At 50.6% G+C, this 56,719-nt stretch carries 57 protein-coding genes, 1 other RNA gene, 1 pseudogene and 1 other annotated feature (1 of these 60 cut by a window edge); of the genes and pseudogenes, 26 read left to right on the top strand and 33 right to left on the bottom strand.

From position 1 onward, the window contains the following. Both E0L20_RS21790 and E0L20_RS21785 read left to right on the top strand, forming a co-directional pair. Positions 1 to 318, top strand: the 3' portion of a protein-coding gene (locus E0L20_RS21790; protein WP_004136860.1) for an NAD(P)H-dependent oxidoreductase. Its footprint begins 198 nt before the window's first position; only the last 318 of its 516 coding nucleotides appear in the window; the start codon falls outside the window, past its left edge; its stop codon occupies positions 316 to 318. 92 nt (positions 319 to 410) lie between these two features. Beyond that, complete coding sequence (locus E0L20_RS21785; RefSeq protein ID WP_004136862.1) at positions 411 to 983, top strand: flavin reductase family protein; 573 nt, start codon at positions 411 to 413, stop codon at positions 981 to 983. Positions 984 to 1,175: 192 nt separating this feature from the next. Here E0L20_RS21785 and E0L20_RS21775 read toward each other — a convergent pair whose 3' ends face one another. Then, the gene (locus tag E0L20_RS21775; protein WP_072123626.1) at positions 1,176 to 1,412 is read right to left on the bottom strand and encodes a winged helix-turn-helix transcriptional regulator; all 237 of its coding nucleotides are present in this window, start codon (positions 1,410 to 1,412) and stop codon (positions 1,176 to 1,178) included. Between E0L20_RS21775 and E0L20_RS21770 the strand changes: the two genes are divergently transcribed. Further along, a complete protein-coding gene (locus E0L20_RS21770) occupies positions 1,382 to 1,720 on the top strand; it encodes a nitroreductase family protein (protein ID WP_323092569.1) in 339 nt (112 codons plus the stop codon). The genes E0L20_RS21775 and E0L20_RS21770 overlap by 31 nt on opposite strands. A 171-nt stretch (positions 1,721 to 1,891) precedes the next feature. Here the strand turns inward: E0L20_RS21770 and E0L20_RS21765 are convergent, their stop codons facing one another. Continuing rightward, positions 1,892 to 3,082, bottom strand: a complete 1,191-nt coding sequence (locus E0L20_RS21765; RefSeq protein WP_004136868.1) for a CynX/NimT family MFS transporter — start codon at positions 3,080 to 3,082, stop codon at positions 1,892 to 1,894. An 87-nt stretch (positions 3,083 to 3,169) separates the two neighbouring features. On the opposite strand from E0L20_RS21765, the gene E0L20_RS21760 reads away from it, so the two are divergent. From E0L20_RS21760 to E0L20_RS21750, 3 genes are all read left to right on the top strand, one after another. After that, positions 3,170 to 3,964, top strand: coding sequence for an AraC family transcriptional regulator (locus tag E0L20_RS21760; RefSeq protein ID WP_012540031.1), 795 nt, complete (start codon positions 3,170 to 3,172; stop codon positions 3,962 to 3,964). A 665-nt stretch (positions 3,965 to 4,629) separates the two neighbouring features. Further along, complete coding sequence (locus E0L20_RS21755; protein ID WP_004136877.1) at positions 4,630 to 5,619, top strand: glycosyltransferase; 990 nt, start codon at positions 4,630 to 4,632, stop codon at positions 5,617 to 5,619. 3 nt (positions 5,620 to 5,622) lie between these two features. Continuing rightward, positions 5,623 to 6,078, top strand: coding sequence for a hypothetical protein (locus E0L20_RS21750; protein ID WP_224238154.1), 456 nt, complete (start codon positions 5,623 to 5,625; stop codon positions 6,076 to 6,078). Between the two features lie 79 nt (positions 6,079 to 6,157). On the opposite strand, the gene E0L20_RS21745 is transcribed toward E0L20_RS21750, so the two are convergent. From E0L20_RS21745 to E0L20_RS21685, 12 genes are all read right to left on the bottom strand, one after another. Beyond that, positions 6,158 to 6,532 carry a TA system toxin CbtA family protein gene (locus E0L20_RS21745; protein WP_004136885.1) on the bottom strand — a complete coding sequence of 125 codons (375 nt, stop codon included), beginning with the start codon at positions 6,530 to 6,532 and terminating at the stop codon, positions 6,158 to 6,160. 49 nt (positions 6,533 to 6,581) lie between these two features. After that, a complete protein-coding gene (locus E0L20_RS21740; RefSeq protein ID WP_004136886.1) occupies positions 6,582 to 6,941 on the bottom strand; it encodes a type IV toxin-antitoxin system YeeU family antitoxin in 360 nt (119 codons plus the stop codon). Between the two features lie 22 nt (positions 6,942 to 6,963). Continuing rightward, complete coding sequence (locus E0L20_RS21735; RefSeq protein WP_064371656.1) at positions 6,964 to 7,185, bottom strand: DUF987 domain-containing protein; 222 nt, start codon at positions 7,183 to 7,185, stop codon at positions 6,964 to 6,966. A 13-nt stretch (positions 7,186 to 7,198) separates the two neighbouring features. Further along, positions 7,199 to 7,681, bottom strand: a complete 483-nt coding sequence (radC, locus tag E0L20_RS21730; RefSeq protein ID WP_004136890.1) for a RadC family protein — start codon at positions 7,679 to 7,681, stop codon at positions 7,199 to 7,201. Positions 7,682 to 7,921: 240 nt separating this feature from the next. Further along, positions 7,922 to 8,395, bottom strand: coding sequence for an antirestriction protein (locus tag E0L20_RS21720; protein WP_004136892.1), 474 nt, complete (start codon positions 8,393 to 8,395; stop codon positions 7,922 to 7,924). Positions 8,396 to 8,473: 78 nt separating this feature from the next. After that, positions 8,474 to 9,295 carry a DUF932 domain-containing protein gene (locus tag E0L20_RS21715; protein ID WP_004136895.1) on the bottom strand — a complete coding sequence of 274 codons (822 nt, stop codon included), beginning with the start codon at positions 9,293 to 9,295 and terminating at the stop codon, positions 8,474 to 8,476. Positions 9,296 to 9,401: 106 nt separating this feature from the next. After that, positions 9,402 to 9,614 carry a hypothetical protein gene (locus E0L20_RS21710; protein WP_004136899.1) on the bottom strand — a complete coding sequence of 71 codons (213 nt, stop codon included), beginning with the start codon at positions 9,612 to 9,614 and terminating at the stop codon, positions 9,402 to 9,404. Between the two features lie 85 nt (positions 9,615 to 9,699). Continuing rightward, positions 9,700 to 10,059 (bottom strand): hypothetical protein, encoded by a 360-nt coding sequence (locus E0L20_RS21705; protein WP_004136901.1) that lies wholly within the window; start codon positions 10,057 to 10,059, stop codon positions 9,700 to 9,702. 54 nt (positions 10,060 to 10,113) lie between these two features. Further along, a complete protein-coding gene (locus E0L20_RS21700; protein WP_004136903.1) occupies positions 10,114 to 10,578 on the bottom strand; it encodes a hypothetical protein in 465 nt (154 codons plus the stop codon). Positions 10,579 to 10,855: 277 nt separating this feature from the next. After that, positions 10,856 to 11,974, bottom strand: coding sequence for a hypothetical protein (locus tag E0L20_RS21695; RefSeq protein ID WP_224238153.1), 1,119 nt, complete (start codon positions 11,972 to 11,974; stop codon positions 10,856 to 10,858). Between the two features lie 404 nt (positions 11,975 to 12,378). Beyond that, complete coding sequence (locus E0L20_RS21690; RefSeq protein ID WP_004136907.1) at positions 12,379 to 13,989, bottom strand: YfjI family protein; 1,611 nt, start codon at positions 13,987 to 13,989, stop codon at positions 12,379 to 12,381. Between the two features lie 226 nt (positions 13,990 to 14,215). Continuing rightward, on the bottom strand, positions 14,216 to 14,425 hold the full coding sequence (locus E0L20_RS21685) for a helix-turn-helix transcriptional regulator (protein WP_004136909.1): 210 nt from the start codon (positions 14,423 to 14,425) through the stop codon (positions 14,216 to 14,218). Between the two features lie 276 nt (positions 14,426 to 14,701). Here E0L20_RS21685 and E0L20_RS21680 point away from each other — a divergent pair, with 276 nt between their 5' ends. Further along, entirely contained in the window at positions 14,702 to 15,463 is a 762-nt protein-coding gene (locus E0L20_RS21680) for a hypothetical protein (RefSeq protein WP_004114617.1), read from the top strand. On the opposite strand, the pseudogene E0L20_RS24305 reads toward E0L20_RS21680, so the two are convergent. Further along, positions 15,386 to 15,891: pseudogene (locus E0L20_RS24305) on the bottom strand (transposase); the annotation flags it as partial. The gene E0L20_RS21680 and the pseudogene E0L20_RS24305 overlap by 78 nt on opposite strands. Positions 15,892 to 16,294: 403 nt before the next feature. Here E0L20_RS24305 and E0L20_RS21675 point away from each other — a divergent pair. Genes E0L20_RS21675 through E0L20_RS21665 form a run of 3 tightly spaced genes read left to right on the top strand, consistent with a single transcriptional unit; the run spans position 16,295 to position 22,119 of the window. Further along, a complete protein-coding gene (locus E0L20_RS21675) occupies positions 16,295 to 18,604 on the top strand; it encodes a tellurite resistance TerB family protein (protein ID WP_004136913.1) in 2,310 nt (769 codons plus the stop codon). Positions 18,605 to 18,607: 3 nt separating this feature from the next. After that, positions 18,608 to 19,924 (top strand): ATP-binding protein, encoded by a 1,317-nt coding sequence (locus E0L20_RS21670; RefSeq protein ID WP_004136914.1) that lies wholly within the window; start codon positions 18,608 to 18,610, stop codon positions 19,922 to 19,924. Next, entirely contained in the window at positions 19,921 to 22,119 is a 2,199-nt protein-coding gene (locus tag E0L20_RS21665; protein WP_131635747.1) for a DEAD/DEAH box helicase, read from the top strand. The genes E0L20_RS21670 and E0L20_RS21665 overlap by 4 nt, the downstream gene beginning before the upstream one ends. A gap of 242 nt (positions 22,120 to 22,361) precedes the next feature. Here E0L20_RS21665 and E0L20_RS21660 read toward each other — a convergent pair whose 3' ends face one another. The 5 genes from E0L20_RS21660 to smpB form a co-directional block, all read right to left on the bottom strand. Continuing rightward, positions 22,362 to 27,470: an AAA family ATPase gene (locus tag E0L20_RS21660; RefSeq protein WP_131635746.1), complete on the bottom strand. Its 5,109-nt coding sequence runs from the start codon at positions 27,468 to 27,470 to the stop codon at positions 22,362 to 22,364. A gap of 130 nt (positions 27,471 to 27,600) precedes the next feature. Next, positions 27,601 to 27,945 (bottom strand): hypothetical protein, encoded by a 345-nt coding sequence (locus E0L20_RS21655; RefSeq protein WP_004136919.1) that lies wholly within the window; start codon positions 27,943 to 27,945, stop codon positions 27,601 to 27,603. A 139-nt stretch (positions 27,946 to 28,084) separates the two neighbouring features. Continuing rightward, on the bottom strand, positions 28,085 to 29,326 hold the full coding sequence (locus E0L20_RS21650; protein WP_131635745.1) for an integrase: 1,242 nt from the start codon (positions 29,324 to 29,326) through the stop codon (positions 28,085 to 28,087). 204 nt (positions 29,327 to 29,530) lie between these two features. After that, positions 29,531 to 29,893, bottom strand: a transfer-messenger RNA (tmRNA) gene (ssrA, locus tag E0L20_RS21645). 89 nt (positions 29,894 to 29,982) lie between these two features. Next, positions 29,983 to 30,465, bottom strand: a complete 483-nt coding sequence (smpB, locus tag E0L20_RS21640; RefSeq protein ID WP_006178063.1) for an SsrA-binding protein SmpB — start codon at positions 30,463 to 30,465, stop codon at positions 29,983 to 29,985. Positions 30,466 to 30,621: 156 nt separating this feature from the next. On the opposite strand from smpB, the gene E0L20_RS21635 reads away from it, so the two are divergent. Further along, positions 30,622 to 31,059 carry a type II toxin-antitoxin system RatA family toxin gene (locus E0L20_RS21635; protein ID WP_207389464.1) on the top strand — a complete coding sequence of 146 codons (438 nt, stop codon included), beginning with the start codon at positions 30,622 to 30,624 and terminating at the stop codon, positions 31,057 to 31,059. Continuing rightward, positions 31,049 to 31,336, top strand: a complete 288-nt coding sequence (locus E0L20_RS21630) for an RnfH family protein (protein WP_131635743.1) — start codon at positions 31,049 to 31,051, stop codon at positions 31,334 to 31,336. The genes E0L20_RS21635 and E0L20_RS21630 overlap by 11 nt, the downstream gene beginning before the upstream one ends. A gap of 104 nt (positions 31,337 to 31,440) precedes the next feature. On the opposite strand, the gene bamE is transcribed toward E0L20_RS21630, so the two are convergent. The 3 genes from bamE to nadK all read right to left on the bottom strand — a co-directional run bounded on the left by bamE (position 31,441) and on the right by nadK (position 34,543). Then, complete coding sequence (gene bamE, locus E0L20_RS21625) at positions 31,441 to 31,779, bottom strand: outer membrane protein assembly factor BamE (protein WP_014884883.1); 339 nt, start codon at positions 31,777 to 31,779, stop codon at positions 31,441 to 31,443. Positions 31,780 to 31,917: 138 nt separating this feature from the next. Next, entirely contained in the window at positions 31,918 to 33,579 is a 1,662-nt protein-coding gene (recN, locus tag E0L20_RS21615; protein ID WP_131635741.1) for a DNA repair protein RecN, read from the bottom strand. 85 nt (positions 33,580 to 33,664) lie between these two features. Next, a complete protein-coding gene (gene nadK / locus E0L20_RS21610) occupies positions 33,665 to 34,543 on the bottom strand; it encodes an NAD(+) kinase (protein WP_126544799.1) in 879 nt (292 codons plus the stop codon). 122 nt (positions 34,544 to 34,665) lie between these two features. Here nadK and grpE point away from each other — a divergent pair, with 122 nt between their 5' ends. Next, on the top strand, positions 34,666 to 35,259 hold the full coding sequence (gene grpE, locus E0L20_RS21605) for a nucleotide exchange factor GrpE (protein WP_165500742.1): 594 nt from the start codon (positions 34,666 to 34,668) through the stop codon (positions 35,257 to 35,259). A gap of 52 nt (positions 35,260 to 35,311) precedes the next feature. Here the strand turns inward: grpE and E0L20_RS21600 are convergent, their stop codons facing one another. After that, positions 35,312 to 36,598, bottom strand: a complete 1,287-nt coding sequence (locus E0L20_RS21600) for an HlyC/CorC family transporter (protein ID WP_131635739.1) — start codon at positions 36,596 to 36,598, stop codon at positions 35,312 to 35,314. 18 nt (positions 36,599 to 36,616) lie between these two features. Beyond that, complete coding sequence (locus E0L20_RS21595) at positions 36,617 to 37,408, bottom strand: cytochrome C assembly family protein (RefSeq protein ID WP_131635738.1); 792 nt, start codon at positions 37,406 to 37,408, stop codon at positions 36,617 to 36,619. Positions 37,409 to 37,574: 166 nt separating this feature from the next. On the opposite strand from E0L20_RS21595, the gene ffh reads away from it, so the two are divergent. The 7 genes from ffh to E0L20_RS21560 all read left to right on the top strand — a co-directional run bounded on the left by ffh (position 37,575) and on the right by E0L20_RS21560 (position 42,993). Then, positions 37,575 to 38,936 (top strand): signal recognition particle protein, encoded by a 1,362-nt coding sequence (gene ffh, locus E0L20_RS21590; protein WP_131635737.1) that lies wholly within the window; start codon positions 37,575 to 37,577, stop codon positions 38,934 to 38,936. 116 nt (positions 38,937 to 39,052) lie between these two features. Then, positions 39,053 to 39,301: a 30S ribosomal protein S16 gene (gene rpsP, locus E0L20_RS21585; protein WP_003863133.1), complete on the top strand. Its 249-nt coding sequence runs from the start codon at positions 39,053 to 39,055 to the stop codon at positions 39,299 to 39,301. A 15-nt stretch (positions 39,302 to 39,316) separates the two neighbouring features. Continuing rightward, positions 39,317 to 39,856, top strand: a complete 540-nt coding sequence (gene rimM, locus E0L20_RS21580) for a ribosome maturation factor RimM (protein WP_021241995.1) — start codon at positions 39,317 to 39,319, stop codon at positions 39,854 to 39,856. Between the two features lie 31 nt (positions 39,857 to 39,887). Then, on the top strand, positions 39,888 to 40,655 hold the full coding sequence (gene trmD, locus E0L20_RS21575) for a tRNA (guanosine(37)-N1)-methyltransferase TrmD (RefSeq protein ID WP_125914974.1): 768 nt from the start codon (positions 39,888 to 39,890) through the stop codon (positions 40,653 to 40,655). Positions 40,656 to 40,698: 43 nt separating this feature from the next. Continuing rightward, positions 40,699 to 41,046 (top strand): 50S ribosomal protein L19, encoded by a 348-nt coding sequence (rplS, locus tag E0L20_RS21570; protein WP_006178051.1) that lies wholly within the window; start codon positions 40,699 to 40,701, stop codon positions 41,044 to 41,046. Between the two features lie 132 nt (positions 41,047 to 41,178). Then, positions 41,179 to 41,583, top strand: a complete 405-nt coding sequence (locus E0L20_RS21565) for a DUF2946 domain-containing protein (RefSeq protein WP_131635736.1) — start codon at positions 41,179 to 41,181, stop codon at positions 41,581 to 41,583. 39 nt (positions 41,584 to 41,622) lie between these two features. After that, a complete protein-coding gene (locus tag E0L20_RS21560; protein ID WP_131635735.1) occupies positions 41,623 to 42,993 on the top strand; it encodes a PepSY-associated TM helix domain-containing protein in 1,371 nt (456 codons plus the stop codon). A 1-nt stretch (position 42,994) separates the two neighbouring features. Here E0L20_RS21560 and E0L20_RS21555 read toward each other — a convergent pair whose 3' ends face one another. The 4 genes from E0L20_RS21555 to E0L20_RS21540 form a co-directional block, all read right to left on the bottom strand. Beyond that, entirely contained in the window at positions 42,995 to 43,480 is a 486-nt protein-coding gene (locus E0L20_RS21555; protein ID WP_131635734.1) for an OmpA family protein, read from the bottom strand. A gap of 12 nt (positions 43,481 to 43,492) precedes the next feature. Then, positions 43,493 to 44,713, bottom strand: a complete 1,221-nt coding sequence (gene dgcN / locus E0L20_RS21550) for a diguanylate cyclase DgcN/YfiN (protein ID WP_131635733.1) — start codon at positions 44,711 to 44,713, stop codon at positions 43,493 to 43,495. Further along, complete coding sequence (gene yfiR, locus E0L20_RS21545) at positions 44,706 to 45,242, bottom strand: regulatory sequestration protein YfiR (protein WP_207389463.1); 537 nt, start codon at positions 45,240 to 45,242, stop codon at positions 44,706 to 44,708. Before yfiR ends, dgcN begins: the two co-directional genes overlap by 8 nt. 153 nt (positions 45,243 to 45,395) lie before the next feature. Continuing rightward, entirely contained in the window at positions 45,396 to 45,770 is a 375-nt protein-coding gene (locus E0L20_RS21540; protein ID WP_131635731.1) for a DUF2799 domain-containing protein, read from the bottom strand. A gap of 214 nt (positions 45,771 to 45,984) precedes the next feature. Between E0L20_RS21540 and aroF the strand changes: the two genes are divergently transcribed. From aroF to E0L20_RS21525, 3 genes are read left to right on the top strand one after another with little or no spacing between them, the layout of a single operon-like run. Then, entirely contained in the window at positions 45,985 to 47,055 is a 1,071-nt protein-coding gene (aroF, locus tag E0L20_RS21535) for a 3-deoxy-7-phosphoheptulonate synthase AroF (protein ID WP_131635730.1), read from the top strand. A gap of 10 nt (positions 47,056 to 47,065) precedes the next feature. Continuing rightward, entirely contained in the window at positions 47,066 to 48,187 is a 1,122-nt protein-coding gene (gene tyrA, locus E0L20_RS21530; protein WP_131635729.1) for a bifunctional chorismate mutase/prephenate dehydrogenase, read from the top strand. 60 nt (positions 48,188 to 48,247) lie between these two features. Continuing rightward, a complete protein-coding gene (locus E0L20_RS21525) occupies positions 48,248 to 49,120 on the top strand; it encodes an SMP-30/gluconolactonase/LRE family protein (protein WP_131635728.1) in 873 nt (290 codons plus the stop codon). Here E0L20_RS21525 and pheA read toward each other — a convergent pair. The 4 genes from pheA to bamD all read right to left on the bottom strand — a co-directional run bounded on the left by pheA (position 49,117) and on the right by bamD (position 51,891). Further along, on the bottom strand, positions 49,117 to 50,277 hold the full coding sequence (gene pheA, locus E0L20_RS21520; protein WP_131635727.1) for a bifunctional chorismate mutase/prephenate dehydratase: 1,161 nt from the start codon (positions 50,275 to 50,277) through the stop codon (positions 49,117 to 49,119). The two genes, E0L20_RS21525 and pheA, sit on opposite strands and share 4 nt — an antisense overlap. Before the next feature lie 30 nt (positions 50,278 to 50,307). Beyond that, positions 50,308 to 50,433 (bottom strand) — a sequence feature (Phe leader region). Then, complete coding sequence (gene pheL, locus E0L20_RS21515; RefSeq protein WP_100249759.1) at positions 50,385 to 50,432, bottom strand: pheA operon leader peptide PheL; 48 nt, start codon at positions 50,430 to 50,432, stop codon at positions 50,385 to 50,387. It overlaps the preceding feature by 48 nt. A 110-nt stretch (positions 50,434 to 50,543) precedes the next feature. Then, positions 50,544 to 50,885, bottom strand: a complete 342-nt coding sequence (gene raiA / locus E0L20_RS21510; RefSeq protein WP_003863162.1) for a ribosome-associated translation inhibitor RaiA — start codon at positions 50,883 to 50,885, stop codon at positions 50,544 to 50,546. Positions 50,886 to 51,153: 268 nt separating this feature from the next. After that, a complete protein-coding gene (gene bamD / locus E0L20_RS21505; RefSeq protein WP_131635726.1) occupies positions 51,154 to 51,891 on the bottom strand; it encodes an outer membrane protein assembly factor BamD in 738 nt (245 codons plus the stop codon). A 131-nt stretch (positions 51,892 to 52,022) separates the two neighbouring features. Here bamD and rluD point away from each other — a divergent pair, with 131 nt between their 5' ends. From rluD to clpB, 3 genes are all read left to right on the top strand, one after another. Further along, entirely contained in the window at positions 52,023 to 53,003 is a 981-nt protein-coding gene (gene rluD, locus E0L20_RS21500; protein ID WP_131635725.1) for a 23S rRNA pseudouridine(1911/1915/1917) synthase RluD, read from the top strand. Then, entirely contained in the window at positions 53,000 to 53,731 is a 732-nt protein-coding gene (gene yfiH / locus E0L20_RS21495; protein ID WP_131635724.1) for a purine nucleoside phosphorylase YfiH, read from the top strand. The genes rluD and yfiH overlap by 4 nt, the downstream gene beginning before the upstream one ends. 129 nt (positions 53,732 to 53,860) lie before the next feature. Beyond that, entirely contained in the window at positions 53,861 to 56,434 is a 2,574-nt protein-coding gene (gene clpB / locus E0L20_RS21490) for an ATP-dependent chaperone ClpB (protein ID WP_131635723.1), read from the top strand. Positions 56,435 to 56,719 lie beyond the last annotated feature (285 nt).

Below are 56,719 nucleotides of genomic sequence, written 5' to 3'. Positions count from 1 at the left end.
CAGTGGTACAGCACGCCGCCACTTCTCAAACAGTGGCTTGACGATGTACTGACGTATGGCTGGTCACATGGTGGAGAAACACAGGCGCTGCGCGATAAGCAACTCATGCTGGCCGTTTCGCTGGGTGGTGCAGAGTCTGCCTATCAGCCTGATGGCGCTGCCGGACATACGGTAGGCGAGTACCTGCTGTCTTTTGAAACCATCTCCGGGTATCTGGGTATGAACTACATCAAGCCGTTTATTACAGGCGGAAGCGCGACGATAACTGACGAAGAAATCGCAGCTCAGGTCGAACAATATAAAACGGTATTAGCCTGATTACTTTCGGGCGACCATCAGTGTTTTAAAACGCCCTCAAATGTGCCGTTGCCGTTAACGGCACATTTTTATCTATGGGAAGGAGAAATCCTGTGTCTTTACAGCCAGTTGAACTGAATAAAGCATACCGATTATTGCAAGTCGGCCCAACTACAATGATTTCCGCTAAACATAATGGTAATGCCAATGTAATGGCCGCCGCATGGGTGAGTCTGGTGGGGATCAATAAAGTCATGGCGTATATCAGTCCGCAGGCTTACACCCGTGGATTGGTGGAAGAAAGTGGTCTGTTTGCCGTACAGATACCCGTAGTCAGCCAGATGGAAACCGTTTTGTACGCAGGTGAGCACAGCTACCGTGACAGGCCTGAAAAGAATCATAAAATACCGATGTTCTACATGAAAGAGTTCGATATTCCGCTGGTAGAGGGCTGTGCTGGCTGGCTTGTATGTAAGGTAATGCCAAATGCGGAATACGAGCTGGAACATAATCTGTTCATGGGAGAAATTGCCGGGGCGTGGAGTGACGATCGGGTTTTTCGCAATGGGCACTGGATATTTGATGAAGCACCAGACGAATTACGAACCATACACTATGTCGCCGGGGGGCAGTTTTATGCCATCGGCAAAGGAACCCGCTTTGACCATGGTCCGGGCAAAGACTGATACACGAGTGCTTTTTGTACTGGTACAACAAACTGCAGGGGCTGGTTGTTAAAATGCTTTTCTTTTCTCTCATGACCAGCAGCAGGCGATGTTGCCTCTGAGCCAGAAGGGGAAGCCGCTTTTCGACGCCTGCAGCCTGCCTTCCTATATGCTCCTGTCAGCCCGCAGCACTCATCAATGAACAATGGCATATCAAAGAGAAGGATCTGTGTCTTTAACCAGAAAGTGACAGTTTTGTTCTACCCACCGGTTGAGTTCATTTGCTGCCTGCCAGAGGGACGTTCCCAGCTCCGTGAGTGCATATTCGACTTTGGGCGGTACTTCACGAAAGACAGTGCGCGTAACAAGATGCCTGCTTTCAAGTTCCTTTAGAACGTTTCTCCGGCACCTCAGATAAAATAGACGGGTTTGCAGCGGCTGCCGGCTCAATACTTTTTTCGAGGATCAGTATGTTGTCAAGTCACTACAGGAGCAGTTTGCGGCCTATGCGGACATTTTCCCGGCACAGCACAGCTATCGCTCAGTATGCGGTCTGGCTGGCGCTGGCTGAAAAAGGAATTGGTGCCAATCTGCAGCATTATAATCCTCTGATCGATGAAGATATTCGCACTGAGTGGAATGTTCCTCCATCATTGAAACTCCGCGCGCACATGAATTTCGGTGCTATCCTTTCACCCGCCAGTGAAAAAGCCTTTATGGGTGATGAAAAGCGATTCATCGTTGCCAAACAGTCCTGAGGCTTGCTTATTATATTATTACTGACAGCGCTCGCCCTGAACGGCCTTTTCACCGAAAAATCCGCTCATCGGGATAGTACAGATGGCTCCGGTACTATTAAGACGCTTCAGAACCTCAATGGAAAGCATCCGCTTTAGAAGTTCAGCTGGTACCCTCCTGTGTAAGCCCATTCAGCCCGGCTGCTGTAAAGGTTCCAGGTGTACATCTCGTCCGGCAGCCATTCCGGTGCAGGCTCCTGCAACTGAGATTGCTGTGGTCATCAGTAATGGTACGGTCCAGCCTCCGGACAACTCCTGTACTTTTCCCAGCAATAGCGGTCCCATCGCCGCCATCAGATAACCGATACTCTGCGCCATGCCTGACAGCGCGGCAGCATCACCAGCGTTTGTAGTGCGCAACCCGATGAAGGTCAGACCCAGCATCATGCTGGCACCCGAGCCGAAGCCGAGGAGTGCAGCCCACAGCATCGCCAGATTTGGCAAATAAAGGATGCCAATAAAGGATACTGCGGTTAAAAGGCTGACACCAGCAGCGGCTAATTTCTGATCGTTAAGACGACGCAGCGTGGCTGCCAGAATTAAGCCGGGAATAGCGGTGGTGAGCTGAAGGATGCCATGTACCTCACCAGCCTGAGCTGAGGATAGCCCACTGCCTGTCAGAATGACTGGCAGCCAGCCGACCGCAACATAAAAGGGCATCGCATTCAAGCCCATAAACATGGTGACCTGCCACGCCAGAGACGAGCGCCAGACCGCAACGGTCGCTGCTTTTTTCTCACCTGCTACTGGCAATTGATGCTTTTTCTTCAACTGCGGCAACCATAAAAGCATCGCAAGGAGCGGTGCAATAACCAACATGGCTAACGCGATGTTCCAGCCCCAGCTCTGCGTCAGAGGAATGACAATGGTAGAGCCGATGGCGCCAGCGGTGCCCATGGTGATGGAATATGCTCCCGTCACGGAAGCCACGTTTCCGGAAAAGTCACGTTTAATCAGGCCAGGCAGCAGGACATTGCCCAGGGCAATCCCGATACCAATTAATACTGTTCCGCCATAAAGCGCCCAGACGCTGTCTGTTGAGCGAAGCACAATCCCCGCTGAAATCACGACCAGGGCACCAAAAAGGGTGCGTTCCAGGCCATACTTGCGGGAAATCGATGCGCTCAGTGGAGAAAAGGCGGCAAAGGCCAGTAAAGGCAGCGAGTTAAGCAACCCAACGGCTGTGATACTCAGCCCAAAATCATGGCGAATGGACTCTAAAACGGGTGCGATAGCGGTAAAAGGAACACGCAGGTTAATGGCAATAAAAAGAATGCCGATCACAAGTATGATTGAAGACCACTTGTTCGTCGTGTGGGACATAAGTTTTGCTTTCTCTGAAAAAAAGAAAGACTTTAAAGGACGCATGAGTTACAGAATATAGATAATCTGACAACATATAGCTAAATCATGCCAGTTAATAAAAAACCGGTGACCTCACCGGAAGAGTTTAATGCCGATGATTTCAGTCAGGCCGCTATCGCCCTGCATGTATCATCGTCAGGCGAGTATGCCGGGCAGCGTCCGCACGCTCATCGCAAGGGGCAACTTATTCTCTCTATGCGCGGTGCAGTGCGCTGTGAGGTTGACGATGCGCTGTGGCTTGTTCCACCGGGGCATGCCGTCTGGGTTCCGGGAGAGATCCCGCACCGTTGCCGGATCACGAAGAATGCAGATACGTGCTTTTTATTCATCGAGCCCGGCGCAGCAGCGATGCCGGAAATTTGCTGTACCATAGCGGTTACACCTCTGGTCCGCGAGCTTGTTCTGTATCTTGCAGAGCAGGAACATACTTATTCTCCTGACAGTAAAACCGCCAGGCTTGCAGCGGTGCTGCTGGAGCATATTCCGGATGTGCCGGTCGAAGCACTCCATCTTCCTGTATCAGATCATCCTAAAATCCGGATTATGGCTGAGGCACTCTTTAATGAGCCAGATGACCGGCGAACGTTAAAGCAATGGGCTGCTCATCTGGCCATCAGCGAGCGATCTCTGGCCAGGCTGATAAAAGAGGCGACAGGAATGAGCTTTGGCCGCTGGCGTCAGCAGCTGCATTTGATGATTGCACTAAGCCATCTGTCTGAAGGTCAGCCCGTGCAGCGCGTAGCCGGAACTCTAGGGTATGATTCGGTAAGTGCGTTTATTACGATGTTCAGAAAAGCGCTGGGTAAATCACCGACGCAATATTTCTCTTCCCTGGATTAGTGCACAAGCACAGAAGTCGAATTTATCTAAATAACACCAGCGTCCGCTTTTCGCTCATAGCTGACATTCAAAGCGCTAATAATTTTTGTATGTTTTCTATTCCACATGATGTCAGTTGTCGGGAATGGTTTGACTATCCAGCAGGTATAGCATTCTTTTCAGATTAACAAACTGAACGCTCCGATAGGGTATGCAGGTACACGTATGGCGTGTAATGCAGAGTGAAAAGATGATCGATAAAACCGATCGATTGGTAAAAATTGATCTACAAAATGAATTATCCGGCTCGGTAGTGTCTGTGCTAAATTCCCAAAAAATCATTTAACGTATTGTTTATTAATTTATTTCCTGTCTTCTGGCGGTCGGCTTTCTTTTGTCTTGCGGGCACGGCATGGGAATGCGACAGCAGGTGATGGAATGAAAAGATGTGCCCGATGTAACAAGAAAAGAGGTGTTCTGGACCGGATTTTCGGGCTGGATAAAGAGTTCTGCGATGACTGTCTGATGGTGGTTAACCAGGAAATCAGAGAAAAAAGAGTGATAACCACACCTGTACAAAAATCACCGGAACGCTCTTCCTGATAATGTTTTTTACCCGGCAGGTTATTGCCCCCTGATGGGGTGACAACTCTGAAGCTTCCCCCTGTTTACATTCCCTTTGCTCAATGAAAATCAACATCGATATCAGCGTCATCATTCCTGCCTTCAATGCGGCTGACAGCATCGGGGTTCTGGTCCATACACTGCTTGGCGAAACAACACTCAGTACTGAAATCATTGTTGTGGATGATGGCTCCACCGACGAAACATGGACGGTACTCAGCGCCATTACAGATGAACGGCTTATTCTCATTCGTCAGGAAAATCAGGGTGTGTATGCTGCCCGTAATGCTGCACTGGCGATTTACCGTGGCGAATGGGTGGTGTTCCTGGATGCGGATGACCGGGTTGCGGCAGATTTTCTGCAGGAGCGGCTGCGCACAGCACGCGAAGCACAGGCCGATGTCGTCCTTTTCAATGCCCGGCATACAGACAGCGTCGGACATCTGCGGCATCCCGTTCACCGCAGACAGCCTTACGGCCAGACGCTGACGGGTCAGCAGTGGATACGCCATTGCGTCAGCCAGAGGGAATGGCCGCATTATCTGTGGCTGCAGATAATCCGTTCAGCGTATATTCGCGAGCATGACCTGCGATTCCAGGAAGGGAAAAGCCACAAGGACATTCTCTGGACGATACAGCTTGCCGCCGCAGATGGCCGGTTTTATTTCTCTGACATACAGGATTACCTGTGGGTGAATAACCCGGCGTCAATTACCCACCGCTCGGATTATTACGATATCCGCGCGTTCAGCTATAGCGACGTGATTGCAGATATTCTGGCACTCAGCGCACAGATGCAGTACCGGTCTGTCAGACGAGCGCTGGTCAGGCATGCGCTGGTGGAAAGCCGTCATTTTCTGGGCCTGTACCGGCGCAGGGTGAATGACCGGCATGCGGTCCGGGCGCGTTTTCGTGTGCGGATAGCCTTTCGCCATCTGGTACCCGGCGTGAGCAACCTGAGCGATGTCTTTTTCCTCCTGAAGCTGGTTCGCAATATTTATCTGCCAGGTGTCCGCAATACTCCCGCAGCCGTTTCGCAGTTGCGGCGTTAATCCATGGATATCTCAACGCTTCTGGCACGGTCGTGGCAAACTGCGACAACGGGTGATGGCTCAGTTCGCTCTGCCAGGGATATCGTCGAACGCTGGTATGACAAAGGCGGTGACCTCACCCGACTAACCCGGCGATTTATGCTGCGGGAATGCCTGTGGATAGCCGTACATTACCAGGGTACCGAAGCGGTACTCACCCGACAGTTCCGGCTGCTGACCGTGTTACTGTATCTGGGCGGTTATTTTCCGAAAGGGAATGCCGGTGGTATGCTCCCGGAGAAATGTTTCATTTTACTGAACGCCCCGGAATTAAGCTCCCTTCTGGCAGACGATACGGCCCCTGATGTTCTGGTGGCGTCCTGCCGCACCCTCTTCTACTGCAGACAGATATCTCCGCTAAGGTGTTACCGCCATACCCGCTGTCTGAGCGAACATCTGTATCAACTGATGGATATCTGATAAAAGCACCAGTCGTTGTGCTGGTGCCTGAGGGGCTGATCGCTGACGGTGTCGGCGTCAACGATCAGGGCTAACGTCATTATTTCCCTCCTCTGGATCTGCCGCTGGTGATGTCAGTAACGGTTTGATAGCCCTTGCGGGTCATCAGCCCGGTAGCCTTCCGGGCGCGGAGCATATCGATGCTGTCGATGAACGGAGACTGCTCTGTCACACTGAAGCCGTGACGGTCAGTACGCACCAGACCGTACTTTTCCACGATAAAATTCACCGCATCACACAGTGAGATTCCCGCATCAATGTTCTTCTGGATCACACTGTCGTCGCCAAACGGTGTGTCGTTCATCATCAGACCGTAGTGTTGTTTCAGCAGATACTCCAGCAATTTTCGCCAGCTTTCGACTGACGACAGACGTGACGAGGCCGCCCTTTGAGGGGACAGGGATTGTATTTGCATGGTTTGAGCTCTTTGTTGGCTGGTTTGACTAAGGAAAAGCGTTTGGGATTTATGCGCTTATTGCAGATGTCGGATAAATTACGATGAACAAATAGCCACAGGAGCCGAGGGTATCGGCCTCACATATCAGCCCTTTTGCGTGGAGCGTGATGCAGCGCTGAATGTGGGGAGTGAGTTCGCTGCTGGCCAGCATAAGCTCCATTTGCTTCATCAGTACCGGAAATGCCTGGTCCAGATAGCGTAAATCTGCTTCATTAAATGTCCCGGCAATGCTGGCGCGGTCAGCAAGGTAATGCAGGTGGTTACCCTCCTGTACCAGCCGTGCACCAAAACACGGTGTGATGTTGCGTCTGAGGCCCCGCCAGGGTTCCGCGATGTTATGGTTGATTACACGGGTTGCTTTCTGCATGTAAGTACTCCTTAACGGTGAGTCAGTTCAGGGTGACGCTGCGCAGAATCACATACGGACTGTTGCGGTCCTGTCGGCGTTCAGCAAACACGGCCAGCACACCCGGGATATCCTGCACTTCCCTGCCGTGATAATGGCAGATACTGCCGGACCACTTATTTTTCCCGGTACAGAAGCGAAACAGCCGGGACTCAGAATGCTGGCGGTATATCGCCATTGCCTGACGTTTACTGATGATTCTGATCGTTATTCTCTCCCTAAAGCCAGCCACGCTCGGCAAATGAGACGATGTCCATGCCTCCCACGACCAGGTGGTCCAGCAGGCAGATATCCACGAGTTTAAGTGCCTGCTTCAGATGGTCAGTGAGCAATCTGTCGGCATGGCTGGGTTCGGAATAACCTGACGGATGATTGTGTGAAAGCACGATGGCAGCCGCGTTGTATTTCAGTGCTGCCTTTATCACTTCACGGGGATGTACCTGCGTATGGTTGATGGTGCCGGTGAAGAGCGTTTCATGGGTAATAAGACGATGCTGGTTATCAAGGAAGAGCGCCATGAATACTTCACGCTCCAGTGTGGTGAGCTGCAGGCGAAGCCAGTCGCGAACTGCATGGCTGGAGGTAAATGCCTCTCCGGGCTCACGTAACTGGCGTTCCAGCAGGGTCAGAGCGCGTCTGATGGTGCGCTGTGCAGTGGGAGATATTCCCCCACTGTCGGGGGGACTTGTGGTGGTATTCATTTGCTTTTCCTGTCTGTTGACGTATCCGGGACGGATGTCTTGTACAGTTTCCTGGCAACAACGAACTCGTTGTGTAAGGATTCGAACCATGCCCAGATATGGAAGAGAGGGGGACCCGTCGGGACATGCAGGAGGGGTTCGTCGGTCACAACCTCTCAGTCCTCATCTCTGACCGTTGTTTTCCCCAGAGCATCCCACAGGGCATCAAGGTGAGACAGTTCATACAGCATGGCGGGACGCTCAGTCGATAATGCGCATGATGGCGTTACATTCCGGCTGATGCAGCGCATAGTCACGCAGACGCCAGTAATGTTCCGTCATGGCGTCGCATTCCGTGCGACAAGCGTGATGACTGTAAGTCATCAGACAGACGGCAATCCCTGCGGCTTCGGCACTCATGTCTGCGGCGTTGCCATTCATGGCGTTGAACAGCGACCAGAAGGCATCACTGTCCGTTTCCGGAACCATGAAGGCCCCGCCGTTGCTGAGAGTATAAAAATTCCAGATACCACCGCTGTAGTCAGCGCAGAATCGGTCCATCCACGCAAAGACCTGCGGTTCAAGGGTTATCCACTGCGGGATGTTACCAAAGTGCTGCGGCCAGAACTCCACACGCTGTTCGTCCGGTACGGGCGTGGCTGTCAGCGTTGGTTCAGAACCGTCATTGCCAACCAGAACAGCTAACTTATTGTTAATATTGATAATATCTGTCATGTTAATTTTCCTTATGCATGGATATGTCAAATGGAGGTCTCAGGCCAGGGATTGATTTCGGTGGCAGGGTGCAGGTGATTACCTGCCCAACAGCTCCATCATGTTTTCCGCCATCACCCAGAGCGCACGGTTTAACTTAACGTCGCTATCAATCCCGTTTACTGCGCGGGTGTGGGTACGTTTACCCTGCGCGGTACGGCCACTTAGCCCGCCTTTCAGCAGGTTTTCCTGAATGCGCTGGTAAGTGGTCCACAGGTCATCGCTCTCGTCCTGCCAGCGGCGGGGTGCAAGAATTTGCGCTTCGGTTACTGGCTGGTACTCTTCCCCAAAACGGTATGTCAGCGCCGCTGTAGCCAGTGCATGTTGTGCGGGTGACGGGAGTTGCAGGGACTGCATGGCGTCACGTTTCTCTTCCACCCGGTCAAAGACGCTGAGAACCTCATAGGCCCCCTCAATCACCTTCCCGACAACGTCGCCCCTGTGTGGCACGCGGATCTCGCCGAACGACTGTCCGCAAACGAGCGAATTGGTGCAGACGCTTCGGAATATTCCCGGCAGTAACTGAAAACTTGATGCGCCATCGTGCGAATTCAGAATGATGATTTCCGGTACCTGCTGACCGTTTATCTGACCGGCACGACGCAGGCGCAGCATATGCTTTGTATGTTCCCGTCGGCTCTGGTCGCGCACTCGTGACTGACAGGCAAAGAATGGCTGGAACCCTTCACGTTTAAGGTTCTCCAGCAGGGTAATAGTGGGTATGTAGGTGTACTTTTCGCTTCTGGAGTCGTGCTTGTCTTCCCCGAAGACGCTGGGGACATGTTGCATCAGTTCTTCGTGGGTTAAGGGACGGTCACGGCGAATCTGGTTCACCCGACCAAAACGGCTGGCTAATCGCATAGTTGATTCCTCATCTGATTAATCTGAAGGCGTAAAAGCAAAAGCCCCTGCTCCGTGAGGAGGCAGGGGCTGGATGTGTTGTTCTCAATGAACGGATAGGGCGGGATTACAGCGTATCCAGAATCTTCAGTATCTGCGCCATCAGGGCGGTGATAAGTGCAGTGACCAGCAACGTGACCGCTTCCCGGGCTGTATCAATGCTGCTGTCATCGTAGCCTGCCTGACGCAGACGAATTTCAATAAATTGACGGGCCTGATGCCCGCCGCACCAGGTCAGTGCCTGGGCCAGGGTCGTCACCAGCATTTTCAGAAAGGTCATAGGATTTACTCTGGACTGCGCAGCGGCAGCCCATTGGTCATGTGGAATTTTTTAGGTTGGGAAACGTTAATCAGGGGCGGGGGACTCAGTGGTAAGTGTAACGCCATCCCCCCTTATCAGTAGTGACGACGACTTCTGAAGCCACGCAGTTATTGTAAAAACTCACGCTGACGGACTGCCCGTAACGCAGGGTAGCAGGCAAAATAGTTTCTTTATTGCTGGAGTACAGATATTTCTGGTTGGCAATGCGACAGTTTCCCCGGTTCACGTCAATATTTTCGACTTTCACGGTGTTATCCAGTGCAGTGACCACGACCGTGACGTAGCGTGTTCCGGCAGGGTGAACCTGATTACTGGTCTCCACTTTGATGGATGGCGTTGGCTCTGCCAGCGCCAAGGCTGACAGTGCAAACAGTGCGGGCACCAGCATGTGTTTAAATTTCATAAACTGTTCCTTTTAAAAATAACGTAATCAACAGGTATTAAATTCAGATGCAGGCTAGAGTGCATCTTTACCCACGCAGCCGTGGGTCCCGAATACTGGCAATACCTTTGCTGCCCCAGCCAGCGTGAATGTGGCATCCTTAACACCGTCTCCGGTTACTGAGACCTGTTTGCCATTACGTAGCTGACCCCAGGCCAGCGCCAGGTTATTACCGCCCACTCGACTGCCAGATTCGCTGATGTCGATGGGGGCTCCACCGTCGATACTGACCTGAAGGTTTTTATCTTCATCCATACTGACCTGATGCCCGCTGGCGTCAGTGAATATGACCGTGGCCGGTTGCGAGCCGTAATCCTCACAGGTCAGAGACAGTTGCGATTGACTTTCCCCATTGATAACAAACTCTGATACTCCCTGGCCCCAGCCCCGGGTCCAGGTGGTTTGATTACCGAAGGCCATTGCCACTGCCGGTACCAGCGCACAGGTCAGTAGTAAAGGGTGAATCATTTTTCTGTTCATTTTTGTGCACCTCTGGTTTTCGTAAAACGCTACCCGGAAAGGGTATCTGCATGTTTTTTAGTAGAAGACAGACAGTCATAAGCATCCCGTTGGGATTTTATAGCTGCAAAAAAGGAGGGGATAACGATGAAATTCGATCGAACCGATCGACAAAATTGATCGTGGTTCAGTAAATATATTTACCGTAAACCTCGCCCGAGTTTATCGATGGTCCGGTTTCACTTCGGAAGGGTGATATATATCTGAGATTTTATTGAACACAGGCTGAGGAAATGCATCACTGAGGCGGTATGGCGCAGACACCGTCCTCTGTGACAGGAGGAACACTAAAAAAGCGGTTATAGAAGAGATTACAGGCTCTGTGATCGCTGGTGTCAATGTGAAAATATTTTGCCATGTACTGGCTGAGTATATGCTGAAATTCGTCGTAGATTTGTTGAGACCCCCGCTTGTGCTTCACCCTGATTTCATCGACTAAACGATAACATTGCTCCAGCAGGTGGTCGGCGTCGCCGTTCAGCAACGCATGAAACGCGGCAACGGCAAATAATTCATTCGCAGGCCCGGCATTAAGCCAGACGCTGACTTCGGTACAAACCAGCGTTTCCCATAGTGACATCAAATTCAGGCGTAAGGCTTCCTCTTTTAACAGACGGGTTAGTGGAGGGAATGCGTAAATATCAGTGTCAAATAGCCTGCGTGACAGATTTAAATCAGCAAAGGCAAGATGCTTAACTCCGTACAATGCTTCCTGTACAGCATCTGAACCGTATTTATCCGTTAACGCTTTCAGTAAGGTCGATTTAACCGGTTGAGGTGTTTCCATTGCTTTTATGCCACTCAGCACTCCTGACTGACAGCAGGGGATAACATCCTTCATCATCCGGTTTATAGCAGCAGGTGCGATGATAATGTTTCTGGCGATATTTGCACCGCCCTTAGAGTTAGGGTAAATGTGGCATAGCTCAAGATCCAGCCAGGGGATTAACCTTTTTGTCGTATCAGCAACTCTGTGCCCGTTCAGCATATTATACGTTTTTTGGTGGACAGCTTTGCGCTGATATAACCGAATGAGGTCTGCAATATCCGTCGGACCGGTGATACTCCCCAGTCCAAGGGAATTATTTTTTAGCATTGATTCTACGTTAATCCAGTAAGAGTGCTTAACCAGTCTTATAATGGCATCGTCATCGATTAACCTCCGGGCTTTATCCCGATGTTCCTTACAACAATAAAACTGATTGCGGGTTTCAGATATACTGATGCCACAGGCGGGATACTGGCATATTAATGCTGCTCTTTCCGTTCGTCTGGCTGCATTTAACTGTCTGCCCTGATAATGTACCGGGCATAGCCGTAATATCCGTTCGGCGGGTGAATGGCCGATCTGTGCCATGCAGTTATTTCTTTTACATACGGCCATAATTAAACTCTTATTTAATGTGATAATGTATTTGCTTTTGTTGTTAATAACAACGATGCTATTTTTATATGTCATTAAATATATTTATTAATCAACATTAATTAAATGTTAATGTATTTGTCTCAAATGAGTAAGAAATACACTAGCAAAACACATTGTGTTAAATTACATGTTTTGATGGCTATTAATGGTTCATATCCACAGAGCTTTCCACCAGTCGTCATTATCTGTTTTTTAGCACTGTATTCTGAGAAAACCCCGCGCGGATTGCGACCAGTCGCGACTGGCGCGGGGTTTTTGCCTCTGTGGCTGTTTTTCGAAGACATTTAACCGGTTTACGCTCTGGCCATTCGGGTCTCTGTAGTGAAGTGTTCCGATTAATATTCCAGCCTGTTAAAGTCAAAGTATTCAAAACCATACCTGCCAGTGACATTCTCTGGCGATGCAATAATCGGATTATGTCCGTTCTCCAGGAATGCCGGTGGAATACACCATGAGTGGCGACATTCCAGGGAGGGCATGGCAATATACACCGCAGAATGACGGCCGGGACGAATAAAACAAATCAGACCCAGTGCGATTAACTGCTCAAGAACAGATTGTGATTTACTGGCGTCACGCAGCCGGTTCGGGCCGTTCCGGTTTACCTCATTTTTCCTGAGTGGATATCCCTCATTATCGAGAAATTTCTCCTTAAGCCACCTGAACATCTCGTAAACGTCCTCCATAAATGCATTCCGTTCAGAAGAAGGGAAAAACAGCCTTTCCGCTTCTTCAAGATGCCATTCCACAATTTTGAAGGCGGCCTGGATGACCCCCCGCGAAATACATAAACTCTCAGGTGAATACATATATGTCAGAATGGCCGCAACCCTGAGGGCATTCGCCCCCGCTTTGGCTGCAATTTCACTGATATGCTCCATCTGCTGTCCGGGGGCTGCTTTACGGCTGAGATCTGACTGTTTTTCTGCCCAGTAAGCGGTCGCATCATCAGATAACCTGAGCGTTTGTTTCTGCGAGTCGTTACTATAAAAACGTACCTTCTGCTTATCAAGTAACTGGTTAATTTTCTGGTGGAATACATTTAATGCTTCATCAGACTGAGCGTGACCTGTATTGGTGTGGCGACGACCCAGTGTGCTGATGGTATTGATGTAAAGAAACCGTGACAGAAAACCACTCCCCTTGCTGAGTTCACCGTGGTTGCGGCAGTAATTTTCAAAGACCGGAGGCTGAACCATTAATGCCAGGGTCAGACAGGCATTGATATCGTACTCTTCGCCGCCCGGGCGGTGGTATTCATAGGTCTCCCCGTCCCAGGCTTTATTCAGTAAACCGAGGTTGTTTTTCAGATACCCTTTAAAAAAGGTAATTGCCTCATCTGAGACCACCCCGGCTTCAGAGTACCGGCTCAGACCTTCCAGGAGCGCCTTTGCGGTGGTGTCATCATAAAGCATCGCCAGGCGGGTCGGAGGCTGCTGCCGGGTTTCTGCATGTTCATCTAACAGCCGTTCTTCCTCCGTCCCCTCAGAACCGCTTTTGATGGCAGTGTACAGATTACTGGTCAATGCTTTCTGGTGTATTTTCCAGATATTGTCAGCACGCAGGTGTGCCTTCATCAGACCGTCGTGCTGCTGCTTCATTTGCTCAGCGAATCGGTAAAAAGGCTTCATCACTTTTTTGCTGATACTGGTCTTACCTTCACCGGAGACCGCCAACGTCAGTAGATACAGTGCACAGTGCATCGGATCCGATGAGTGTGGTGGTACCACCTCAATATGAGCCTGACAGGCGAGGGAAGCAGCTGCCAGTACGGCCCCCGCTATCAGTTCCGCCGGGATACCCGTCTCGTTATAAAGAGCATCAATGACATCCCGCATCACCGGCGGGAACGCGCAGACAGGGTAACCCTCCGGGGTTCTGTTTTGTACGGGAATATAAGGCTCCGGCATTTTCGGAATGACAGTGTATGGCAGTAAATTCTGCATGTAATATTCTCCTTGGTTACTGTTTTCAGTAACGGGTTAGTTGTGAATATAATAAAATAGCCAAGCGTCAAAATTTATTTAAAGTAATAATCTTACCAATAAATAATCGCATTCTGTTTCCTTGCAACTGGCAAAAATATGTCGCAGCGAGCGCATATTTAAATCAGAGACGTTGTTATATAACCTGCGTATCCTCCTTTAATTTTTACCAATACTATCTCATCGCTTATGATGCCTGCTGGCGTTCCAGCAGCCATGCATCTAGCTCTGACTCAAGCCAGCCGACGGACTGCATACCCAGCCTGCGCTGTTTCGGGAAGGTCGGGTCGTAACGCGGTGACTTCGGGTTGATCCAGTCATAGATGGTTGAGCGGGCGATGCCCGTTTTGTTAACAACGGCGCGTATGCGCAGTATCCTGATACCTTGTACAGACATATCTGTTAATTCCCCCTGTTCTTTCGATATGGACGCAATTGTATGGTGCCGGAACAGGTAATGGCACCCGCCTGGTGGCTGTAGCAAAAAAGCATTTTATAACAACGAGATAGGGTTTTTTTTAGGGTTTTTTCCCGTTTTTTGTTGGTGACAGAATGTTTTTTTTTCGAAAATGGTGTCGGAAGCGTCTGGCTAAGGGCAAGAATGAGTCGTTCAAGGTGTCAGGCAAGGAAATTTACTGGAGTATAGAAATTGTCATTCGAAAAGAGGGACTTCATGGCTGATTTAGACAGGGATTTTACCCCTGATGAGTTACTCATCGTATTTCGTAAAAAGAGGAAAGCGTTACGTTTTCATCTCGGGGTCAGACAGAAACATATCGCCAGGCAATGGCTGAATAAAGATACTGAAATTGTTATCGTGCTACAAACAGGGAGACAAACGAAGGATGAAGATTTAGCGCGGCGACTTGCTGATGAGCACGGAGAGAAAAAATGGCGGCGTTATCTGAAAATTTTCAGTCTTTCAGAATGGATGATAAAGGGGATCAGGAACGATATGTCTGAGGCTGAACAATACTGGGAGCAGGGAACATCGGCTCTCGAATCTGATCCAGATCATGCGGTACAATTAATGCTGAAGGCTATCGCGTTGTTGGATCGCGGTCTGAAACGCAGTGAATCCGCAGCAGGTAAAAGAATCAAGGAACGGCATAAACTCAATTCTGCTTATGGCGGAAAGGTCAAAGCGACACGTTTTGATGGCGTTAAAGACGAAGTGATAAAACACCTGGAAGCGCAACCTGAGGGCTGGGAAACTAAAACCGATGCCATCAACGCAATTATTAAAGCGTTAAGGCCCTATATTGAGGAGCATGGATGGCCTTCCGCACAGGATAAAAACGACTCACGGGACGCGGCAATGGTGGAGGCAAGCCAGAGCAAGTTGTTGGCTGAATGGTCAGTCAAAGACAAAAGAGTGAAGGCGGCGTTCGCGAAGGCAGTACAAAAACGTATCGGGGTGTCGCAAAATCGATAGTCCGGTACCTTGAGAGTGCGTACGTGATTCAATGTGACTGCCTTTTCTCAGATGTGGCTGTGCAGAAGAGCATAGAGCTGATAAAAAGACGATACGAGCTCCCCTGAACATCATCGTCTTTTTAGCGATACTGACAGGGTTGATAGCGATACAACTTTTTAATGAGTAATCTGTCGGGAGTACCTTGCACTTTTTAATGGTATGCCGGATCACACTGTCCAATCTGGCAATGGTATTCGTCGTGTAAAACCGCCTCTGCCGCTGGTACCCCAGGTCATGGGTTAATGCTTTGTAGTCCTTCTAAGATACGAGCCGCAGGCTATTACGCACCATGTGAATGATACAGAACTTAATCCGCTCTCCGGATAAACTGCATTAATGGCGTCAGAGATGCTCTTCAGCTCATCAACGTAGGTGATGAGGATATCTTAACTTCGGCACAACTCAGCTCATAGCTTAATTAGTTGATAAAAATCAGCGTGGGTAGGATCAGCTTTCCAATAGTTACCGAAATTCTCAACGACTAGGTAAATGTCATCATACAGCGGTCAGTTCTGCATCCCCACTATATTTGCTCGTATGTTAACCTAGCATTAGTACAACATCATTCTTAGGCGAATGGCCCAGCAGGCTTTTTACTCCTTAAAAATTCACTTCTGGTTAAGTAAATTATTCAATGATTTTTGTCATTTAAATCAATTGGTTAATTTTAATTGCGATTTGCTTTTAACCCTAGCGATTTAGACGTATTATTTTGAGATTAATCCACTTGCCATGCATTCCCTACCACATTTTAAATGTGAATGGAGAATTATTTTAAGGTTATATATCATGGAGTTATTGAAGTTTCTGGCGGCGATTTTAGTAATTTACTTGTTGTTTTTTAGAAAGAAAAAACGTAAATCTCCAAAGTCTTATGCTTCAAGCCCCGTGAAAGCACCGCCAAAAGAATGGCTCGCTGACATCAAGAAAAAAGAGGCGGTTGTGCGAAACGATGATAGTGAAGACGATAACCTTGCAACTTTTACATTGAGCGGTGGCCGGGGTGTTGAACTTCGGGTGACAACCAATCATTACCGGAACACCTCAAAGTCAGCAGGTGCACTAGCTCGATGGGTACTTCCGGGTGAGATGATAACTGTAGCTGGTGTAGCAATTAGCGGTGGCCACATTTACTTGGGGCAACGTATGAAGCCCTCCGGTCAGGAATCAGGCGGCTATTATGACGATGGAAATGAGGCATCATTAATTGATGACACATGTAAGATAAAACCTACTTCTTATCTTTACGAGGACAGTTCATTAGGATACTGGCCCAGTTTTTCCTCTCTTTCCCCAGAAGCACGCGGTGCGTATGTCAGTTGGCTCGCCAGCGATAGGTCTGATCCATCGTGTCCTATCGGCTATGTTTTTATCTACCTCTACGGTCTGGAAAGAAAAGCGCTCATAGATTCCACTGACCCAAAATTCCCTGATGCTGAGTTCCGTAATCTGTTCAAAGAAGTCGCTCGGTTAAGATCCGTATTCATTGAGAACCGCTCATTCCGTGGATATTCGGCCCAGTTACTCGAAGCCATGTCTTTTCTGCGCCCGAACATGGGCTTAGCCACTGAGCTCGATAGCAATTCAGGTTTCAGCAACAGCATGCAATTTAAGCTGGCTCTGGCAAAAACTGTACATGAAGGAGTTCCTGTATCAGCTGAACTGGCGTTGAACTGGGTAATAAACCACACCGAGTATTCGCTGCGTACCCCGGCTCGCCGCTGTGCTAAAGAGTTTGCTGCACTTTTCAAACGGCGTTACACCCTCAAATATGGTGAAGGGATGGTCGTTAAGGCGAATAAAACGCGGCTAAGGTTAGATTACACACCAGCAAGTCCTAGTTTGCGAGGTGTTCGACTTCCTGTTCCCGACCTGCCTGATCCAAGTGCGTTGAAGAGCCCTGTCCAGAAAATTATGGCTCTTGCCGACATATGTACGGATGAACTTGATGCTTATAGTCGCTACCTTGGTAGGAAAGGTACGTCAGTCAATGATACGGCTGCAATTATGTTGCTCCCTTCAGAGATCGTTAATGAAAGTGCAGAAAAAATATTAAGCTCATTCAAACGCTGGGCTGATGAGGCGATCCTCGTCAAGGAGGGGTTAGTCTCAGTTGCTGACTTTTGGGCACATATGAATGCCAGTTGCCCCAATAAGATCAATAAAAAAGAGGCCGATTTGATGCATGCCTTTGCTCTGAAGATGGGTTACGGTCTGGCACCTGACCCGTATTATCACCATGTGAAGGCGGATGTTGATGGGACACTTGTTCTATTCCCTGCCGCCGAAGGTGGACGCTTCTCACCTTCTCCTGAATTTATCTCAGCAGTAATGACGCTCAGATTAGGGGCGATGGTCGCCTTGATTGACGATTCTCTTGATCAAGCTGAACAGAAAGTGCTTGAGAATGCCATCAACAACAATACTGGCTTCACCGATGATGAAAAACGCTCTCTACATGCGTATTTAACGTGGCAACTTCATACCCCAGCCAATATGACAGGAATGAAAAGCAGGATTGAGTTGATGGGGGCCGCGGAAAAAGCTGCTGTGGGCAAAGTTATCGTTAGTGTTGCCTGTTCGGATGGGACAATAGCGCCTGCCGAAATCAAACAGCTTGAGAAGATTTATTCAAGTTTGGGGCTGGATCCCTCATCTGTCTCGAGCAATATCCATCAGCATTCCGCAACTGAACATGATCTCGTCTCGTCTGTACCAACTGATCAGCCAGCAGTAGGGTTCAGACTGGATGCTAATGTACTTGCCCGCCACGAATCTGCCACGGATGATGTTCGTAAATTGCTGAACACAATTTTCACCGAAGAAGAACCGGAAGAGCTAGAAAGCGCTCCAGCCTCATTAACGGAAACGGGGGGGCTTGACTCCGCACATAGCCAGCTTTATCGCAGTTTGCTGGAGAAAGAACAGTGGTCCCGAAAAGAGGCGACAGAATTGTGCGGAAATTTGAATTTGATGCTCGGCGGTGCGCTTGAGGTGATTAATGACTGGTCCTATGCGGTGGTTGATGCTCCGGTACTGGACGATGCCGATGATGATATCTGGGTTGACCTGGAAATTGCTAAAGAATTAGAGGGATAGTGAATGTCTGTAACACGTATAAGAGTGAAAGAACGCGACGCTATTATTCAGTCACTTAAGTCAGGTGTAACGCCAAGGATAGGCATTCAGCATATCCAGGTTGGCCGCGTGAATGAGATCACCGCTCTCCACCAAGATATTGAGAGGATTGCTGACGGTGGTGCAAGCTTCAGACTTATCATCGGTGAATATGGTTCTGGTAAAACGTTCTTTCTGAGTGTTGTGCGCTCTATTGCGCTAGAGAAGAAGCTGGTGTCAATCAGTGCAGACCTTTCTCCTGACAGACGCATTCACTCATCGGGAGGTCAGGCTCGTAATCTCTATTCTGAGCTTATGAAAAACATGTCCACCAGAAACAAGCCGGATGGTAATGCGTTACTTAGCGTTGTTGAAAGATTCGTTACGGAGGCAAGGAAGGAAGCTGACAAGGACGGCTCCGAGGTTTCATCAGTTATTCATAAACGCCTGGCAGCACTATCAGATATGGTCGGCGGATATGACTTTGCGAAGGTCATTGATTCATTCTGGCGGGGGCATGAGCAGGATAACGAAACGCTAAAATCCAATGCCATTCGCTGGTTGCGGGGAGAGTACACTACTAAAACTGATGCCCGTAACGATCTCGACGTTCGGACTATTATCTCAGACGCTTCATTCTATGACTTTTTGAAGCTGATGAGCCTTTTTGTCCGCCAGGCAGGCTATGCCGGTCTTTTGGTCAGCCTAGACGAAATGGTGAACCTCTTTAAACTGAATAATACGCAAGCAAGAACAGCGAACTACGAACAGATTTTGCGGATCCTGAATGACTGCCTGCAAGGCTCAGCCGAGAATATTGGTTTTATCCTCGGGGGGACGCCAGAGTTCCTTTTCGATCCGCGCAAAGGTCTTTACAGCTATGAGGCGCTCCAATCACGTCTGGCGGAAAATCGGTTCGCGCAAAAAGCAGGAGTGATTGACTACTCGTCTCCCACTTTGCATCTTGCCAGCCTCACCCCTGAGGAACTGTATATTTTACTGAGAAATCTTCGCCATGTTTATGCAGGCGGAGATCCAGAGAATTATCTGGTTCCAGATGAGGCGCTGACTGGATTTCTGCATCACTGTAGTAAAACCATTGGAGACGCTTACTTCCGTACCCCCCGTAATACCATAAAAGGTTTCCTGGACATGCTGGCCGTGCTGGAACAAAACAGAACGATGAACTGGCAAACACTAATCGAGGGTGTGGCGATTGAAGAGGACAGGCCCAGCGAAATGGATGACGCTATTATAGAAGAAAGCGATGACGACGACGGACTGGCGAACTTCAAATTATGAGCAGTGTCTATGATAGTCTCGATCCCCGCGTCCGTAAGTGGGTTTACAAGCAGGGGTGGGCTACATTAAGGCCCTTGCAGGAGAGTTCTATCCCGGCAATTTTAGCCCGTGATCGAGACGTGCTAATCAGTGCAGGCACAGCAGCGGGTAAAACAGAGGCTTTCTTTCTTCCTGCCTGTTCGGCGGTTGCAGATCTCACTAATGGATTTGGCATCATCTATATCAGCCCGTTGAAGGCATTGATTAACGATCAGTACCGTCGTCTTGAGAGCCTTGGAGATGCATTGGAAATGCCAGTGACTCCTTGGCACGGGGATGTACCACAAAGCAAAAAGAAGAAGGCTCGGACGAATCCTTCTGGCATTTTACTGATTACACCTGAGTCACTTGAGTCTTTGCTCATAAATTCAATGGGCTGGCTCAAACAGGCGTTTTCGTCAGTCGCATACATCGTTATTGATGAGTTTCATGCTTTCATTGGCTCAGAGCGTGGTGTACAGCTGCTTTCTCTGCTCAATAGAATTGACCATGTGCTTGGACGCCAGGTAAATCCAATTCCCCGCGTTGCGTTGAGTGCCACGCTGGGGGAACTGGAGAAAGTGCCCGAACTTTTGCGCCCGGACAAACGACTACCCTGCGTAACTGTTACAGATAGTAAGAGCGAGGCCACTCTTCAGGTACAGGTCAAAGGTTATCTGGAGCGAGTGCTCCAAAAAGGAGAAGAACTTCAGAGTTCAGCTGAACATGAGGTTTGCTCTGACATTTTTAGACTTTGCCGTGGCGACTCTCATTTGGTCTTTGCAAACAGTCGAAAGCGGACTGAAAGCATTGCTGCCACGCTGAGCGACATGTGTGAGGAACAAATTGTTCCGAATGAATTCTTTCCCCACCATGGTTCCCTTGCCAAGGAATTACGTGAGGCGCTTGAATCTCGTCTTCAGAAAGGAAATTTGCCCACAACAGCTGTTTGTACAATGACGCTCGAGTTGGGAATTGATATAGGTAAGGTTAAGTCGGTTATACAAGTTACGCCTCCGCATTCTGTTTCCAGTCTACGTCAGCGTATGGGACGTTCTGGGCGACGCGACTCCCCATCAGTTCTAAGAATCCTAATTACAGAAAATGAGCTTACTGGAACTAGCAGTATCGTTGACCTCCTACGGCTACAGTTGGTCCAGTCGATGGCAATGATCAGATTGATGATCTCTAAACAATGGTTTGAACCAGCAGATGCTCGACAGATGCATTATTCCACGCTGTTGCACCAGATTCTTGCTATTACGGCACAATGGGGCGGAGTTCGTGCCGACCAGCTCTGGTCGCAACTATGCCAGACAGGACCATTTAGAAATGTAGATTTAAACGATTTCAAAAGCCTGCTTAAACATATGGGAGCATGTGGCCTACTCACTCAATTTGCTAGCGGCGAAATGGTTGTTGGGGCAGAGGGGGAGAAACTGACTAACCATTACACGTTTTATGCCGTGTTCAATACACCAGAAGAGTTCCGCATTGTCACCGGAAACAGAACCCTTGGAACAGTGCCTGTGGACTCCCCACTGCTACCAGACCAACACATCATCTTCGGTGGGCGGCGCTGGAAAGTGACAGAGATCGAGACAGAGAAAAAAGTTATCTATGTAGAGGCGACCAAAGGCGGTCAGCCACCACAATTTAGTGGGGGAGGTATGTCTGTTCATGATGCCGTTCGTCAGGAAATGCTCGCTATCTATAGGGAAGGTGATTACCGCATAGCAATAGGTAGCAAGAAAGTAGATTATGCCGATACTGCCGCCAGAAACCTATTTGCGGAAGGCTGTAGTAACTTTCAGCGTTATAACCTGCAAAATGAGTATTTTATTACGAGTGGGCAACACTGTTACGTAATTCCCTGGATGGGGGATAAAGTTGTGAATACGATTACAGCCTTGCTCATACGTTGTGGTTTTAAAGCCAATTCATTCGTAGGTGTTATAGAGATTGATGATGCAAGTGTAGCAACCGTTCAACAAGCCCTTAAAAAAATGCTGTTGTCAGGCTTACCATCTGCATTTGATCTTGCCGAAGATGTTCCAGAAAAGTTCTTGGATAAATACGACGAGTATTTACCAGAGTCCCTGCTTGCGAAAGGATTTGGGGAAAAAGCGTATGACATTGAATGTACTCGTATTTGGTTGAAGCAGCACCTTCAGTAAACTGGCTACGCAATAAAGGGGGTCTTGCTCCCAATAGATAGAGGCCGGTTGATGTTAGCAACGTCTGCTCTTGGTAAGGATCGGAAAGAAAGACAGGTTTTAAGTTCCGCTTTGAGCTGTGAGTTCAACTGAGGGATGCAAGAGGGGCTCTAACTGTGGATGGCACGTTTATAAGGGATAATTACAACTAGATAGCCCCCTTTTGGGGGCTCTGAGGTATTTGTTAAATCCGTGGAAGTGCCCTATAAACGGATATCTCGAAACGACTCATTTAATTGTAACAAAGAGCTCCGTCTATCCCCCATATCTACAAGGACATCAAGAATCCTCAAGAGTTTCTGTGACAAATCGACTGACATTGGCGTATTTCGATGCGCAAAATACTCAACTAACGCAGCAATACGTTCTAGAAGTAGAGTGCTGTGCCATCCTTGGAGGGAATCTGGGCCCTGATTTAAAACCGATATGATTTGATCGGCAAACATATCCGCGGGATAAGTTACTTTTGCACGTTCACAAAGTGTTAAAAATCTTTCCATGATTGGAATCAACCCACCAACTGCCCTAATAAAGTGATCAATAACTGGTAAGATTAGTGGAAGTTCGGACCAATCACCATTCGCATAACGAGCTGATTTCTCTGCCTTCTCAACAGAAACAAACATCAAGGCGTCAATTAGCCCCTGATACTGAAAATTATTCAGCTTACCTTTGAGGAAAGAATTTGAGTCAAACTCCGGAAGCTTAAGGAATCGGTCTAAACAGATATTAAGTATGATAACTGTGTCAGATGGTATTGTTAGTGCGTCGTATACATAGTGACAGACATAACCATTTACTAACGGATACAAAAGTTCCAGACAATGACTATCTTCAATTTCTAAAATAGGTATGAGAAAACGTGTATTAAAAGAGCTAAATGGAATTAAGCCAGCAACCAAGCTAAGTGTTGTACCTAGCGATTGTGACCATTCAAAGGTGTCATGTCGCGAATAATTCCCACCTTTGGATTGTTCACCGTTAACCTCATACTCTTGAACGGTCCAGTTTAATGCACTTTGAAGAAAAATTAAAAAATCTTCTTTTCTATCACTTGCCATAATGCTTTCAACAGGAACAAGACTTAATGCTTTTGCAGCATCTGCAGCAAGCCAGATAATGTCAGAGGCATTCTTTTCTTCGTCACTCTCGGTTGGATTATCTTTGTTATGATTCTGAATGTTTAAATTATTACGTTTTACCCAAGGCGCTGGAATTAGTGGGAGTTTCGGCCACTCGCTACCCCCTTCATAGAATTCAAGGAGTGCATTTATTTCAATCTCAGCCTCAGGCGACGGCAAGTTTATATCTCCTTTCTTACGGGTGTCTTGTAATGAATGAATAGATGCGCAATTGCGAGAAAATGCCAAAACCAGTGCCACCCATGTGAGTTTTGGTGCTGTGCTCCATAAATCGCAGGCTTCTTTGAGTGCTGCTAATGTAACGGCTTTAAGTGGATGAGTTATCAGAATTAATAAGCTGCGAGCGATTTCATATTGATGAGCATTTTCACGGAGTTCGGCTGCAAGTCCTTGCGCAGCAAATATCGCTGGGTGGTCTATGGTAATGGCGTCGGGGGTCCAGAACGTATCTTTTATTTCTTTTCGTTTTAGCACGCGCATTAAAATATCTCGCGCCCAATGAATATTCGAAGGTGTAGTTTCTTGACGAAAAGTTAATATAACGGCCGCAATTGCTGAAAGTGCACCTCGATAAATAGCTAAGTGAGTTTCTTCTGATTCATCTGCAGAATAGATCATAACATCAGAGGTGTCGATTTGTCTTCCAACAGCAATAGCCTCTGGTATTGAGAATGTGTCTAGCAATGCTTTTTTTTCAAGGCATTTCAAACACCATGATAAAAGTCGAGTTGCGTTAATAAACTTCGAAGCAGTTTCTCTTTTGGCAAGACTTTCCGGGGTGGATGAAAAAGAACTGGTATGAGAAACCGCTATCAGGTCTGGCCTATTCTCAACTTCATGAAAATTGTAGTTATTCCAGTCTACCAATTCAGCATACTTTAAGGCTTCAGTCCTCAATCTAGAAATACACTCAGGCCGATCACGCAACTCTTCGTACTCAAAAGGTAGATTATCAGTAAAACTGAGAATGTTCTTTTTAAGAATATCGCTATATTCATCACCCTTAATGAAATGTGATGAAATAAGGCTTGTCAAAGTTTGTTGCCGTTCTGGTTGTATAGATGCGGTAGATGTAGTCCCAATAAGTGAGGGATCGGTCTGACCGTCGGAAGAAAACATGCCCGAACAAGAAATTAAGTCTTGGTGCATTCGCTGCTGATCAGCACTTAGCACTCGTTGTGATGTTAGCAGCGGCAATGTAGCAGGGGAAACTGTCTTAGTATGTAGTGTTAGCATTGCGGCGACGCCCAGGATAGCAATGTTATCATGGCCGATAACAACTTGTTCAAGCAGGTCATCGAGTGGGCGAGCACGCATTAGTTCTTCATAACACCACTGTTCGAGTGCCATTAAAGCACAGCCAATTACATGAGAAGCTCGGGCTGCTCTGAACCACTGGAACTCACGAGCGTTTCCCCAGAATTTCTGATGACCCCAACAAAATGTAAGCTCAAGCGGGATAGGCGTACCTTGTGTATCTCGGGAGCATGTATGCATTTGTCTCCATGCCATTGTCGCATGATTGCAAAGCTCTCTGACTAGAGCTAACGCCTCATTAGGTGAGTGCTGGAACAATGACTGGAAAGGCTCCCTTCGCGGTGTAGGTGGATAGAAATTACGAAAACCATCATCCAAACACAATCTATCCCAATCATAATGGGAAACACCGACAGTTGTGAATAAGCTGAAATTATTGAGATATGCCTGTTCTTGTGAGGTCCTTTCGGACTCTGGCTTGGCCTGAATGGTAATCCGCCTCTCCCTGTCCCGCTTGTTGTCTGCTGCTTCTCGTGCAAGTTGTTCTTCGGGTAATTCTTCTTTTAAACAGGCCAATGTAATATTAACAATTTCGCTAGGGTGCGATTGTGCCAATATCGGGCAAAGAGTTAATACGTCGTCAAAAACATCTCGGCGTAGCGTATTCGACCGACCTGAGTTGAGTAGATAGGTTGAGACTATCTCCGGTTCAGCCTTTGACGAGAGAAAAATTAGTCGTCTCAAAGATTTCCTGAATTTTTCAAGTTCAGGTATTTCATGCCAATCAAAGGAATTTGCATTCCAATTATCACGGTAATTAATATTATCAATATCATTTAACCATATATTACATTGAAGTAAGAGTTTATGGGTGATGGGATTAGCGGTACAAAAGAACACGTTCTGCCAAACCTCAAATACAGCGAGAATATCTGGATAGAGTCTCTTTGGGACAATAGATATGTGAGCAAGAATGAATTCAATAAAACGCCGCCATAAAAGATAATCGGAGGGCCAGCTTACTAGGTAGGCATATTGCTGTTGAGTTTCAGAGGGAAAGGCGAAAGTATTGATGGACTCGTTCGGCGTAATTTTAGTCGCCTGGAACCAAACTAAAGCTTTTTTGAAAAGCTGACAACCATCAGCAAAAATGGCTCGAGTGTATGGATCTTGCTGCTTGGCAAAGTCAGGCAAACCTAAAGGTCCTAACAGCCATGCTCGTAACCATTGTGTTCTCAACCCGGAAGACTGAGTTAGGGCTAACCAGGCAGCCCAGTTTTCCCCATAGTTGTACTCCCATTGAGCGGCCAACTCTATCGTGCGAGCTAAAGCAGGAGGCTCACCACAGGACCGAATCTCATCAACCCATCGCTCCTCACACTCAGCAATGACATGGAGAAAAGCCCATTCGAAGAAGATATCATGCGTAAAACGTACAGAGATACCGTCACGCACAGAGTCAAGAAGGCCATCAGACTTCATTGCGTCAATATGCATCATTGTAGAAAGCTGATTCATTTTGATCGGTTTGTTTAAGGCATGAGCTTGGAGCTTTGCCAACTCAATGAGTTGGCGCTGACGCTCTACAGCAAACTGACCTGTCTCATTGTATCCACCTCGTTGCCACCATTGGGCAATCAAGTCGACTTCTGAACGAGGCTGAAAAGTTGACTGGGGATCAATGGTGTAATTCTGATGGAGTACTTTCGCAAAGAAGGGACGCCTAACAATATCTTCAAGCTGTGTTGAACTAAAAAGCAATGATCTAAGCAGAGGATTAGCAGCTGCAAGTGTTTCAGCTTCCTCGTTACTTAGATTGTTGAGGGATACGGTTCCTAATGTCATTCCATTAACTGTATCCCCAAGCCAGTGCTGGAGTGCATCAACGCTCGTATCACGTAGAGATGCTACAATACGCCAATTTGCAAGCTCTGGTGACTGTATGATAGTACGAATGATATCTAGAATAATAGGCTGTTGCTCTTTTTCCGTTCTATCAATGGCATCAATGAATATAACGGGAGTACCAACTTTCTCTATTTGGGAGAGCAACTGGAATAGCGGCTGTGCTGACAACCCCTGCGTACTGGCATAACTGAACCAGCTTTTTCCTTCAAGCTGCTCAGCCCTGAGAAAAAGTACGGGACCTTTATCAAGAGCCTGCTGAGCCAGTTGTTTTAGTAGTACAGACTTCCCACTGCCAGGTAAACCGCGGACTTGAATGAATTGGACTGATTTGATGAGGTTATTTATATCCTGCAGAAATGCCGTACGTTCTATTTGTATACCACCTATATCGCACTGAATGCTTTCTGCGTTATTTTGTGCAATTCTGACAATCTGCCGTATGTCGTCAGGTATCAGGTGATTAAGATTTTCGCGCAGACTGCTCAGAAACTCCAACTGCTTGTCCCCATAAGCCTGAACAATAGCAGCAGTACCTTTATCTTTAATGGAACCCAATACACTGGCTTCGAGTACGGCAAGTGCTGTAGTGATTATCGAAATAGCGTACTGCTTACTCTCAAAAGATTCTTCAATGTAGCTTGAAACGAGTATATTAAGGCTTTCTTGTGAGTATTCATTACCAGTAAGCTTATCCCTGATAAGTTGTTTAAGAAGGTATTGCGTCTCTTGCTGAGTTAACCACTTTTGTATATGAGGACGTTTAAATGATTCTGGCTGAACAGCCGCTTTACCTAGGGCATTCATAGCAGTTGACCACCAAGGTTTCGAGTCATCCACAACCCCCAGCCGTCCCAAGGCTTCATTTAGAAATTTATCCAATTGAAGTTCGATGGCTTCATCCGGCTTATTTCCCGCCGTATGCTCAGCGTAAATTTGCTTTGCTTTAGGCATAACGATACGCCCAATAGGACCTAGGCATTTTAATAAAAAAGTAGATAAACTCATATTGTCTTGCCATTCAAGCTGTAAGATAAACGTAAACTTATTATATCCAGATAATTTGCCACTGCCACTGCCACTGCCACTGCCACTGCCACTGCCACTGCCACTGCCACTGCCAGTGACTTGTTCTCCTTTACAGACATACCCAGTTTAAAAATATCCACTTCACTGGTAAAACCTTCGGTTGCAGCTGCTCTACATCTGCAGGCGCATTGTGGGGCACAACTTGAGAAGATTGTATGGACGCCGAATAAGGATGACGTTTTGATGGGCTGGAAGCCGACATGGCGACCACGTTGCGGTCGCTAAGTATAGTTAGAGATTGCTCGATTTTATACGTTAGCGTCCGCGCCCTGGCAGTGTTGCGAAAGGTCAGCTCGCTCAACAGCTGTTCAAGTTCACTAACATTGTTGCGGGACTGTTCGAAGATTGCTTCCAGACTGAAGATTGATTTTTGCGCATGCTGCCGTGTCTTCATTTATTTCTGCGGCTCCATATCCCTTCAGTTACGAGCATATTATGCTAATTAGCTTGATTTCTAAAACTATTAACTTCGGCTTGAAATATAAAGTCTCATTCGGCCCACTATTAAAGTGGGAACCGTCATTAATTATCCGTCACCCTGCTAAACGCACTCCTTTCATACCTCCCTCAATCATACTTCCGCGATCAGCAGCCATAACAAAATCAGCCCACCACTGCATCATTGGACGACGTTGCTCCAGATAATCAGTGCGGTTGTATGCTCGACGTACTTCATTCTTATCTACATGGGCCAATGCAGCCTCAATAACATCAGGTGGAAAGTTTTGTTCATTAAGGGCCGTACTGGCAATAGATCGCAGACCGTGTGAGACGAGCACTCCGCCAAAACCTGCACGTTTTAGTGAGGCGTTTACAGTCTGACTGTTCATTGGCTGGTTGGGCTTGATACGGCTGGGAAAGATAAATTCTCGGTTGCCGCTTACTGGTTTCATCATTTCCAGAACAGCCATGGCTTCATCTGATAAAGGAACAGTATGGTCACGGTTCATTTTCATCCGTGACGCAGGGATTTTCCATTCTCGCGCTTCCATGTCTACTTCTTCCCAACGGGCTTCAGCCGCTTCGGCAGGGCGGGAAATAGTAAGAAGTTGCCACATGAACAGGCAGCGTGTGGAAAGGCTAATGCTGGCTGTTCGCATTGTCTGCATCAATTGAGGTAGCTGATCCGGTCGAATGCTGGGCATGTTCTTTTTCTGAGGCTTCTCGAAGGCTTTACCTATATTAACGCTGGGAACAGCATCAATCAGCCCTGTGTTTTGGGCATAGATCATGACCTCATTAATGCGCTGGCACAGGCGACGAACGGTTTCCAGTGCTCCTCTGGCCTGAACCGGTTGGACGGCCTGAACCAGTGTGTGAGCTTTAATATCTGTAACGCTAACGTCGCCAATCGCAGGAAAGACATCTCTTTCAAGAGAGCGCCAGATATCTTCCGCATAGTCCTCTGTCACACTAGCTTTCTTCACATTCCACCAACGTTCAGCTACGAGCTGGAAAGTATTGGTTTTGGCTTCCAGCGAACTGCGAAGTTGTTCTTGCTGATGTTCCTGTGGATCGATTTGTTTCGCCAGGAGAGAGCGAGACTCTGCTCTGTAGTTTCTGGCATCGGCAAGGGTAACTGACGGGTAGGGACCAATACTCTTCTTCGCTCGTTTCTTAGTGACAGGGCGAATGTAGCGAAACTGCCAGATTTTACTTCCGCTGGTTTTGATGAGTAGCTCAAGGCCATCGCCATCATAGAGAACGTAGTCCGCTTTTTTGGGTTTAGCAGATTCGATTTCCTTAACGGATAGAGGTTTGGTTTGTCTTGCCATTGCCGGGTTTCCATAGTTTTAGGCACCTCAAAAACAATATAGCTTTATGAGGTGCCTAACAAGGTGCCTAAAAGGTTCGGATTTAATTAGTTGGCATCAGACTTCGCGGGACAAATTCAAGGCACAAAAAAGCCCGCAGGGCTTGCGCCGTGCGGGCTCTTAGGACTTCATCGGATGACTCTGGTAATCACCGATGGAGAATTTTGGTGGAGCTGGCGGGAGTTGAACCCGCGTCCGAAATTTCTACATCCTCGGTACTACATGCTTAGTTTGTCTTTACATTCGCACGCCAGCTGCGGACAGACACGCCACTAACGAACTAGCCTGATTAGTTTTAGCACTTCAACCCCAGGCAGGGCATCCGCGCGATCTCTTTTGGGTTTGACCTCTCTTGATCCCCGTCTTAAGAGCGGAAGCTAGGGAGAGAGGGCTCTTAGCAGGTTATTAAGCTGCTAAAGCGTAGTTTTCGTCGTTTGCGACTATTTTTTTGCGGCTTTTTACGAGGCAAACCGCCCCTCGGCATGCACCTTGGGTTTCGCAAATCCCGTCGAATCCAGAATCAGCCCCAATAGTGTTGAACTGAGTATACCAGATTTTTCTTCCTGGATACCAGCCCGGAACGCTAACTTATTGAATTGTACAATACGTGTACAGAATCAACGTCCAGCGTTTTTCATAATACGTGCTTTATCGAGCTGCCATTCGCGTTCTTTCAGATCGGTACGTTTATCGTGCTGCTTCTTACCTTTGGCGACGCCGATTTTCACCTTGCACCAGGCATTTTTCCAGTACATAGAGAGCGCAACCACGGTGAAGCCTTCGCGGTTGATGCGTCCGTATAGAGATTCAAGCTCACGCTTGTTCAACAATAGCTTACGGGTGCGCGTGGGATCGCACACGTAGTGTGAAGAGGCGACGGTCAGCGGCGTAAAGTTTGCGCCGAACAGGAAGGCTTCGCCGTCTTTCAGGATCACGTAGCTATCGCCAATATTGGCCTTCCCGGCGCGCAGCGATTTTACTTCCCAGCCCTGCAACGCAAGGCCAGCTTCGAATTCTTCTTCGATGAAATACTCGTGGCGAGCACGCTTGTTTTGCGCAATGGTCGCCGAGCCTGGTTTATGTGCTTTTTTCTTCGTCATAAGTGTCGTAAAGCCGTCGGTAATCTGATTTCAAAAAGTCACCTCATTGCGTCCCGTGAGGTCTAACGCGCTATATTAGCACGAGATGGGCCTTAGCGTTTTTTTAACAGGTGATAAATGTTATTATTTGTTGGTTGTGTGACCATGGAAAATGCTATGCCTCAGATTAGCCGTACTGCGCTTGTCCCTTACAGCGCGGAACAAATGTATCAGTTAGTGAACGATGTTCAGTCTTATCCGCAGTTTATACCGGGATGCACCGGTAGCCGGGTGCTGGAATCTGGCCCGACGCAGATGACCGCGGCAGTGGATGTCTCCAAAGCGGGGATCAGCAAGACGTTCACCACCCGTAATACGCTGACCGATAATCAGAGTATTTTGATGCATCTGGTGGATGGGCCATTTAAAACCCTGATGGGCGGCTGGAAGTTTACGCCGCTGAGCGCGGACGCCTGCCGTATTGAATTCCATCTGGACTTCGAGTTTACCAATAAGCTGATTGAGCTGGCGTTTGGTCGCATCTTTAAAGAGCTGGCATCAAACATGGTTCAGGCGTTCACCACCCGCGCCAAAGAGGTTTACAGTGTCGCATAAGATTGCTGTCGAAGTGGTGTATGCCCTGCCGGAGAAACAATATTTGCAGCGCGTTATGCTGGATGAAGGGGCTACCGTTGAGACGGCTATTCATGCTTCTGGCCTGCTTGAGCTTCGCAGCGATATCGATCTGGCAAAAAATAAAGTTGGGATTTATAGCCGTCCGGTGAAGCTGGCGGATGTGCTGAGGGATGGCGATCGGGTTGAGATTTATCGTCCGCTGATTGCTGATCCGAAAGAGCTGCGTCGCCAGCGTGCGGAGAAATCGGCTAAGTAGCGCTTTCTTTTACCTCACCCTGACCCTCTCCCCAAAGAGGCGAGGAATCAACGGAAAACAAAAAAGGTGCTCAATGAGCACCTTTTTGCGTTTCTGACAGTGGATTACTTAGTCAGGGCAGGCTTGTTGTCGATGTTGGTCAACACACCGGCGCTGCTGAAGGTCAATGTCAGGGTTTGCTGGGTCACGTCTTCGTGGCCTGGCTGCTGACGGAATACATAGAACCAGGTGTTTGTACCGAACGGATCGGACATCATCGGGGTTCCCAGTGCATAAGCGACCTGCTGTTGTGTCATCCCCACGCGGATTTTGGACACATCGTTAGGGGTAAGGTAGTTCCCCTGGTTGATGTCAGGACGGTAAACCACTTTCTCCAGAGTGGAACAGCCTGCGGTCAACATCAGAAGAACCGCTGCGGCAGCGGTCAGCATTTTACAACGCATAGTGATTTGATTCCTTTTCGGGCCCGAGCAGAACGCGGCTCATATGTAATATGCCGATGATAATAGACCTTGCCCCACTTTGAAACCGGTCTGGCGGCGTTTTTGTTGTTCTGTATGACCCTGAGATCCCGAAAAAGTTTATGCCGCCAGCAGTTCTTTCGCGTTCGCGAGCGTGTTGCGGGTGACTTCACTACCGCCGAGCAGGCGCGCCAGCTCCTGCAGCCGTGCACGTTTATCAAGCGGTTTCATGTGCGTTTCGGTCATTTCGCCATCGGTTTCCTTGCTGACGATAAAGTGATGATGGCCACAGCCCGCGACCTGAGGCAGGTGGGTGACACACATCACCTGAGTCGATTCGCCAAGCTGGCGTAACAGTTTACCGACTACCGCAGCCGTCGGGCCGCTGATCCCCACGTCCACTTCATCGAAAATTAGCGCCGGGGTTTCCATTTTACGCGCGGTAATCACCTGAATCGCCAGGGCGATACGCGATAGCTCGCCGCCAGAAGCGACCTTAGAGATAGCCTGCAAAGGCTGGCCTGGGTTAGTCGTGACGCGGAATTCGATGCGATCTGCGCCTTCAGCCGTCAGGTGGTTCTCTTCGAAGCGGACATCAATAGTGAACACGCCGTGCGGCATCGCCAGCGCGTGCATGCTGTCGGTGATGTGCTGGCTTAACTCCTGCGCATAGTGCTGGCGGATGTCATGCAGCTGTTTCGCCGTCGCCAGCGCCTGCTGATGATGCAGATTAACCGCCAGGGATAAGGTTTCAAGTGAGTCAGCCTGATCGTCCAACTGCTGTTGTTCGTCAAGCAGTGACTGATAGAAAAGTGGCAGCTCTTCCGGCGTGACGTGGTGCTTACGCGCCAGCGAAATCTGACGAGAGATGCGCTGCTCAAGTTCGAACAGACGATTCGGGTCGAGTTCCAGGCGTTCACAGTAATGTCGCAGCTCATCCCCGGCTTCGGAAATTTGAATGGCCGCTTCTTCCAGCATATCCAGCACGCCGGACAGCTTGCTGTCCATACCGGCCAGTTCAGTCATCAGCTGGCGCACGTTATAAAGCTGGCTTTGAAGGTTGACGTCTTCGCCATCGGCCAGCATGTTCAGCGCATTCTGGCTGGTTGAAAGCAGGTGACCGCTGTTTGCAAGACGCTTGTACTCTTCGTCGATCTGCTCAAACTCACCCGCCTGTGGGGCAAATTCGTTTAGCTCTTTCAACTGGTATTCAAGCAGCTCGGCGCGTGCGGCACGCTCCTGGCTTTGCTGCTGATGCTGCGCGAGTTCGCGGCAGCTCTGGTGCCACTGGCGATAGTGGTCCGCCATCAGCTGAGTAAGTGCGTACTCACCGGCATAGCCATCAAGCAGGGCTTTCTGTTGTTCCGGTTTGATAAGCTGCTGATGTGCATGCTGGCCGTGGATTTGGATAAGCAACTGACCAAGCTCGCGAAGCTGCGAAAGGGGGACCGCCGTGCCGTTGATAAAGCCACGGGAGCGTCCGTCGCTGTTGATCACGCGGCGAAGTAAACACTCACGCCCGTCTTCCAGCTGGTTCTCTTCCAGCCAGCGCAGCGCCGCAGGGGTATCTTTCAGGGAGAAGCGGGCGCAGAGATCGGCTCGGGTTGCACCCCGGCGAACCATGTCACCCTCTGCACGGCCACCGAGGCACAAGCCGAGGGCATCAATGGCAATGGATTTACCTGCACCGGTTTCGCCGGTAATCGCCGTCATCCCGCTCTGGAAATCGATTTCAAGCTCGCGAACGATGGCAAAGTTGCTGATGGTCAGTTGTGCCAGCATAATTGTTTTCCTGTATGAAAAACCATAACTGTGTTTTCATACAGTATAAACTGGTTTTTTATACAGTAAAGCGCTGGATGCGAAATCAGAACAATTTTTTTGACCAGCCGAGCTTAGAGCTTAATGTGTTGAAATAGCTGTAATCTTTCGGATGGATAAGATTCAGATGGTAATCGCAGCGGCGAATCAGCACATCTTCACCTTCCTGTATGGGCAGCGCGATTTGGCTGTCGCAGCTGATCTCAAGGTCATTACGGCGGTGCGAGAATCGCAGACGTATCGTGCTGTCGCCGTTGATCACCAGCGGGCGGGCGGAGAGCGTATGCGGGAACATCGGCACCAGGGTGATGGCATCCAGGGATGGGGTCAGGATCGGACCGCCGGCAGAGAGCGAGTAGGCGGTAGAGCCGGTCGGTGTCGAGATGATCAGCCCGTCAGAGCGCTGCGAAAAGGCAAAGATTTCGTCGATATACACTTCGAACTCAATCATGTGCGCCACTTTACCGGGGTGAAGAACCACCTCGTTAATGGCGGTGCTGATGCGCTTCTGGCAGTCCTGCTGGCACACCTGCGCTTCCAGCAGAAAGCGTTTTTCACTGATATAGTGGCCTTCCAGCACGTCGGCCAGCTGCTGTTGGGCGTTATCCGGATCGAGGTCGGTCAGAAAACCGAGGTTACCGCGGTTGATGCCGATAACCTTGATGTCATAGCGAGCCAGGGTTCTGGCTGCACCCAGCATATTGCCGTCGCCGCCGACCACTACGGCGAGGTCCGCCTGCTGGCCAATCTCTGCCAGCGTACCGGTTTTGACGCTCTTAAGCTGCAGCTCCTGAGCGATTTGCTGCTCAACCATCACTTCATAGCCTTTGCCACACAGCCAGCGATACAACATTTCATGTGTCGTCAATGCGGTAGGGTGGCGCGGATGCCCGACGATCCCAATACACCTGAAATGATTATTCATTTTCTGGAGGTCCTTGTGCCTGATGAATGATGACAATCTGTCTTGTTCCCTTGAATCCCGGAAACTGATCCCCATAATAAGCGAAGTTAGCGAGATGAATGCAGAAAAACGCGGAGAAATTCATGAGTAGTAAAGAACAGAAAACGCCTGAGGGGCAAGCCCCTGAAGAAATTATCACGGAACAGCACGACGACGTTGAAGCCGTTGAGTCAGATGCGTCTGCTGAGCAGGTGGACCCGCGCGATGAAAAGATTGCCAATCTGGAAGCCCAGCTGGTAGAAGCGCAGAATCGCGAGCGCGATGGCGTACTGCGTATCAAAGCGGAGATGGAAAACCTGCGTCGTCGCACCGAGCTGGACGTTGAAAAAGCGCATAAGTTTGCGCTGGAGAAGTTTGTCAACGAACTGCTGCCGGTGATTGACAGCCTGGATCGCGCCCTGGAAGTCGCTGATAAAGCCAATCCGGACAACGCGGCGATGATCGAAGGTATCGAACTGACGCTGAAATCCATGCTGGACGTGGTGCGTAAGTTCGGCGTGGAAGTGATTGCCGATACCAACGTGCCGCTGGATCCAAACGTTCACCAGGCGATTGCGATGGTGGAATCTGAAGAGATCGAAGCCGGTAAGGTGCTGGGCGTGATGCAGAAAGGTTACACCCTGAATGGCCGTACCATTCGCGCCGCAATGGTGACCGTGGCGAAAGCGAAGGCATAATTCGCCGCCCTGTAGTGCCGGGTGGCGGCTTCGCCTTACCCGGCCTACAACATCATTCAGCGATACTTTCGCGTAACGGTTTAACGGGCAGGACCTTCACCTGCTTAATCATATTGTCCTGCACGTCCAGGATATCAATATCGTACTGCTCAATGCGCACGCGGGTTCCCGCTGCCGGGATCTCTTCCAGCGCTTCAAGAATCATGCCGTTTATCGTTCGGGCTTCATCTTCCGGCAAGTGCCAGTTGAACGCTTTATTGAGTTCACGTATGTTCGCGCTGCCGTCAATCAGCACCGAACCATCGTTTTGCGGCGTCACTTCTTCTGCGAGGGAAGGGGACATTGACGTCGTGAAGTCACCGACAATCTCTTCCAGAATATCTTCGACCGTTACCAGCCCCTGAATATCGCCGTACTCATCGACCACCAGACCGACTTTCTTTTTATTGCGCTGGAACTTCACCAGCTGCGTGCTGAGGGGAGTACCTTCCGGCACGTAGTAAATCTCGTCAGCGGCGCGGAGCATTACCTCTTTGGTGAACTCGTTTTTCTCGGTCATCAGGCGATAGGCTTCACGCACGCGCAGCATGCTGATGGTGTCATCCAGCGAGTCGCGGTAGAGCACAATGCGCCCATGCGGCGAGTGCGTGAGCTGGCGGACGATGGCCTTCCAGTCGTCGTTGATATCAATCCCGACGATTTCGTTTCGCGGCACCATGATGTCGTCGACGCTGACCTTTTCCAGATCCAGAACCGACAGGAGCATGTCCTGATTACGACGTGAGATTTGCGAGCGGGATTCATTCACGATGGTGCGCAGCTCGTCTTTGCTGAGCGCGCTGCTGATGGTGACGTCAGCCTTGATGCCGACCATGCGCATCAGCAGGCGGGTGACCATGTTCAGCAGCCAGACCAGCGGCATCATCAGGATCAGCAGGGGAGCCAGCAGGAAGCTGCTCGGATAGGCAACCTTCTCAGGATAAAGCGCTGCGATGGTTTTCGGCAGCACTTCGGCAAACACCAGTACCACAAACGTCAGAACCCCGGTGGCAATGGCGACGCCGGCGTTACCGTAGAGGCGCATACCGACGATGGTCCCCAGCGCTGAGGCCAGGATGTTCACGAGGTTGTTTCCGATAAGCACCAGGCTTATCAGGCGGTCAGGCTTGCGCAGCAGCTTTTCAACGCGACGGGCAGCGCGGTTACCCTGCTTAGCGCGATGACGCAACCGGTAGCGGTTTAGCGTCATCATGCCGGTTTCCGAGCCGGAGAAATAGGCGGAGATGACCACCATGACGATCAGCGTAACGATCAGCGTGGTGGTAGAGATGTGTTCCAGGGGGAACTCCTTTGTTACTTAGCCAGCAAATTGCTGTATGACGCGGCTGCCAAAATAGGCAAGGGTGAGAATGCCAGCCCCCGCAACGTTAAACCAGACTACGCGGCGACCCCGCCAGCCTTCGTGATAATGGCCCCATAACAGGACAATATAGACAAACCACGCGATGATGGAGAGGACCGCTTTATCGATATTCTCTACGCTGAACAGGTTTTTCATATAAAACAGCCCGGTGCAGAGCGTCAGCGTCAGCAGAACTACGCCGACCTGGGTGATGTGAAACATCTTGCGTTCAATGACCATCAGCGGCGGCATTTCGTGGTTGAAGGCCAGCTTTTTGTTCTTCAGCTGGTAGTCAATCCAGGCGAGCTGCATCGCGTAGAGTGCGGCAATGATCAGCGTCGCATAGGCAAACAGCGACAGGCCAATGTGCACCAGCATTCCCGGCGTCGCCTCCAGATGCGTGATGAATTCATTGGGCATGAACGTGGCTAATGCCAGATTGATCAGCGCAAACGTATAGACAATCGGCAGCAGCAGCCAGCCGCGGTTTTTAGACGCGACGATGGTCATCACCGTACAGATCATCAGGCTGACCAGCGAGCCTACGTTCAGAACGCTCAGGTTTTGCACGCTGCCGTCGCCGGGAATAATGCGTGATTCGAGCGCAAACGCATGGCTTATGAGTGCGATCACCGCCGAAAGAATTGCCATGCGCCGCCAGCCGCTGTTTTTTTGCAGCAGTCCAGGAACGATCAGCGCGAGGCTGACAGAGTAGGCAACAAGGGCGATCAGTGCGAAAACAGGCATATGGGCGTCGACAGTCGTCTTAATAAGAAAGAGAAGCAGTATAACGTTACGTGACGCGTGCTCCAACCGTTGCATAACAACAAAGGCGCCTTCATGTTATACTCCGGCAAAATTCTGTGTATGTGTCGCTTATGCGACCCAACGTTTCTACCCCAGGCGAGAGACAATGTTTGATAATTTAACCGATCGTTTGTCGCGCACGCTGCGCAACATCAGCGGCCGCGGACGCCTTACCGAAGAAAATGTTAAAGAGACGCTGCGCGAAGTCCGCATGGCGCTGCTCGAAGCCGACGTGGCGCTGCCGGTCGTGCGTGATTTTATCAGCCGCGTTAAAGAGAAAGCGGTTGGTCACGAAGTGAACAAAAGCCTGACTCCAGGTCAGGAGTTCGTCAAAATCGTCCGTAACGAACTGGTTGCGGCGATGGGCGAAGAGAACCAGGTGCTTAACCTGGCGGCTCAACCTCCGGCCGTTGTGCTGATGGCGGGCCTGCAGGGTGCGGGTAAAACCACCAGCGTCGGTAAGCTGGGTAAATTCCTGCGCGAGAAGCACAAGAAAAAAGTGCTGGTGGTGTCTGCCGACGTCTATCGCCCGGCGGCGATTAAGCAACTGGAAACCCTGGCAGAGCAGGTTGGCGTGGATTTCTTCCCGTCTGACGTGGCGCAGAAGCCTGTCGACATCGTTAACGCGGCGCTGAAAGAGGCGAAGCTGAAGTTCTACGACGTGCTGCTGGTGGATACCGCCGGTCGTCTGCATGTTGACGAAGCGATGATGGACGAAATCAAGCAGGTGCATGCTTCTATCAATCCGGTAGAAACCCTGTTTGTGGTTGACGCCATGACCGGTCAGGATGCGGCGAATACCGCGAAAGCCTTTAACGAAGCGCTGCCGTTAACCGGCGTGGTGCTGACTAAAGTTGACGGCGACGCCCGCGGCGGTGCGGCGCTTTCCATTCGTCATATCACAGGTAAGCCGATTAAATTCCTCGGCGTGGGTGAGAAGACCGAAGCGCTGGAGCCGTTCCACCCGGACCGTATTGCTTCCCGTATTCTCGGCATGGGCGACGTGCTGTCGCTCATCGAAGATATCGAGAGCAAGGTTGACCGTGCGCAGGCCGAGAAACTCGCCAGCAAGCTGAAAAAAGGCGACGGTTTTGACCTGACCGACTTCCTTGAGCAGCTGCGACAGATGAAAAACATGGGCGGCATGGCAAGCCTGATGGGCAAACTGCCGGGCATGGGCCAGATCCCTGACAACGTCAAATCCCAGATGGATGACAAGGTGCTGGTGCGTATGGAGGCGATCATCAACTCGATGACGCTGAAAGAACGTGCGAAGCCAGAAATCATCAAGGGTTCCCGTAAACGCCGTATTGCGGCCGGCTGCGGCATGCAGGTGCAGGACGTAAACCGCCTTCTGAAACAGTTCGACGACATGCAGCGCATGATGAAGAAAATGAAGAAAGGCGGCATGGCGAAGATGATGCGCGGCATGAAAGGCATGATGCCACCCGGTTTTCCTGGCCGTTAATCGCTTTTGAGATTGCTTTTTGCCCGAAAATGAGTAAAATTTTCGGGCTTTTAATATGACACCCGGGTTCCGTTCCTCGATGGGGCCTGGGTGTTTTATTCACACAAGAGGATGTTATGGTTACTATTCGTTTAGCTCGTCACGGCGCTAAAAAGCGTCCGTTCTACCAGGTTGTTGTAACTGACAGCCGTAATGCACGCAACGGTCGCTTCATCGAGCGCGTTGGTTTCTTCAACCCACTGGCCGCTGGCGCAGAAGAAGAAACTCGTCTGGATCTGGATCGTATCGCTCACTGGGTTGGCCAGGGCGCTACTGTTTCCGATCGCGTTGCTACGCTGATCAAAGCAGCAAACAAAGCAGCTTAATCTGTCACGGTGGTCATGATGAGCAACAAAGCACCTGTTGAACCGATCGTATTGGGAAAAATGGGTTCTTGCTACGGTATCCGTGGTTGGCTCAGAGTGTTTTCCTCCACTGAAGACGCTGATAGCATTTTTAATTACCAGCCCTGGTTTATCCAGAAAGGCGGTAAGTGGGAAGAGGTCGAGCTGGAAAGCTGGCGTCACCACAATCAGGACATCATCATCAAGCTGAAAGGCGTTGACGATCGTGATGCTGCGAATGCGCTGACTAATTGTGAAATTGTCGTGGATTCGTCGCAGTTGCCACAGCTGGAAGAGGGCGACTACTACTGGAAAGACCTTATGGGTTGCCAGGTGGTCACTACCGAAGGCTACAGCCTGGGAAAAGTCATCGATATGATGGAAACCGGGTCAAATGACGTTCTCGTCATCAAGGCAAACCTGAAAGATGCATTTGGCATCAAGGAGCGGTTGGTTCCGTTCCTCGATGGACAGGTTATCAAGAAAGTCGATCTCACTACTCAAACCATTGAAGTAGATTGGGATCCTGGTTTTTAAATTCTCCGGATAAACGGTAAAAGACGGCGCTATGTGGATTGGCATAATTAGCCTGTTTCCTGAAATGTTCCGCGCGATTACCGATTACGGGGTAACTGGCCGGGCAGTAAAGAATGGCCTGCTGAACATCCAGAGCTGGAGTCCTCGTGACTTCACTCATGACCGGCACCGTACCGTGGACGATCGTCCTTACGGCGGCGGACCGGGGATGTTAATGATGGTGCAACCCTTACGGGACGCCATTCACACAGCAAAAGCCGCGGCAGGTGAAGGCGCGAAGGTGATTTATCTGTCACCTCAGGGACGCAAGCTTGATCAAGCGGGCGTGAGCGAACTGGCGACGAATCAAAAGCTGATTCTGGTCTGTGGTCGCTACGAAGGGATAGATGAGCGCGTAATTCAAACCGAGATTGACGAAGAATGGTCTATCGGCGATTACGTTCTCAGCGGTGGTGAGTTACCGGCAATGACGCTGATTGACTCTGTTGCCCGGTTTATTCCGGGTGTACTGGGCCATGAAGCCTCGGCAACGGAAGATTCGTTTGCCGATGGATTGCTGGACTGTCCACACTATACTCGTCCTGAAGTGTTAGAAGGTATGGACGTCCCGGCAGTGTTACTGTCTGGAAACCATGCCGAGATACGTCGCTGGCGTTTGAAGCAGTCGCTGGGCCGAACCTGGCTTAGAAGACCTGAACTTCTGGAAAACCTGGCTCTGACTGAAGAGCAAGCAAAGTTGCTGGCCGAGTTCAAAACTGAACACGCGCACCAGCAGCATGAACATGATGGGAATGCGTAATACGCGCCCGAATATCAGTTTACCCAGGATAAGAGATTAAATTATGAGCAACATCATTAAACAAATTGAACAAGAGCAGATGAAGCAGGACGTACCTTCCTTCCGTCCAGGTGACACCGTGGAAGTGAAAGTATGGGTTGTTGAAGGTTCCAAAAAACGTCTGCAGGCATTCGAGGGCGTGGTTATCGCTATTCGTAACCGCGGTCTGCACTCTGCATTCACTGTTCGTAAAATTTCCAACGGCGAAGGCGTTGAGCGTGTCTTCCAGACTCACTCTCCGGTAGTTGACAGCATTGCTGTTAAACGTCGTGGTGCTGTACGTAAAGCTAAACTGTACTACCTGCGTGAGCGTACTGGTAAGTCTGCTCGTATTAAAGAGCGTCTGAACTAAGATTCGCTTAAGCGACATCCTGTTAGAAAGGGCTGGCCGAAAGGCTGGCCCTTTTTTTATCCCATCGCACCTCTCGCGTTAACCCTTTCGACATAAATCATTTACAATGCTCGCCTCTTCCCTGGAGGGTAAGTGAATAACGTACTGCATCGGCATAACTGGAAACGCGCAGCGGCACTGGCCGCGCTGTTTGCGATCCTGCTGATCGTGGTTGCGCCGCTTATCTCCGTCTCGCTGCAAAAAGATCCCATGAGCGCGATGCCGGGTATGCATCATGACATGAGCATGATGTCGATGGATGACCATCATGGCGATATGCCGCATTCCGTGCCCGTCGACCATGCGGAAGCGTGTGGCTACTGCGTGCTGATGGCGCATGTGCCGGGCGTGATGCTGGCGTTGATTGTCCTGCTCAGCGCGGTGCTGCAGAGGCTTCGCGTTAAGCCGCCGCGCCAGGCGGTCAGCCACTGGCACTTTTTCCCCTGGCTTTACCCTGATACCCGCGCGCCGCCGCGGCAGTCTGCTTTTTCCCTTTAAAAAATAAATTGATAACTTACTGCCTTAAAAAGGAAAAGTATGACTACCTGCACTCCGCGCGCGGCATGGGGAAACCTGCTGCGTCGCCTCCATTTCTACGTTGGGCTGTTTGTCGGCCCGTTTATCTTCTTTGCCGCGCTAACCGGTACGCTGTATGTGGCGACGCCGCAGCTTGAGAATGCGGTTTATCGTCATGCGCTTCACGCTGATGCCGCGGGTAAGCTGCAGCCGCTGGCGGAACAAATTGCCGTAGCGGAGAAAACCGTTGGGACAAAGCTGCGTTTGCACGCCGTTCGGCCTGGTCTGGTGAATGGTGAAACTACCCGCGTGATGTTTGCAGACCCGGCGCTTGGGCCATCTGAACATCGTGCCATTTTTATCGATCCTGTAAGCCTTGAGGTGCGCGGAGATATGACGGTATATGGCACCAGCGGGATTTTGCCGCTGCGCCAGAAGATCGATTATTTGCATAATTCATTAATGATGGGCGATTTTGGACGACTCTATAGCGAGCTGGCCGCGTCCTGGATGTGGGTGTCCGCCCTGGGAGGTATCGCCCTGTGGTTCTACACCCGACCAAAGCGCCGGATGAACAATCGCTTTCAGAATCGCCGCCGTCTGCACGTCATCCTGGGCTGGAGCCTGCTGGGCGGGATGCTGTTATTTTCCGCAACCGGGCTGACGTGGTCCCAGTGGGCAGGAGGAAACGTTGATAAGCTGCGAGCCGGGATGAACTGGCTGACGCCGCAGGTTAATACGATGCTCTCCGGTGCGCCAATGGTCATGGACGAACACGCTGAACATCGCGGCCACCACGGCGGGAGGGTAATGCCGGAGATGACGATGGCGCTTTCGCAGTTTGACGCGGTATTGCATGCCGCCCGTAATGCGGGGATCAATGCTAATAAGCTTGAGATCCGTCCGGCAAGAATGGCCGATCGGGCCTGGACGGTGACGGAAATCGATCGTAGCTGGCCCACGCAGGTGGATGCCGTTGCGGTTGATCCCCGAACGATGCAGATTCTGGACAGAACCTGCTTTGATGACTTCCCGTTAATGGCAAAACTCACCCGCTGGGGCGTAGATTTCCATATGGGGATCTTGTTTGGTCTGGTCAATCAGCTTTTGCTTATCGCGTTCGGTATTGCGTTGTGCGTGCTGATTATCTGGGGATACCGGATGTGGTGGATGCGTCGTCCTGCACTATCTGCGTCTAACCCTGTCCAGACGCTTTGTCAAAGCTGGCTGGCTCTACCGCGTTGGGGGAGGGCCGTGACGTTGGCGGCAGGCGTACTGCTGGGGCTGGCATTGCCGGTGATGGGCGTCAGTCTGGCGATATTCATCATCGTTGACTGGCTGAGATGGCGAGCGGCCTCTGGGGTGTCGCTCACCGAATCGTCCGCTAAATAACCTATGGCGTGCTGATGACCACCGCAACGCGGCGGTTTTCAGCACGTCCTTGTGGGGTGCTGTTGCTGGCTACAGGATATTTTTTGCCTAATCCCTGCGTCGTGAAGTTGCTGCGGGGGGCGTGGGCTCCTTTCGCCCAGGCATCAGCCACCACGTTCGCACGTTTTAACGACAGCGCTTCGTTGTAGCTCTCTTCGCCGTAATTGTCGGTATGCCCGTCCATACGCGCGTGGTTCAGGCCGGTTGCTGCCAGGCGTGATGCCATGGTCTGGATCTGCGTTTCACTTTCCGGACGCAGTCTGGCATCGTTTTTATCAAATAATATTTTGTCCGAAAGGCCCAGGGACCAGTCGCCGTTCAGTTCGTTAAAGCCGTAAGACTTCATCGCCGCAATTTGCTCTGGCGTGAATTTGCCCTTTGGCTGCGTCTGGCAGCCTGTCAGAACCAGTGATGCCAGCAACAGCGGCGTGAAGTATCGCTTTAACATAGTGTATCCTTCCTAACTTATTGTTTTTGTACGCTGGTTTTTGACCTGGTACATGTTGCGGTCCGCTCGCTCCAGCAATGCTTCCAGAGATGCATTTTCCCACGCCAGAGCAAAGCCAATGCTGAGTGACATTGATGCGGTATGCCCGTTATGCAGATCGAACGGGCGAATAAACTGCTGCGAAAGCGCAGCACAAATGTCTTTAACCTCATGTTCAGAATGGACGCCGTACAGCACCATTGCGAACTCATCGCCGCCCAGACGGTATGACTGATGGCGCTTATCACCAAACTCAACCATTCTGCTGGCGACCTCAATGAGGACGCAGTCTCCTGCCGCATGTCCCCAGGTATCATTAATTAGCTTAAAGTTATCGCCATCCAGAAAAAGCAGGGCCGAATTCGTTTTTGCAGAAGTGTCATTCATCAATGCCGCAATGCTGTTACGAAATGCAGCGCGGTTCGCCAGCCCCGTCAGGGGATCGTGCATGGCGGTGCGCATCAGCTGAGCATTCTTCGCCTGCAGCTTAAGCTGCCACTCTTCCATTTCATCCAGAAGGCTGTTGAAATCTTCACCAAACTGGTGAAATTCTTCAATACGGCCTGCCTTGACCCTGCGGGAGAAATTACGGTTGGTGCGGACATCATGAACGACGTCCGTGATGTTCTGCATGGCGGTGACCATGCCGTGGTGCAGCGAGCGGGTAATGGTGAGCGCAACGGCAGAAGCAAACAGTATGCAGCCGGTGAGTACGGCAAATGACATCCAGATAAAATGGCTGATAAGGCTGTCGCGTGCGGTAAGGCGAATTTCGCCTATGGTATTGCCGTTATGCATTATTGGCTGTGTAACCGGAACAGGGAACAGCCAGCGGCTAACCAGCGCACCCAGGGTGTCGGTGTTATCCTCAGGGTTCCATGACCAGTAGGCAAACTGTTTTTTGTTGACGTTGAGGACTTCCGCAGCCGCAAACTGCCCCTGTTTGCCGAGGGTCGCGAGGGTTTCATTGGCCGCCAGAGCATCATTAAACACCAGAGAGGCCTCGAGACTGTGGCTCATGGTTGCGCCAGTTAATTCGAGATTTTTTTGAGCGTATTGCTTTAATGTCACCACGGAGGCAAAACACAGCAACAGCCATATAAACGTCATTGTTATTATGACGCTTATCATACTGATACGTCGTAGCGTTCTTTTAAACGTAGGACGCGGTGTTGAAGTGAAATCCTTATTCATGCTTCTTATTCCGTGCCAGCATTAATACATCCGGATTGACTCTAACGCCACTGCGAGACAGTGCATCCAGATTGACGGAAAACCTTACCCGGACGTCTTCTATTATCAGACAAAATGCGCTGCCAATAACACATTCCGGATTATGCTCTGAGATTAATAACAACGCTCGGCCCTGATATTGACTTATTAAATCAAGTTGTTGGGCAGGGGATTCGCTCCCGAAATATATTGCGTCGCACATTGCTGTTAGTGCTTCCCGGTCGTTACGTACAATGACAGAGGTATAAGGCAACTCGCTTTGCCCGTCTTCACGGCTGAGTGCCTGCACATAGTGAGATGTGGCATAAATACAAAGTTTGGGCAGTCCGGAGAGGGACGGCCATCGGGTATAACTCACAATACCGGAAACAATAGAACGTACTGATTTATCGGTATCTGTGGGCGTGCCCGCAGCCGCTGAACCAGCCGTAAGGATCAGTACGAGCACCAGGGTAAGTCGGAACAAAGAGATCAAGAATGAATTTCTCACCAGAATCCGCCAAACCGCTCTGGAAATAGATGTCCTTAAGAGTTGCGGGCAGAATAGCATTGTTTATCAAAGCCGTCATTATGTCAGCAATGCAACTGAGTTGACTTAGGTTAAATCTGACAGTTGTATTTATTCTGATGGTTAAAAATATAATCAATTAAGTCTGCTGCTGCTCATGCTTTGTTCCATTCCTTTTTGCCATGCCTCATGCAGCGTTGCCGCATTATCAGCGGTATCACAGCTAGCAGGGAATGATTTACCCGCCAATCCCCAGGCATGAATGAATCCTTCCTCGCACACTTTTTTTTGGCCATCTTTATAGCCACGAAGATATTCGCTGCGGTCAACATGCGCATCGTTAAAGATATCGGCCAGGGCCTGATTATCTTTAACCGGTAGTCCATTCATGGCGTCTTCCTTACCGGCATCAAACCAGCTGGGGCTTGTCCAGTCGGGTTGAAACGTATAAGGATTGATTTGGCAGCCCGACAAAAGCAAGACCAGCAGTGCAACAGCCATCGAATGCATAGCGATTCTCCTTTATTCTTCAGCATAGCCTGGCATGAATAAAGATGTGTGTAATTTTAAGTTTACGTATTTAGCGGCTGTTTTTTGCAATAAATCGGCTTGTGTAAACTTATTTGTACGTATTTTGGATTGAAATCTTTACTTGTTGTGGTATCGTTGTTCCACCTCTCAGAGGAAACAAACTATCGCAAACGAGCCAGACAGGATCGCCACCATGCAAAAAGACGCGCTGAACAACGTACACATTACCGACGAACAGGTTTTAATTACTCCCGATCAACTGAAAGCGGAATTCCCGCTGAGCATCGCGCAGGAGGCTCAGATTGAGCACTCGCGCCAGACTATTTCTGACATCATTGCTGGCCGCGATCCGCGCCTGCTGGTGGTGTGTGGTCCTTGCTCCATTCACGATCCTGAAACCGCCATTGAGTACGCTCGTCGATTTAAAACATTAGCGGAGGAGGTCAGCGATAGCCTCTATCTGGTGATGCGCGTCTATTTTGAAAAGCCACGTACTACCGTTGGCTGGAAAGGATTGATTAACGATCCGCACATGGATGGCTCGTTTGATGTGGAAGCAGGCCTGAAGATTGCGCGTCGCCTGCTGGTGGAGCTGGTCAGCATGGGGCTGCCGCTGGCAACCGAAGCGCTGGATCCGAATAGCCCGCAGTACCTGGGCGATCTGTTTAGCTGGTCTGCGATTGGTGCCCGCACCACGGAATCGCAAACGCACCGCGAAATGGCCTCTGGCCTGTCGATGCCGGTCGGCTTTAAAAACGGTACCGACGGCAGCCTGGCAACGGCGATTAACGCGATGCGCGCCGCCGCCATGCCGCACCGTTTCGTCGGCATTAACCAGGCGGGCCAGGTGTGCCTCCTGCAAACCCAGGGTAACCCGGATGGGCACGTGATCCTGCGCGGCGGAAAAGCGCCGAACTACAGCCCTGCGGACGTGGCACAGTGTGAAAAAGAGATGGAACAGGCGGGACTGCGCCCGGCGCTGATGGTAGATTGCAGTCATGGTAACTCTAATAAAGATTACCGTCGCCAGCCTGCGGTTGCGGAATCCGTGATCGCACAGATCAAAGATGGCAACCGTTCGATTATCGGTCTGATGATTGAGAGCAACATTCACGAAGGCAATCAGTCATCTGAACAACCGCGCAGCGCAATGAAGCACGGCGTGTCCGTAACGGACGCCTGCATCAGCTGGGAAACCACCGATGCGCTGCTGCGTGAGATCCACAAAGATTTAAACGGCCAGCTGTCGTCGCGTCTGGCTTAAGAGGTTAGCTATGGTTGCTGAATTGACCGCATTACGCGATCAAATTGATGAAGTGGATAAGGCGCTGCTGGACCTGCTGGCGCGCCGTATGGCATTGGTTGCAGAGGTAGGTGAGGTCAAAAGCAAGTACGGCCTGCCGATATACGTCCCGGAGCGCGAAGCCTCGATGCTCGCCTCCCGCCGTAAAGAGGCCCAGGCGCTGGGCGTTTCGCCAGATTTGATCGAAGATGTTCTGCGTCGCGTGATGCGGGAATCCTATTCCAGCGAAAACGACAAGGGCTTCAAAACCCTCTGTCCTTCGCTGCGCCCGGTGGTGATCGTGGGCGGCGGTGGCCAGATGGGGCGTCTGTTTGAAAAGATGCTCACGCTGTCAGGCTACCAGGTGCGCATTCTGGAGAAAGATGACTGGGCTCGCGCGCCAGAGCTGATGAAAGATGCGGGAATGGTCATCGTCAGTGTGCCTATTCACGTCACGGAACAGATCATCGGGAAGCTTCCTGTCCTGCCGGAAGATTGCATTCTGGTGGATTTAGCCTCCGTCAAAAATGGGCCGCTGCAGGCAATGCTGGCGGCGCATACCGGCCCGGTGCTGGGTCTGCATCCGATGTTTGGCCCGGACAGCGGCAGCCTTGCAAAGCAGGTTGTCGTCTACTGCGACGGCCGTCAGCCGGAAGCGTACCAGTGGTTCCTGGAACAGATTCAGGTCTGGGGCGCGCGTTTGCACCGTATTAGCGCGGTTGAGCATGACCAGAACATGGCGTTCATCCAGGCGCTGCGCCACTTTGCGACCTTTGCTTATGGCCTGCATCTGGCGGAAGAGAACGTTCAGCTTGAACAGCTGCTGGCGCTCTCTTCACCTATTTACCGTCTGGAGCTGGCGATGGTCGGGCGTCTGTTTGCGCAGGACCCTCAGCTTTACGCCGACATTATTATGTCTTCCGGGAATAATATAGCGCTCATCAAACGCTACTATCAGCGCTTCGGTGAAGCCATCACTCTGCTGGAGCAGGGGGATAAACAGGCGTTTATCGACAGCTTCCGTAAGGTAGAGCACTGGTTCGGTGACTATGCGACGCGCTTCCAGAGCGAGAGCCGCACGCTGTTGCGCCAGGCAAATGACAGTCGCCAGTAATGCGATGATGTATATACTGAAAGCCAGCATTGCTGGCTTTTTTCATTTTGGGGACCTGTCATGGCTGAACCGCAGCTGCTGTTGAATTACACCGGGCACTTGCCTGAGTGCCCGACGTGGAGTGCAGAAGAAGATGCGCTCTACTGGGCTGATATTCTGGAAGGGGAGATCCACCGTTATCATTTGCCAACGGGCGACCATTCAGTGCTCTCTTTCCACGAAGAGGTGGGCTGTTTTGCTCTGCGCGAACGCGGTGGGTTTATCGTTGCGATGCGAACCGGCATCTGGCTGACCGATAAGCACGGCCTGCTGCGACGCAAGGTGTGTGATAACCCGTCTAACCCACAGCTCGCACGTTTTAATGATGGTGGAACCGATTATCTGGGGCGATTCTACGCCGGTACGTTTTGGGGGCCGGGGGATTACAACGGCGCCCTGCTGATGCGCATCGACAATGACCTGACGCCGAAAGTGATCCAGTGTGATATTCACGGCCACAACGGCTTAGCGTTTAGCCCGGATAATCAGTGGATGTTTACCTCAGACACGCCAAACGGCGTTATCTATCGCACGCCGCTTGATGAGCAGGGCGAACCCGGTCAGCGTGAGGTATTTCGCCGGTTTAACGAGGGGGAAGGCATACCCGACGGGGCGGCGATGGATAGCGAGGGCTGTTACTGGAGCGCACTGTTCGATGGCTGGCGTATTGCCCGTTTTTCACCGCAGGGCGAGCAGCTGGAAGAGTATCGGCTGCCGGTGCGTTGTCCGACAATGGTTTGCTTTGGCGGCGAGGACATGAAAACGCTGTTTATTACCACCACGCGGGAAAATATGGACGAGGACGAGGTGGCGCAGTATCCCCTTTCTGGCGCCATCTTCACCCTGCCGGTCAGCGTGGCAGGGATGAAGAAAAGCCGCTTTATCGAACGTTAGGCCGGGTCGACCGGGACGACGTTTTCGCTAGGATAGCAGCCCAGCACCTTCATTGAACGGGTGATCTCGCCCAGCTCGCGCAGGGCTTTCTGCATGGATGCAGATTCCAGGTTGGCCTGAATATCAAGATAGAACATCTCTTCCCACGGATTGCCGTTAATGGGGCGAGATTCCAGCTTGGTCATGATCAGGTTGTGGTTACGCAGTACCAGAAGGGCCTCTACCAGTGCACCTGCCTGCTGGCCGGTCGCCATCAACAGGGTGGTTTTGGCCGGTACCTGATCCGAAACGTCAATGGCCTTACGTGCTAGCACCACGAAGCGGGTAATGTTTTGCGTCTGGTTTGCCAGGTTACGTTCCAGCACCTGCAGGCCATACAGCGCGCCACCGGCTTCACTGCCGAGCGCAGCAACGGTTGGCGAGTTCGCCTGGGCTACTTTTTCCATCGCCGCAGAGGTGCTTTCGGTGTACTCGATTTTCCAGTTCGGATAGCGGTTGAGGAACTGGCTGCACTGCTGGAAAGGCTGCGGGTGGCTGTATACCGTTTCGATCTTGCTCAGGTCGGTGGAGCCGGAGACCAGCACGCAGTGATCGATCGGTATCGTCAGCTCGCCAACCAGCGACAGGCTGGTGTGCTGCAGCAGATCGTAAACGTCGTTGATGGCGCCGGAGCTGGTGTTCTCTATCGGCACCACGGCGTAATCTGCCTGGCCGGTCTCGACCTGGTTAAAAATGTCGGCAAACTTGGCGCAGCCGCTCTCGATAAACTCTTCAAAATGGCGCGCTGCGTACTGACGCGCAGCAAGGTGTGAGTACGAACCTTTCGGGCCGAGGAAGGCGATACGCGCAGAGTGCGGGTTGGTTTTATTCAGATGCTGCTGCAGTAACGCCTGCTGGGTCAGAACGGAATCTTCAATAATGAGCTGGAACAGGCGGGTGATGTAGTGGGCATCAAGATGATGCGCTTTGCCAAGCTGAATCAATCGCTCCAGTAAATCGCGCTCGCGGTCGATATCGCGCACGGGACGGTGGGAATCCAGCTTGGCTTTGCCCACCTCCACGGCAAGCGTGCGGCGTTCGGCCAGCAGGGCCAGTAACTTTTCATCCAACGCGCTGATTTTTACGCGCAGATCCAATAACGGGTTTTCCGGTGTCATAGTGTTGCCTGTCTCATTTTATCGTTATCAATAAAAAAGGCCTCCCGGAGTGGGAGGCCTTGTTGTTCGTCTTCGCATTCTTTATCACACGACGAAACGCCTCCCGGTCAGGGGAAGGTAAAAAAGAATGCGAAGAAGAACGGCGTAAGTTTCATAAAATCATCCTGTGATTGATACCGTTAAAGTACCCGTACTGTTTTCACCCTGTCAATAAAAAACAAAAAACGCGCCCGAAGGCGCGTTGGCGGTACACTCAATTTAAAGGATTACTCTTCTTCAACTTCTTCCGCGAAGCTGGCGTCTTTCACCGATGTTGCGGCGCGACGGGCTTCACCTTTGTGTTGCACTTTATTGAGCTGCCGTTCCAGCTTGTTGATCAAATCGTTGATTGCGGTGTACATATCCTCGTGTTTTGCGCTGGCGACCAGATGGCCGTTTGGAGTATTGATAGTTGCGTCAGCGATGAAACCCTGCGGCTCCTTGGACAGGATGATATGTGGATTAATCAAATGAGTTTGCCATTTATCCAGTTTGGCGAGACGGTCTGCGACGTGCTGGCGGATTGCCGGAGTAATTTCCATTTGTTTACTGGTAATGTTCATTGTCATAAATTTTACCTCTTGTCTTTCCGTCTTGGTGATTCCAGCATACCCGACCTAATGTCAAAATGTGTGATTTAGATCACGTTATTTTGTCGGTTTTTGTCAGGGAATCTTTTTTGTGAGGAAGGGCAGGAAGAGGTGAGATTTACCTTGTCGAAGGCAAAAATTGGGGCCATAGTTGACTGGATGTGTTGAGGCTAACGCCCTTCAGCGACGCTCTAAAATGAATAAAAAAACGGCAGCCTTCGGGCTGCCGTTTTGCATTGAGGCAATATCAGGTGTTGCTGCTGTTTGCGGCAATGATTTTCGCCACTTTTTCAGCCTGAGACGTCATCTGCATCTGACGATAAGCATTTTCCATCAGCTTCAGGCCATCGCGCGTTGCCTGGGTATCCGGGTAATCGCGCAGCATACCTTCTACACGGTTAACGACCGCAACCCATGCACCACGGCGGGTATAGTATTCCGCCACAGAGTATTCGTATTTCGCCAGACGATCTTTCAGGAACACAAGACGCTTGGTGGCGTCGGTAATGTACTGACTGTTCGGGTAGCCGCGTACCAGCTTGGAGAAGTCATTGAAGGCATCACGCGCGTGCTGCGGGTCACGGTCGGAACGATCCACGCCGAAGAAGCCCTGCAGAGCACTGTCATCCAGCGCCATGTTAGTCAGACCGCGCATATACATCACGTAATCGATGTTAGGATGGGTCGGGTTCAGACGCATGAAGCGATCGATGGCTGCCTGAGCCAGCGGCAGATCGGCATTTTTATAATAGGCGTAGATGAGATCTAACTGCACCTGCTGCGAGTAAGGGCCAAATGGATAGCGATTATCCAGCGCTTCCAGTTGCGTTATCGCCTGTTTCCAGTTACCGTCCTGCAACTTTTGTTGTGCAGTCGCATAGATTTCATTCGGCGGATTGTCAGGGACCTGTTCATTTGAACCGGAGCAGCCCACCAAAGCCAGGCTCAACGTGGCCGCTGCCACCAGATATTTCATGCGCGTCATGACGTTTTGACTTTCCTCAAATGTTTGTCCGGGAGAAACTCTGTTCCTGCTCCCGATTAAGACCAGCTACAATAGCACACTATATTAAACGGCGAAGCCGTAAAACCCAACGTTAAACGAAGAAGCAGTTTATGGCACAACGAGTAGAACTCACCGCAACAGTCTCCGAAAATCAGCTCGGTCAACGCTTAGATCAGGCTTTGGCCGAATTGTTCCCTGATTATTCGCGTTCACGTATAAAAGAATGGATCCTTGACCAGCGCGTGCTGGTAAACGGCAAGATCTGGGACAAACCAAAAGAGAAAGTGTTAGGTGGGGAAGCTGTCGCCATCAATGCTGAAATCGAAGAGGAAATCCGCTTCGAGCCGCAGGACATCCCGCTGGACATCGTCTATGAGGATGATGACATTCTGGTGATCAACAAGCCTCGTGGCCTTGTGGTTCACCCGGGCGCGGGAAATCCTGACGGTACGGTACTTAACGCGCTTCTCCATTATTATCCGCCGATCGTGGACGTACCGCGTGCCGGGATTGTGCACCGTCTGGATAAAGACACGACCGGCCTTATGGTAGTGGCGAAGACCGTCCCTGCTCAGACTCGTCTGGTGGAATCGCTGCAGCTGCGCGAAATTACGCGTGAGTATGAAGCGGTAGCGATCGGTCATATGACCTCTGGCGGCACGGTTGAAGAGCCGATCAGCCGTCATCCAACCAAACGTACCCATATGTCGGTGCATCCCATGGGGAAACCGGCGGTGACGCATTACCGCATTATGGAGCATTTCCGCATTCACACGCGTCTGCGGTTGCGTCTGGAGACGGGGCGTACGCACCAGATCCGTGTTCATATGGCACATATCACTCATCCGCTGGTGGGTGACCAGGTGTATGGTGGTCGTCCGCGTCCGCCAAAAGGCGCATCGGAAGCATTCATTAGCGTTCTGCGTAAATTCGATCGTCAGGCGCTGCATGCAACCATGCTGAGGCTTTACCACCCAATCACCGGTATTCAGATGGAGTGGCATGCGCCGATCCCACAGGATATGGTGGAGCTTATCGAAGCGCTGCGCGCTGATTTTGAAGAACATAAGGATCACGTGGACTGGTTATGACCAAACTGATTGTCCCGGAGTGGCCGCTGCCTGAAGGTGTGGTAGCCTGCAGTTCGACCCGAATTGGCGGTGTGAGCCAGGGGGCGTGGGAGTCGTTGAACCTCGGCGCGCACTGCGGTGACAGCCTGGAACACGTTGAAGAAAACCGTAAACGTCTGTTTGCTGCGGGCAAGCTACCGTCGAAACCGGTCTGGCTTGAACAGGTTCACGGCAAGGATGTGTTGACGCTGTCGGGGGCGCCCTATGCGTCTAAACGTGCCGATGCTTCCTACAGCAACACGCCGGGAACGGTGTGCGCCGTGATGACCGCTGACTGCCTGCCGGTTCTGTTCTGTAACCGTGCGGGCACTGAAGTGGCGGCAGCCCATGCGGGCTGGCGCGGCCTGTGTGAAGGTGTACTGGAAGAGACTGTCGCCTGCTTTAACGATGAGCCAGACAATATCATCGCCTGGCTCGGCCCGGCCATTGGCCCCCGAGCATTTGAAGTGGGACCAGAGGTCCGTGAAGCATTTATGGAAAAAGATCCGCAGGCAGCGGATGCTTTCCTCCCGTCCGGGGAGAAATACCTGGCCAATATTTACCAGCTTGCGCGCCAGCGCCTGAATAATGTCGGCGTGACGCAGATCTTCGGCGGCGATCGCTGCACCTTCACCGAAAAGGGTGATTTTTTCTCCTATCGCCGCGACAAGACGACGGGTCGTATGGCAAGTTTCATTTGGCTGATATAACCTAAAGAATCAAGACGATCCGGCACGTGCCGTTTTCTTTTCACATAATTCAGGTCATTAACCTTGAATAATTGAGGGATGACCTCATTTAATCTCCAGTAGCAAATTTGACCTGTTATGGGAGGAGTTATGCGTCTGGATCGTCTTACTAATAAATTCCAGCTTGCTCTCGCCGATGCCCAGTCTCTCGCACTGGGGCACGACAACCAATTCATCGAACCTCTTCATTTAATGAGCGCCTTGCTGAATCAGGAAGGGGGATCGGTACGTCCTTTATTAACGTCCGCTGGCATCAATGCTGGCCAGCTGCGTACAGCCATCGATCAGGCGCTGAGCCGTTTACCGCAGGTAGAAGGTACCGGCGGCGACGTCCAGCCGTCCCAGGATCTGGTGCGCGTGCTGAACCTTTGCGACAAGCTGGCGCAAAAACGTGGGGACAACTTTATTTCGTCGGAGCTTTTTGTTCTGGCGGCGCTTGAATCACGCGGTACCTTGACCGACCTGCTGAAAACTGCCGGTGCGACCACCGCCAACGTGACTCAGGCGATTGAGAACATGCGCGGAGGTGAAAGCGTGAACGATCAGGGAGCCGAGGACCAACGTCAGGCTTTGAAGAAATTTACGGTCGATCTGACCGAGCGTGCTGAACAGGGCAAACTTGACCCGGTTATCGGCCGTGATGAAGAAATTCGCCGTACCATCCAGGTGCTGCAGCGCCGTACCAAAAATAACCCTGTGCTGATTGGTGAACCGGGTGTCGGTAAAACCGCCATCGTTGAAGGCCTGGCGCAGCGTATCGTTAACGGTGAGGTGCCGGAAGGGCTGAAAGGCCGCCGCGTGCTGGCGCTGGACATGGGCGCGCTGGTGGCCGGTGCGAAATACCGCGGCGAGTTCGAAGAGCGTCTCAAAGGCGTGCTTAACGACCTCGCGAAACAGGAAGGCAACGTTATCCTGTTTATCGACGAACTGCATACCATGGTCGGTGCGGGTAAAGCGGACGGCGCGATGGATGCCGGGAACATGCTGAAACCGGCGCTGGCGCGCGGTGAGCTTCACTGCGTCGGCGCAACGACGCTTGACGAGTATCGTCAGTACATTGAAAAAGATGCCGCGCTGGAGCGTCGTTTCCAGAAAGTGTTTGTGGCTGAGCCAAGCGTTGAAGATACCATTGCGATCCTGCGTGGTCTGAAAGAACGCTATGAGCTGCACCACCATGTGCAGATCACTGACCCGGCTATCGTGGCTGCGGCGACGCTTTCGCATCGCTATATTGCTGACCGCCAGCTGCCGGATAAAGCCATCGACCTTATTGATGAAGCTGCATCCAGCATTCGTATGCAGATTGACTCAAAGCCGGAAGAGCTAGACCGACTCGACCGTCGTATCATTCAGCTCAAGCTGGAACAGCAGGCGCTGAAGAAAGAGTCTGATGAAGCCAGTAAGAAACGCCTGGATATGCTGAACGAAGAGCTGGACGATAAAGAGCGTCAGTACTCTGAGTTAGAAGAAGAGTGGAAAGCGGAGAAAGCTTCTCTTTCTGGCACCCAGACGATCAAATCAGAACTGGAACAGGCAAAGATTGCCATTGAGCAGGCGCGTCGCGTTGGCGATCTGGCGCGGATGTCCGAGCTGCAGTACGGCAAAATTCCTGAGCTGGAGAAACAGCTTGAGATTGCGACGCAGTCCGAAGGCAAAACGATGCGTCTGTTGCGTAATAAAGTGACGGATGCCGAAATTGCTGAAGTGCTGGCGCGCTGGACCGGTATTCCGGTGGCACGCATGCTCGAAGGCGAACGCGAAAAACTGCTGCGCATGGAGCAGGACCTGCATAACCGCGTGATTGGCCAGAACGAGGCGGTTGAAGCGGTTTCCAACGCTATCCGCCGTAGCCGTGCCGGGCTGTCTGACCCGAATCGCCCAATTGGTTCGTTCCTGTTCCTCGGGCCAACCGGTGTCGGTAAGACCGAGCTGTGTAAAGCGCTGGCTAACTTTATGTTCGACAGCGACGACGCGATGGTGCGCATTGATATGTCCGAGTTTATGGAGAAACACTCCGTCTCGCGTCTGGTCGGTGCGCCTCCGGGATATGTCGGCTATGAAGAAGGTGGCTATCTGACTGAAGCGGTCCGTCGTCGTCCTTATTCCGTCATCCTGCTGGATGAAGTGGAAAAAGCGCACCCGGATGTGTTCAACATTCTGCTTCAGGTCCTGGATGACGGTCGTCTGACGGACGGCCAGGGGAGAACGGTCGACTTCCGTAACACGGTTGTCATCATGACCTCTAACCTGGGTTCCGACTTGATTCAGGAACGTTTCGGTGAACTGGATTACGGTCATATGAAAGATTTGGTGCTCGGTGTAGTTAGCCAAAGCTTCCGTCCGGAGTTCATCAACCGTATTGATGAAGTGGTGGTGTTCCATCCTCTGGGTGAAAAACACATTGCGTCGATTGCTCAGATCCAGCTGCAGCGTCTGTATAAACGTCTGGAAGATCGGGGATATGAAATCCACATCTCTGACGATGCGCTGAAGTTGCTAAGCGAGAATGGCTACGATCCGGTGTATGGGGCGCGTCCATTGAAACGTGCTATCCAGCAGCAGATCGAAAACCCGCTGGCGCAACAAATCCTCTCAGGGGAGTTAGTTCCGGGCAAAGTTATCCGTCTGGAAGCCAACAACGATCGCATTGTGGCAGTGCAGTAAGTCACAAAACGCAAAAACGGGCCGCTTGCGGCTCGTTTTTGTTTAAAAACCAGGCGAAAATTGAAGTTTGGAAGGTGGTTTGCCTGGAAAGTGAGCGGTCAGTAAATAATTTTCACTTTATTCTTGCGGCTTCAGAATAACGCCCTATAATGCGCCTCCACTGACACGGAACAACGGCTTACAGGCCGCCGGGTCAACAGAGAAAGGCGAAATAAAAGCTTGACTCTATAGCGGGGGAGCGTAATATGCACACCCCGCGCCGCTGAGAAAAGCGAAGCGGCACTG

It is taken from the genome of Enterobacter wuhouensis (assembly GCF_004331265.1).
GTDB classification, from domain to species: Bacteria; Pseudomonadota; Gammaproteobacteria; order Enterobacterales; family Enterobacteriaceae; genus Enterobacter; species Enterobacter wuhouensis.
The sequence above is the reverse complement of the archived record's forward strand: the minus strand, read 5'-3'. Positions and strand labels throughout refer to the sequence as shown.

Bases quoted from the DNA above. Each gene is read 5' to 3' on its own strand.
- E0L20_RS21765 (WP_004136868.1), bottom strand. From the start codon at position 3,082: ATGTCCCACACGACGAACAAGTGGTCTTCAATCATACTTGTGATCGGC.
- E0L20_RS21760 (WP_012540031.1), top strand. From the start codon at position 3,170: ATGCCAGTTAATAAAAAACCGGTGACCTCACCGGAAGAGTTTAATGCC.
- E0L20_RS21755 (WP_004136877.1), top strand. From the start codon at position 4,630: ATGAAAATCAACATCGATATCAGCGTCATCATTCCTGCCTTCAATGCG.
- E0L20_RS21750 (WP_224238154.1), top strand. From the start codon at position 5,623: ATGGATATCTCAACGCTTCTGGCACGGTCGTGGCAAACTGCGACAACG.
- E0L20_RS21745 (WP_004136885.1), bottom strand. From the start codon at position 6,532: ATGCAAATACAATCCCTGTCCCCTCAAAGGGCGGCCTCGTCACGTCTG.
- E0L20_RS21740 (WP_004136886.1), bottom strand. From the start codon at position 6,941: ATGCAGAAAGCAACCCGTGTAATCAACCATAACATCGCGGAACCCTGG.
- radC (WP_004136890.1), bottom strand. From the start codon at position 7,681: ATGAATACCACCACAAGTCCCCCCGACAGTGGGGGAATATCTCCCACT.
- E0L20_RS21720 (WP_004136892.1), bottom strand. From the start codon at position 8,395: ATGACAGATATTATCAATATTAACAATAAGTTAGCTGTTCTGGTTGGC.
- E0L20_RS21715 (WP_004136895.1), bottom strand. From the start codon at position 9,295: ATGCGATTAGCCAGCCGTTTTGGTCGGGTGAACCAGATTCGCCGTGAC.
- E0L20_RS21710 (WP_004136899.1), bottom strand. From the start codon at position 9,614: ATGACCTTTCTGAAAATGCTGGTGACGACCCTGGCCCAGGCACTGACC.
- E0L20_RS21705 (WP_004136901.1), bottom strand. From the start codon at position 10,059: ATGAAATTTAAACACATGCTGGTGCCCGCACTGTTTGCACTGTCAGCC.
- E0L20_RS21700 (WP_004136903.1), bottom strand. From the start codon at position 10,578: ATGAACAGAAAAATGATTCACCCTTTACTACTGACCTGTGCGCTGGTA.
- E0L20_RS21695 (WP_224238153.1), bottom strand. From the start codon at position 11,974: ATGGCACAGATCGGCCATTCACCCGCCGAACGGATATTACGGCTATGC.
- E0L20_RS21690 (WP_004136907.1), bottom strand. From the start codon at position 13,989: ATGCAGAATTTACTGCCATACACTGTCATTCCGAAAATGCCGGAGCCT.
- E0L20_RS21685 (WP_004136909.1), bottom strand. From the start codon at position 14,425: ATGTCTGTACAAGGTATCAGGATACTGCGCATACGCGCCGTTGTTAAC.
- E0L20_RS21680 (WP_004114617.1), top strand. From the start codon at position 14,702: ATGGCTGATTTAGACAGGGATTTTACCCCTGATGAGTTACTCATCGTA.
- E0L20_RS21675 (WP_004136913.1), top strand. From the start codon at position 16,295: ATGGAGTTATTGAAGTTTCTGGCGGCGATTTTAGTAATTTACTTGTTG.
- E0L20_RS21670 (WP_004136914.1), top strand. From the start codon at position 18,608: ATGTCTGTAACACGTATAAGAGTGAAAGAACGCGACGCTATTATTCAG.
- E0L20_RS21665 (WP_131635747.1), top strand. From the start codon at position 19,921: ATGAGCAGTGTCTATGATAGTCTCGATCCCCGCGTCCGTAAGTGGGTT.
- E0L20_RS21660 (WP_131635746.1), bottom strand. From the start codon at position 27,470: ATGAGTTTATCTACTTTTTTATTAAAATGCCTAGGTCCTATTGGGCGT.
- E0L20_RS21655 (WP_004136919.1), bottom strand. From the start codon at position 27,945: ATGAAGACACGGCAGCATGCGCAAAAATCAATCTTCAGTCTGGAAGCA.
- E0L20_RS21650 (WP_131635745.1), bottom strand. From the start codon at position 29,326: ATGGCAAGACAAACCAAACCTCTATCCGTTAAGGAAATCGAATCTGCT.
- smpB (WP_006178063.1), bottom strand. From the start codon at position 30,465: ATGACGAAGAAAAAAGCACATAAACCAGGCTCGGCGACCATTGCGCAA.
- E0L20_RS21635 (WP_207389464.1), top strand. From the start codon at position 30,622: ATGCCTCAGATTAGCCGTACTGCGCTTGTCCCTTACAGCGCGGAACAA.
- bamE (WP_014884883.1), bottom strand. From the start codon at position 31,779: ATGCGTTGTAAAATGCTGACCGCTGCCGCAGCGGTTCTTCTGATGTTG.
- recN (WP_131635741.1), bottom strand. From the start codon at position 33,579: ATGCTGGCACAACTGACCATCAGCAACTTTGCCATCGTTCGCGAGCTT.
- nadK (WP_126544799.1), bottom strand. From the start codon at position 34,543: ATGAATAATCATTTCAGGTGTATTGGGATCGTCGGGCATCCGCGCCAC.
- grpE (WP_165500742.1), top strand. From the start codon at position 34,666: ATGAGTAGTAAAGAACAGAAAACGCCTGAGGGGCAAGCCCCTGAAGAA.
- E0L20_RS21595 (WP_131635738.1), bottom strand. From the start codon at position 37,408: ATGCCTGTTTTCGCACTGATCGCCCTTGTTGCCTACTCTGTCAGCCTC.
- ffh (WP_131635737.1), top strand. From the start codon at position 37,575: ATGTTTGATAATTTAACCGATCGTTTGTCGCGCACGCTGCGCAACATC.
- rpsP (WP_003863133.1), top strand. From the start codon at position 39,053: ATGGTTACTATTCGTTTAGCTCGTCACGGCGCTAAAAAGCGTCCGTTC.
- rimM (WP_021241995.1), top strand. From the start codon at position 39,317: ATGATGAGCAACAAAGCACCTGTTGAACCGATCGTATTGGGAAAAATG.
- trmD (WP_125914974.1), top strand. From the start codon at position 39,888: ATGTGGATTGGCATAATTAGCCTGTTTCCTGAAATGTTCCGCGCGATT.
- rplS (WP_006178051.1), top strand. From the start codon at position 40,699: ATGAGCAACATCATTAAACAAATTGAACAAGAGCAGATGAAGCAGGAC.
- E0L20_RS21560 (WP_131635735.1), top strand. From the start codon at position 41,623: ATGACTACCTGCACTCCGCGCGCGGCATGGGGAAACCTGCTGCGTCGC.
- E0L20_RS21555 (WP_131635734.1), bottom strand. From the start codon at position 43,480: ATGTTAAAGCGATACTTCACGCCGCTGTTGCTGGCATCACTGGTTCTG.
- dgcN (WP_131635733.1), bottom strand. From the start codon at position 44,713: ATGAATAAGGATTTCACTTCAACACCGCGTCCTACGTTTAAAAGAACG.
- E0L20_RS21540 (WP_131635731.1), bottom strand. From the start codon at position 45,770: ATGCATTCGATGGCTGTTGCACTGCTGGTCTTGCTTTTGTCGGGCTGC.
- aroF (WP_131635730.1), top strand. From the start codon at position 45,985: ATGCAAAAAGACGCGCTGAACAACGTACACATTACCGACGAACAGGTT.
- tyrA (WP_131635729.1), top strand. From the start codon at position 47,066: ATGGTTGCTGAATTGACCGCATTACGCGATCAAATTGATGAAGTGGAT.
- E0L20_RS21525 (WP_131635728.1), top strand. From the start codon at position 48,248: ATGGCTGAACCGCAGCTGCTGTTGAATTACACCGGGCACTTGCCTGAG.
- pheA (WP_131635727.1), bottom strand. From the start codon at position 50,277: ATGACACCGGAAAACCCGTTATTGGATCTGCGCGTAAAAATCAGCGCG.
- raiA (WP_003863162.1), bottom strand. From the start codon at position 50,885: ATGACAATGAACATTACCAGTAAACAAATGGAAATTACTCCGGCAATC.
- bamD (WP_131635726.1), bottom strand. From the start codon at position 51,891: ATGACGCGCATGAAATATCTGGTGGCAGCGGCCACGTTGAGCCTGGCT.
- rluD (WP_131635725.1), top strand. From the start codon at position 52,023: ATGGCACAACGAGTAGAACTCACCGCAACAGTCTCCGAAAATCAGCTC.
- yfiH (WP_131635724.1), top strand. From the start codon at position 53,000: ATGACCAAACTGATTGTCCCGGAGTGGCCGCTGCCTGAAGGTGTGGTA.
- clpB (WP_131635723.1), top strand. From the start codon at position 53,861: ATGCGTCTGGATCGTCTTACTAATAAATTCCAGCTTGCTCTCGCCGAT.